The 57,147-nt window shown below is 51.8% G+C and carries 55 protein-coding genes and 5 pseudogenes (1 of these 60 only partly in view); 27 read left to right on the top strand and 33 right to left on the bottom strand.

Annotated elements, in window-relative coordinates; genetic code table 11:
• Positions 1-190: the 5' portion of an L-talarate/galactarate dehydratase gene (locus HA45_RS20005; protein WP_100699787.1), read on the bottom strand. It extends 1,007 nt beyond the left edge of the window; 190 of the gene's 1,197 nt are visible here — the first part of the coding sequence; it begins with the start codon at positions 188-190; its stop codon lies beyond the left edge, outside the window.
• Positions 191-391: 201 nt separating this feature from the next.
• Between HA45_RS20005 and HA45_RS20000 the strand changes: the two genes are divergently transcribed.
• The 3 genes from HA45_RS20000 to HA45_RS19990 all read left to right on the top strand — a co-directional run bounded on the left by HA45_RS20000 (position 392) and on the right by HA45_RS19990 (position 2,398).
• Entirely contained in the window at positions 392-1,405 is a 1,014-nt protein-coding gene (locus tag HA45_RS20000) for a LacI family DNA-binding transcriptional regulator (protein ID WP_100699786.1), read from the top strand.
• Between the two features lie 93 nt (positions 1,406-1,498).
• Complete coding sequence (locus HA45_RS19995) at positions 1,499-1,963, top strand: heme-degrading domain-containing protein (RefSeq protein WP_100699785.1); 465 nt, start codon at positions 1,499-1,501, stop codon at positions 1,961-1,963.
• A gap of 84 nt (positions 1,964-2,047) precedes the next feature.
• Positions 2,048-2,398 carry an ArsR/SmtB family transcription factor gene (locus HA45_RS19990; protein WP_100699784.1) on the top strand — a complete coding sequence of 117 codons (351 nt, stop codon included), beginning with the start codon at positions 2,048-2,050 and terminating at the stop codon, positions 2,396-2,398.
• Here the strand turns inward: HA45_RS19990 and HA45_RS19985 are convergent.
• Positions 2,395-3,237, bottom strand: coding sequence for an MBL fold metallo-hydrolase (locus HA45_RS19985; RefSeq protein WP_240629160.1), 843 nt, complete (start codon positions 3,235-3,237; stop codon positions 2,395-2,397). The genes HA45_RS19990 and HA45_RS19985 overlap by 4 nt on opposite strands.
• Positions 3,238-3,373: 136 nt before the next feature.
• On the opposite strand from HA45_RS19985, the gene HA45_RS19980 reads away from it, so the two are divergent.
• Positions 3,374-4,258 carry a LysR family transcriptional regulator gene (locus tag HA45_RS19980; RefSeq protein ID WP_100699782.1) on the top strand — a complete coding sequence of 295 codons (885 nt, stop codon included), beginning with the start codon at positions 3,374-3,376 and terminating at the stop codon, positions 4,256-4,258.
• Between the two features lie 195 nt (positions 4,259-4,453).
• Positions 4,454-5,542 (top strand): dimethylsulfone monooxygenase SfnG, encoded by a 1,089-nt coding sequence (gene sfnG, locus HA45_RS19975; protein WP_100699781.1) that lies wholly within the window; start codon positions 4,454-4,456, stop codon positions 5,540-5,542.
• 2 nt (positions 5,543-5,544) lie between these two features.
• Here the strand turns inward: sfnG and HA45_RS19970 are convergent, their stop codons facing one another.
• The 3 genes from HA45_RS19970 to HA45_RS19960 all read right to left on the bottom strand — a co-directional run bounded on the left by HA45_RS19970 (position 5,545) and on the right by HA45_RS19960 (position 7,417).
• Positions 5,545-6,735: a CynX/NimT family MFS transporter gene (locus HA45_RS19970; RefSeq protein WP_100699780.1), complete on the bottom strand. Its 1,191-nt coding sequence runs from the start codon at positions 6,733-6,735 to the stop codon at positions 5,545-5,547.
• A 131-nt stretch (positions 6,736-6,866) separates the two neighbouring features.
• Entirely contained in the window at positions 6,867-7,175 is a 309-nt protein-coding gene (locus HA45_RS19965) for a CcdB family protein (RefSeq protein ID WP_100699779.1), read from the bottom strand.
• A gap of 2 nt (positions 7,176-7,177) precedes the next feature.
• Positions 7,178-7,417: a type II toxin-antitoxin system CcdA family antitoxin gene (locus HA45_RS19960; RefSeq protein ID WP_100699778.1), complete on the bottom strand. Its 240-nt coding sequence runs from the start codon at positions 7,415-7,417 to the stop codon at positions 7,178-7,180.
• A 154-nt stretch (positions 7,418-7,571) separates the two neighbouring features.
• Between HA45_RS19960 and HA45_RS19955 the strand changes: the two genes are divergently transcribed.
• A complete protein-coding gene (locus HA45_RS19955) occupies positions 7,572-8,123 on the top strand; it encodes a sterol desaturase family protein (protein ID WP_100699777.1) in 552 nt (183 codons plus the stop codon).
• Here HA45_RS19955 and crtB read toward each other — a convergent pair.
• The 5 genes and pseudogenes from crtB to HA45_RS19930 form a co-directional block, all read right to left on the bottom strand.
• A complete protein-coding gene (crtB, locus tag HA45_RS19950; RefSeq protein WP_100699776.1) occupies positions 8,041-8,970 on the bottom strand; it encodes a 15-cis-phytoene synthase CrtB in 930 nt (309 codons plus the stop codon). The two genes, HA45_RS19955 and crtB, sit on opposite strands and share 83 nt — an antisense overlap.
• Complete coding sequence (locus HA45_RS19945) at positions 8,967-10,448, bottom strand: phytoene desaturase (RefSeq protein ID WP_100699775.1); 1,482 nt, start codon at positions 10,446-10,448, stop codon at positions 8,967-8,969. Before HA45_RS19945 ends, crtB begins: the two co-directional genes overlap by 4 nt.
• The gene (gene crtY, locus HA45_RS19940; RefSeq protein ID WP_100699774.1) at positions 10,448-11,614 is read right to left on the bottom strand and encodes a lycopene beta-cyclase CrtY; all 1,167 of its coding nucleotides are present in this window, start codon (positions 11,612-11,614) and stop codon (positions 10,448-10,450) included. Before crtY ends, HA45_RS19945 begins: the two co-directional genes overlap by 1 nt.
• Entirely contained in the window at positions 11,614-12,885 is a 1,272-nt protein-coding gene (locus HA45_RS19935; protein WP_100699773.1) for a glycosyltransferase, read from the bottom strand. The genes crtY and HA45_RS19935 overlap by 1 nt, the downstream gene beginning before the upstream one ends.
• Positions 12,886-12,899: 14 nt before the next feature.
• Positions 12,900-13,804, bottom strand: a pseudogene (locus HA45_RS19930) (polyprenyl synthetase family protein).
• 254 nt (positions 13,805-14,058) lie between these two features.
• Here HA45_RS19930 and HA45_RS19925 point away from each other — a divergent pair.
• From HA45_RS19925 to HA45_RS19910, 4 genes are all read left to right on the top strand, one after another.
• Positions 14,059-15,000: a 2-hydroxyacid dehydrogenase gene (locus tag HA45_RS19925; protein WP_100699771.1), complete on the top strand. Its 942-nt coding sequence runs from the start codon at positions 14,059-14,061 to the stop codon at positions 14,998-15,000.
• Between the two features lie 116 nt (positions 15,001-15,116).
• Positions 15,117-16,298 (top strand): NAD(P)/FAD-dependent oxidoreductase, encoded by a 1,182-nt coding sequence (locus tag HA45_RS19920; RefSeq protein ID WP_100699770.1) that lies wholly within the window; start codon positions 15,117-15,119, stop codon positions 16,296-16,298.
• 119 nt (positions 16,299-16,417) lie between these two features.
• Entirely contained in the window at positions 16,418-17,443 is a 1,026-nt protein-coding gene (locus HA45_RS19915; RefSeq protein ID WP_100699769.1) for a Gfo/Idh/MocA family protein, read from the top strand.
• 101 nt (positions 17,444-17,544) lie between these two features.
• Positions 17,545-18,036, top strand: a complete 492-nt coding sequence (locus HA45_RS19910; protein ID WP_100699768.1) for a GNAT family N-acetyltransferase — start codon at positions 17,545-17,547, stop codon at positions 18,034-18,036.
• A gap of 524 nt (positions 18,037-18,560) precedes the next feature.
• Here the strand turns inward: HA45_RS19910 and HA45_RS19900 are convergent.
• From HA45_RS19900 to proP, 5 genes and pseudogenes are all read right to left on the bottom strand, one after another.
• On the bottom strand, positions 18,561-19,904 hold the full coding sequence (locus HA45_RS19900; RefSeq protein WP_100699766.1) for a cytochrome c: 1,344 nt from the start codon (positions 19,902-19,904) through the stop codon (positions 18,561-18,563).
• Between the two features lie 4 nt (positions 19,905-19,908).
• A complete protein-coding gene (locus tag HA45_RS19895) occupies positions 19,909-21,678 on the bottom strand; it encodes a GMC family oxidoreductase (protein WP_100699765.1) in 1,770 nt (589 codons plus the stop codon).
• 17 nt (positions 21,679-21,695) lie between these two features.
• Entirely contained in the window at positions 21,696-22,424 is a 729-nt protein-coding gene (locus HA45_RS19890; RefSeq protein WP_100699764.1) for a gluconate 2-dehydrogenase subunit 3 family protein, read from the bottom strand.
• Between the two features lie 315 nt (positions 22,425-22,739).
• Positions 22,740-23,762 carry a LacI family DNA-binding transcriptional regulator gene (locus HA45_RS19885; RefSeq protein ID WP_100699763.1) on the bottom strand — a complete coding sequence of 341 codons (1,023 nt, stop codon included), beginning with the start codon at positions 23,760-23,762 and terminating at the stop codon, positions 22,740-22,742.
• 562 nt (positions 23,763-24,324) lie between these two features.
• Positions 24,325-25,832 (bottom strand): annotated as a pseudogene (proP, locus tag HA45_RS19880) (glycine betaine/L-proline transporter ProP).
• Positions 25,833-26,085: 253 nt separating this feature from the next.
• On the opposite strand from proP, the gene HA45_RS19875 reads away from it, so the two are divergent.
• A complete protein-coding gene (locus tag HA45_RS19875; RefSeq protein ID WP_100699761.1) occupies positions 26,086-26,463 on the top strand; it encodes a DUF1330 domain-containing protein in 378 nt (125 codons plus the stop codon).
• Between the two features lie 41 nt (positions 26,464-26,504).
• On the opposite strand, the gene HA45_RS19870 is transcribed toward HA45_RS19875, so the two are convergent.
• Entirely contained in the window at positions 26,505-27,491 is a 987-nt protein-coding gene (locus tag HA45_RS19870) for an aldo/keto reductase (protein WP_100699760.1), read from the bottom strand.
• 162 nt (positions 27,492-27,653) lie between these two features.
• On the opposite strand from HA45_RS19870, the gene HA45_RS19865 reads away from it, so the two are divergent.
• Positions 27,654-28,577, top strand: coding sequence for a LysR family transcriptional regulator (locus tag HA45_RS19865; RefSeq protein ID WP_205960908.1), 924 nt, complete (start codon positions 27,654-27,656; stop codon positions 28,575-28,577).
• A gap of 160 nt (positions 28,578-28,737) precedes the next feature.
• Here the strand turns inward: HA45_RS19865 and bdcA are convergent.
• Positions 28,738-29,451, bottom strand: a pseudogene (gene bdcA, locus HA45_RS19860) (SDR family oxidoreductase).
• Between the two features lie 77 nt (positions 29,452-29,528).
• Between bdcA and HA45_RS19855 the strand changes: the two are divergent.
• Positions 29,529-30,128: a TetR/AcrR family transcriptional regulator gene (locus HA45_RS19855; RefSeq protein ID WP_100699758.1), complete on the top strand. Its 600-nt coding sequence runs from the start codon at positions 29,529-29,531 to the stop codon at positions 30,126-30,128.
• Positions 30,129-30,289: 161 nt separating this feature from the next.
• Here the strand turns inward: HA45_RS19855 and HA45_RS19850 are convergent, their stop codons facing one another.
• The 3 genes and pseudogenes from HA45_RS19850 to HA45_RS19845 form a co-directional block, all read right to left on the bottom strand.
• The gene (locus HA45_RS19850; RefSeq protein ID WP_100699757.1) at positions 30,290-30,772 is read right to left on the bottom strand and encodes a glutathione peroxidase; all 483 of its coding nucleotides are present in this window, start codon (positions 30,770-30,772) and stop codon (positions 30,290-30,292) included.
• 37 nt (positions 30,773-30,809) lie between these two features.
• Positions 30,810-30,953 (bottom strand): annotated as a pseudogene (locus tag HA45_RS29370) (VOC family protein); the annotation flags it as partial.
• 20 nt (positions 30,954-30,973) lie between these two features.
• Positions 30,974-31,669 (bottom strand): GntR family transcriptional regulator, encoded by a 696-nt coding sequence (locus tag HA45_RS19845; protein WP_240629159.1) that lies wholly within the window; start codon positions 31,667-31,669, stop codon positions 30,974-30,976.
• A 139-nt stretch (positions 31,670-31,808) separates the two neighbouring features.
• Between HA45_RS19845 and HA45_RS19840 the strand changes: the two genes are divergently transcribed.
• From HA45_RS19840 to HA45_RS19820, 6 genes are all read left to right on the top strand, one after another.
• A complete protein-coding gene (locus HA45_RS19840) occupies positions 31,809-32,603 on the top strand; it encodes an ABC transporter ATP-binding protein (protein ID WP_100699755.1) in 795 nt (264 codons plus the stop codon).
• Between the two features lie 16 nt (positions 32,604-32,619).
• Positions 32,620-32,943, top strand: coding sequence for an ABC transporter substrate-binding protein (locus tag HA45_RS28720; protein ID WP_280174523.1), 324 nt, complete (start codon positions 32,620-32,622; stop codon positions 32,941-32,943).
• Positions 32,880-33,611 carry an ABC transporter substrate-binding protein gene (locus HA45_RS19835; protein ID WP_280174522.1) on the top strand — a complete coding sequence of 244 codons (732 nt, stop codon included), beginning with the start codon at positions 32,880-32,882 and terminating at the stop codon, positions 33,609-33,611. The genes HA45_RS28720 and HA45_RS19835 overlap by 64 nt, the downstream gene beginning before the upstream one ends.
• Positions 33,611-34,357 carry an ABC transporter permease gene (locus HA45_RS19830; protein ID WP_100699753.1) on the top strand — a complete coding sequence of 249 codons (747 nt, stop codon included), beginning with the start codon at positions 33,611-33,613 and terminating at the stop codon, positions 34,355-34,357. Before HA45_RS19835 ends, HA45_RS19830 begins: the two co-directional genes overlap by 1 nt.
• Before the next feature lie 15 nt (positions 34,358-34,372).
• On the top strand, positions 34,373-36,736 hold the full coding sequence (locus HA45_RS19825; RefSeq protein WP_100699752.1) for a DUF3604 domain-containing protein: 2,364 nt from the start codon (positions 34,373-34,375) through the stop codon (positions 36,734-36,736).
• Between the two features lie 170 nt (positions 36,737-36,906).
• Positions 36,907-37,485, top strand: a complete 579-nt coding sequence (locus HA45_RS19820; RefSeq protein ID WP_100699751.1) for a hypothetical protein — start codon at positions 36,907-36,909, stop codon at positions 37,483-37,485.
• A gap of 118 nt (positions 37,486-37,603) precedes the next feature.
• On the opposite strand, the pseudogene HA45_RS19815 reads toward HA45_RS19820, so the two are convergent.
• Both HA45_RS19815 and HA45_RS19810 read right to left on the bottom strand, forming a co-directional pair.
• Positions 37,604-37,998: pseudogene (locus HA45_RS19815) on the bottom strand (VOC family protein).
• A gap of 107 nt (positions 37,999-38,105) precedes the next feature.
• On the bottom strand, positions 38,106-38,873 hold the full coding sequence (locus tag HA45_RS19810; RefSeq protein ID WP_100699749.1) for an AraC family transcriptional regulator: 768 nt from the start codon (positions 38,871-38,873) through the stop codon (positions 38,106-38,108).
• A 107-nt stretch (positions 38,874-38,980) separates the two neighbouring features.
• Between HA45_RS19810 and HA45_RS19805 the strand changes: the two genes are divergently transcribed.
• Both HA45_RS19805 and uraH read left to right on the top strand, forming a co-directional pair.
• Complete coding sequence (locus tag HA45_RS19805) at positions 38,981-39,769, top strand: sulfite exporter TauE/SafE family protein (RefSeq protein WP_100699815.1); 789 nt, start codon at positions 38,981-38,983, stop codon at positions 39,767-39,769.
• Between the two features lie 147 nt (positions 39,770-39,916).
• Complete coding sequence (gene uraH / locus HA45_RS19800) at positions 39,917-40,339, top strand: hydroxyisourate hydrolase (protein WP_100699748.1); 423 nt, start codon at positions 39,917-39,919, stop codon at positions 40,337-40,339.
• Positions 40,340-40,506: 167 nt separating this feature from the next.
• Here uraH and HA45_RS19795 read toward each other — a convergent pair whose 3' ends face one another.
• From HA45_RS19795 to pckA, 6 genes are all read right to left on the bottom strand, one after another.
• Positions 40,507-40,728: a hypothetical protein gene (locus HA45_RS19795; RefSeq protein ID WP_100699747.1), complete on the bottom strand. Its 222-nt coding sequence runs from the start codon at positions 40,726-40,728 to the stop codon at positions 40,507-40,509.
• 172 nt (positions 40,729-40,900) lie between these two features.
• On the bottom strand, positions 40,901-41,377 hold the full coding sequence (locus HA45_RS19790; RefSeq protein WP_100699746.1) for a glutathione peroxidase: 477 nt from the start codon (positions 41,375-41,377) through the stop codon (positions 40,901-40,903).
• A 371-nt stretch (positions 41,378-41,748) separates the two neighbouring features.
• Positions 41,749-42,018, bottom strand: a complete 270-nt coding sequence (locus tag HA45_RS19785) for a YdgH/BhsA/McbA-like domain containing protein (protein WP_420849000.1) — start codon at positions 42,016-42,018, stop codon at positions 41,749-41,751.
• A gap of 258 nt (positions 42,019-42,276) precedes the next feature.
• Positions 42,277-44,226, bottom strand: coding sequence for an alkyl/aryl-sulfatase (locus tag HA45_RS19780; RefSeq protein WP_420849002.1), 1,950 nt, complete (start codon positions 44,224-44,226; stop codon positions 42,277-42,279).
• A 586-nt stretch (positions 44,227-44,812) separates the two neighbouring features.
• Positions 44,813-45,946: a GGDEF domain-containing protein gene (locus HA45_RS19775; protein WP_240629158.1), complete on the bottom strand. Its 1,134-nt coding sequence runs from the start codon at positions 45,944-45,946 to the stop codon at positions 44,813-44,815.
• A gap of 271 nt (positions 45,947-46,217) precedes the next feature.
• Positions 46,218-47,837 (bottom strand): phosphoenolpyruvate carboxykinase (ATP), encoded by a 1,620-nt coding sequence (gene pckA, locus HA45_RS19770; RefSeq protein WP_100699744.1) that lies wholly within the window; start codon positions 47,835-47,837, stop codon positions 46,218-46,220.
• Between the two features lie 156 nt (positions 47,838-47,993).
• On the opposite strand from pckA, the gene HA45_RS19765 reads away from it, so the two are divergent.
• Together HA45_RS19765 and HA45_RS19760 are read left to right on the top strand one after the other, a co-directional pair.
• Positions 47,994-48,884, top strand: coding sequence for a LysR family transcriptional regulator (locus HA45_RS19765; protein ID WP_100699743.1), 891 nt, complete (start codon positions 47,994-47,996; stop codon positions 48,882-48,884).
• 148 nt (positions 48,885-49,032) lie between these two features.
• The gene (locus HA45_RS19760) at positions 49,033-49,977 is read left to right on the top strand and encodes an alpha/beta fold hydrolase (protein WP_100699742.1); all 945 of its coding nucleotides are present in this window, start codon (positions 49,033-49,035) and stop codon (positions 49,975-49,977) included.
• Positions 49,978-50,160: 183 nt separating this feature from the next.
• On the opposite strand, the gene HA45_RS19755 is transcribed toward HA45_RS19760, so the two are convergent.
• From HA45_RS19755 to HA45_RS19740, 4 genes are all read right to left on the bottom strand, one after another.
• Positions 50,161-50,466, bottom strand: a complete 306-nt coding sequence (locus tag HA45_RS19755) for a cupin domain-containing protein (RefSeq protein ID WP_100699741.1) — start codon at positions 50,464-50,466, stop codon at positions 50,161-50,163.
• A 233-nt stretch (positions 50,467-50,699) separates the two neighbouring features.
• On the bottom strand, positions 50,700-51,320 hold the full coding sequence (locus HA45_RS19750) for an NADPH-dependent F420 reductase (RefSeq protein ID WP_100699740.1): 621 nt from the start codon (positions 51,318-51,320) through the stop codon (positions 50,700-50,702).
• Between the two features lie 107 nt (positions 51,321-51,427).
• The gene (locus tag HA45_RS19745; RefSeq protein WP_100699739.1) at positions 51,428-52,372 is read right to left on the bottom strand and encodes an SDR family oxidoreductase; all 945 of its coding nucleotides are present in this window, start codon (positions 52,370-52,372) and stop codon (positions 51,428-51,430) included.
• 69 nt (positions 52,373-52,441) lie between these two features.
• Complete coding sequence (locus HA45_RS19740; RefSeq protein ID WP_100699738.1) at positions 52,442-53,077, bottom strand: NADPH-dependent F420 reductase; 636 nt, start codon at positions 53,075-53,077, stop codon at positions 52,442-52,444.
• Between the two features lie 151 nt (positions 53,078-53,228).
• On the opposite strand from HA45_RS19740, the gene HA45_RS19735 reads away from it, so the two are divergent.
• A complete protein-coding gene (locus HA45_RS19735) occupies positions 53,229-53,681 on the top strand; it encodes a winged helix-turn-helix transcriptional regulator (RefSeq protein WP_100699737.1) in 453 nt (150 codons plus the stop codon).
• Positions 53,682-53,799: 118 nt separating this feature from the next.
• Here HA45_RS19735 and HA45_RS19730 read toward each other — a convergent pair whose 3' ends face one another.
• A complete protein-coding gene (locus tag HA45_RS19730; RefSeq protein ID WP_100699736.1) occupies positions 53,800-54,534 on the bottom strand; it encodes an SDR family NAD(P)-dependent oxidoreductase in 735 nt (244 codons plus the stop codon).
• Between the two features lie 130 nt (positions 54,535-54,664).
• On the opposite strand from HA45_RS19730, the gene HA45_RS19725 reads away from it, so the two are divergent.
• The 3 genes from HA45_RS19725 to HA45_RS19715 all read left to right on the top strand — a co-directional run bounded on the left by HA45_RS19725 (position 54,665) and on the right by HA45_RS19715 (position 56,971).
• On the top strand, positions 54,665-55,213 hold the full coding sequence (locus tag HA45_RS19725) for a TetR/AcrR family transcriptional regulator (protein ID WP_100699735.1): 549 nt from the start codon (positions 54,665-54,667) through the stop codon (positions 55,211-55,213).
• A gap of 158 nt (positions 55,214-55,371) precedes the next feature.
• Positions 55,372-55,935 (top strand): TetR/AcrR family transcriptional regulator, encoded by a 564-nt coding sequence (locus HA45_RS19720; protein ID WP_100699734.1) that lies wholly within the window; start codon positions 55,372-55,374, stop codon positions 55,933-55,935.
• A 373-nt stretch (positions 55,936-56,308) separates the two neighbouring features.
• Positions 56,309-56,971 (top strand): glutathione S-transferase, encoded by a 663-nt coding sequence (locus tag HA45_RS19715; RefSeq protein WP_100699733.1) that lies wholly within the window; start codon positions 56,309-56,311, stop codon positions 56,969-56,971.
• Positions 56,972-57,147: the final 176 nt, after the last annotated feature.

The following is a 57,147-nucleotide window of genomic DNA, read 5'->3' as shown; positions in this document are numbered from 1 at the left end:
CGATGATCGCCACTTCCGTCAACGGCTTCTGGCGCCCGGTCAGCACTTTGGCATCGCTAACTGGCGTGGCCAGCGGCAAAAATGCCAATGACAGATTGACCCACACGATGCGATCACCGCTTTCAGTGGCGTTGCCAACGGATTGAGTTTTGGCATAGCTAACGGCACTGGAATTCACACTCGACATGATGCTCTCCTGTTAAATGATTGCGCTAACATTCTTGTGCTGGAACAGACTATGCGCCAATAAGCATGATCATTTATGCCTCAGCGATCACAAAAACCATGACTGAAAGTTAAAAATGATAGCACTAACATTAATGCCGTTATGCAGTGGATTTACGCTAATGGCCTGCTATGCTAGCGCTATCTTTCTGCATCCTGAGCCGCCATGAAACAACGAAATCCTGAGCGCAAAACTGCACCCACGCTGGAAGATGTCGCCCGCGTTGCGGGAATCTCGCCCATGACGGTGAGCCGTGCGTTAAATTCTCCCGAGCAGGTGAGACCGGCGACGGTGGCGAAAGTGAAATCGGCTATCGTTGCGACGGGCTACATTCCCAACGCCCAGGCAGGCAGTCTGGCGAGCAATCGCAGTCGTCTGATCGCTGTGGTGGTGCCGCAAATCAATAACAACATGTTTGTCGACACCATCCAGAGCCTAAATGACAGCTTGAGCGCGCGCGGTTACCACATGCTGCTGTGCGTCACCGGTTATGAAACCGAAACGGAAGCGGAAACGGTGGCAACCCTGCTGTCCCGCCGCCCGGATGGTATTGTGCTGACCGGCATCCATCACAGCGCCCAACTGAAAAAGGTATTGTTGCAGGCGAATGTGCCGGTGGTGGAGATCTGGGATATGACACCCACGCCGATCGATATGCTGGTGGGCTTTTCCCATGAAAAAATCGGTGCGCGCGTAGCGGAATACCTTGCCGAACGCGGTTATAAAAAGCCGGGATTGATCTGGACCGATGACCGCCGCGCACTGCAACGTAAGCAAGGCTTGCAGGATGCGCTGATGACATTGGACATCAAACCGATCGCCGACGTGACGGTTCAGTTACCCGCGTTAATGGCGCGAGGCCGCGAGGCCTGCACCCAGTTGCTGGATCATCACCCTGATGTTGATGTGCTGGTATGCAGTTCAGATACGCTGGCGCAGGGCGCATTGATGGCGGCGCAATCGCGCGGTATTCACATTCCACAACAGCTGGCGGTGATAGGATTTGGTGATCTCGATTTCGCTGCGGCGAATTTCCCCTCCATCTCCACGGTGCGCATTGATCGCCAGCGTATGGGTGAGCTGGCTGCTGAGCAACTGATGAAACGATTGCACAATCAAATGGTAGAAAATCCGATTATTGATATGGGATTCACCATGCTGCCGCGAGATTCTGGCTAACCTCAGCTGAACTGCGATCCTCATCACGTGCGAAAAAAATATTCCATGTTATAAAAAGTGGAAAATTAATTTCACCTTGAGAGGATCCTATTCATGTCCGCACTGCCTTCTTTAGAGACCCTGCTGCAGCAAGAAGCTGAGCACCGTTTACCGCAGTTTGATTTCGATTTGGCGTGGCAAATCGGCCAGAGCCTGCGCGAACGAGGCCGTGAAATGAACGCGCCGATTGCTATCGAAGTGTATGCTTTTGGACAGGTTTTATTCCTTGCTGCGCTGCCTGGTTCCGCCCCCGATAATCTCGAGTGGATGCGGCGTAAACGCAACACCGTGTTGCTGACCGGCCATTCTTCCCTGTACATGGGGTTCTTTAATGAGCAGAAGGGCGAGCGCATGGCGCAACAGCGCAATATACGTCAGGAAGATTACACCGATCACGGTGGCTCTTTCCCATTGCTCAGTCCGCAGGGTGCGATCATCGGCGCAGTCAGCATCAGTGGTTTACCTTCTGAAGACGATCATGCGTTAGCGCTGTGGGCAATTAACCAGCTGCTGCATTAAATCCCGCCAGTCAGGCCAGCGCGCTGTACTTCCCGCATTGGCTGCCCGATAATTCGTCTTTATACGAACAATTAAGGGCAGTGGATGTTGGACAATCACCCGCAGTGCAATGAGATTCGGTTGGAACAGGTGCTGGCAGCGCTCGGCAATCCAATGCGCATGAGCGTCGTCAGCATTCTGGCCGATGGTGGTGAACATACCTGTGGATCGCTGCTGAAAGGCGTCTCAAAATCCACTTTAACCCATCACTGGCGAGTCCTGCGTGACAGTGGGGTGATTTGGCAGAAACCTTCAGGTCGCGAAAATTTGCTGTCGTTGCGTCGTGCCGATCTTAACGCCCGCTTCCCCGGCTTGCTGGATGCGTTCTTACATGCCACCGCACAGGATGCGTTAACGCGCGACACCGTGACGGATTTTCACGGCGACGCGCCTTAATCCGATTTAACCTGTAATAAATAGCCCGTTTGCGCATCACCTCGAATATAGGCAAATCCGGGTTCACCAAAATGCATTCCCGCCACCAGGATATTGTCTTTTAATACACGCTCAACAATCGTTTTGCGCGTGGCTTCCGCCAATGCCGGGTCATGATCAAAGGAGATGGAAACTTCTGGTCGGGCTAATTGGATATGGGGGTAGTGCACAATATCGCCCCAGATCAGTAAACGCTCATCGCAAGAGTGAATCAGATACCCCGTATGGCCTGGCGTGTGCCCCGGCAAAGGGATGGCGCGGATATCAGGATTAATATCTTCTTGTTCAAATAAATATAACGCGGGTTGATACGCGTCCAACGTGCGGCGCACCAACAGTGCATTTCTCTGCGTGCGCTCGCTGGTTGTTTTCAGCCATTCGTCATCCAGCCAAAATGCCGCTTCAGTCTGAGATAAATAGAGTGTTGCATTAACGAAGGCCGCTTGCCCCGTAGGATTCAGCAAGCCGCCTATGTGGTCGGGATGGCCGTGGGTCAGCAGAACGGTATCAATGTCGGCAGGCTGAACACCCAGCTTAAGCAGGTTGCGTTGCAGTTCACCCCCAATATGGTTGATGGCGCCCATACCGCTATCAATCAGTATCGTGCGGCCCTCGCCACGGATTAAATAGCTATAAATATGAATATCACCCGGTGAGGCAATACCGGATTGCGACTGAATCTGTTCAGCTGTCGCCATATCAATGCCTGACAACAATGCCAGACTGGCATTCATTGTTCCGTCACTGATTGCCGTGACCTGATAGTTGCCCACTCGTTGAGTAGAGAAGTGATGACTCACAAACACCGCCTTAAATCATTAACTGGAGAGAATAAAACGCCGACCATTCATTGACCTGCAAGCACGATGAAAATATTGCAGTGAACTGAGTGATGTGACTATCATCATTTTCGACTGAGTTGAGACCGAAATAGCTGTGGACATCAAATTACTGCGATCTTTCGCCACCGTGGCGCTGCTGGAACATGTCGGTCAGGCGGCGGAAAAGCTGCATATCTCGGCATCCCCGCTGAGCAGGCAAATCCAGCAACTCGAGAATGAGTTAGGCGTCACGCTGTTTCATCGGGAAAAAAAACGACTGCGGTTGACGGAAGCAGGGCGAAAATTTCTGGATGAGGTCACGCCTTTTCTGCAACACCATGCGCGTCTCACCGATTACGGTCACAGCCTGACGCAGGCTGAAAGTGTGCGTCTGGATATTGGTTATGTTGAGGCGGCGATTCACTCACGCATACTGCCAAACGCGATTGCCCGGATTGATCCGCAAAGTGGTATCGCTATTCATCTGCATGCGATGCGGTCAAAACAGCAACGCGAACTGCTTGAAGAAAGGGCGCTGGATGTGGCGCTGCTGCATACGCCTCCCGAGAAAGGCGTTCTGTTTTCGCAGAAAAAAGTGCTGACGGAACCGGTCTTGCTAGCCATGCCAAAAGCTCAAGCCATCGCTGCACCCACACCCGCTGATCTACAAAAACAGCGCTGGATAGCCGATCATGCGCATCTCAATCCCGCCGCTCGCGCACGTTTACTGGCGGCATGTGAACAAGCCGGTTTCCAGCCGGGCATCACGTTAGAAGTAAACGGACCGCTGGCTGCCCTGGCCTGCGTGGAAGCGGGGCTGGGTTTTACGTTCATTCAGCAAAGTCTGGCGATTAGCGTGCCTGACACCGTTTCGCTGGTGATGCTGCCGTGGTTACCGCTTGAGATCACGTTATATGCCGTGTGGCGGAAGGACGATGCGAGGCCATTGATTCACGATTTTTTAAAAGCGATAAATCTGGCGGAAGAGTCGCTGTTGTAATTGCAACTGTCCTGCGACACCTGTTGCTGCATTTGCAGCCACATTAAAAAAGAAGATTGGCACTAAACCCTGCAAAATCAGTTCACTTCGCGCCTGGCAAAACTGGCACACTCGCTGCAAGTGCATATATAGCCAAAAGATTGGACTTCGTCATAATCTATTTCATTACGCTATATATCTCAGCTGGAGAAGCCGATGTCAGACTCAAAACCGCTGCAATTTGCCTACTGGGTGCCCAATGTGTCCGGTGGCCTGGTGATCAGCCAGATTGAACAACGTACCCGTTGGGACGCAGAATATAACCGGGAGTTAGCAAAAATCGCTGAGAAGGCAGGATTCGACTATGCCCTGACGCAGATTCGATTTACCGCCGGATACGGTGCAGATAACCAGCATGAATCGGTGACCTTTTCGCAGGATTTGCTGAGCCACACCTCAAAGCTCAAAGTGATTGCCGCGCTGCTGCCGGGCCCATGGAATCCCGTGCTGGCCGCCAAGCAGATTGCCACCATCAGCCATCTTTACGGTCCACGTATTGCCGTTAACATCGTCAGCGGCTGGTTCCGGGGTGAATTTAAAGCGATTGGTGAACCCTGGCTCGATCATGAAGAGCGCTATTTACGTTCTGAAGAATTTATCCGTTGCCTTAAAGGTATCTGGCGCGAAAGCAGTTTCACCTTTGCCGGAGACTTCTATCGGTTCCGTGATTACGCCTTAAAACCGAAACCCCTTTCACCGTTACCCGAAATCTTTCAGGGCGGTAGTTCCCGTGCAGCACGTGATATGGCAGCGCGCGTGTCGGATTGGTACTTCACTAACGGCAATACGCCGGAAGGTGTACGACAACAGGTGGAGGATATTCAGGCAAAAGCGGCCACCAACGGCCATCGCGTTCAAATTGGTTTAAACGGATTTGTCATCGCCCGTGATACAGAGCAGGAAGCGCAGGCCGTCCTGCAGGAGATCATCGCGAAAGCCAATCCGGATGCCGTTAAAGGCTTCCAGCATGAGGTGAAAAACGCCGGCAGCGCTTCACCCGAAGGTGAGGGCAACTGGGCAAAATCGTCGCTCGAAGATTTGGTGCAATATAACGACGGCTTTAAAACCAACCTGATCGGCACTCCGCAACAGATCGCCGAGCGCATCATCGCGTTAAAGCGCGAAGGTGTTGACCTGCTGCTGCTGGCATTCCTGCACTTCCATGAAGACGTGGAATTCTTTGGCCGCGAAGTGATCCCGCTGGTGCGCGAACTGGAACGTCAGGAAAGTCGGGTATCGGCCTGATATCAAATATGGCGGGCGCGGCCCGCCAGTAGCGCCATTACCATCTGAACCAGGGTGACCGCCAGCAACATTATCAGCGGCACCAGCCAGTTGCCGCTGGCGTCGTGCAGCATACCGAAACACAGCGGGCCAAGCGCCGCCAGCCCGTAACCCACACACTGTGCCATGCCGGAGAGTTTCGATGCCTGAAGATGGTCCTGTGTGCGCAGATTAAACAGTGACAGGCTGATCACCAGCGATGCGCCTGCTCCGAGTCCAGCCAGAATCAGCCACAAAAGCGACCATGACGGTAACAGCAGCAAGCCAACCACTGCAGCAAAAATCAGGGATGAAGCGACAAGGCCAATGGCACGCTGATCACGCAGCCGCTTTAGGGCGCTCATGCAGGCGAGATTGGAGACGATGGCAACGATCTGATAGACGAACAGCATGCCACCCGCTTCGATCTGACTGATGCCATTGTCTTGCGCAAACGGCGTGAACCAACCAATCAGGGTATAAAACAGCAGTGACTGACTGGCCATAAACAGTGAAACCTGCCAGCCCAGCGCCGAACGCCAGGGCGAGCGGGTCACGCTGTGGGTTGCTGCCGCGTGAGCTTGCGGCGCCGATCTTTTCAGGTAAGGCAGCCAGGCGAACAACGCGATAAACGCTGGCACTAACCACACCGCGAGCGACAGACGCCACCCCGCTGAGCTGACTTCAGCCAGCGGCACCGCAATGCCCGATGCAATACTGGCTGAAATCCCCATCACCATGGCATACAACCCGATATAGCGCGCCGTGTGCTCGGTAAAGTCACGCTTGATCAGCGGTGGCAACAGGACGTTGGCAGCGGCAATGCCGGAACTTAAAATTAGAGTTCCTGCCCACATGGCATTTTCACTGCCGGTAATGCGCAGTAACGATCCCAGCGTGATCAGCAGCAGTGAGCCCCATAAACTGCGTTCGAGGCCAAAGCGATTACCAAACCAGGCGGCTGGCGGTGCCAGCGTGGCGAACATCAGCAGCGGTAAAAAGTTGATCACGCCCGCGGCACTGGCGCTCAGTCCAAAACTGGCACGAATATTCTCCAGTATTGGTCCGGTGGCGGTAATTGGCGTGCGCAAATTGGCAGCAGTTAGCAGCAACAGAAACAGGAAAAAACCCGCGCGTCGCAGGGCAGGATCTTGGGTTATCACGGTATGGGACATATTTTGCGCACCATAGAATTGAGGCAGAGCGATTCTGCATATGGTGCGTTGATTGACGTTAACGCTTACGCAGCGGTTCATTTCCGCTGAGAGGGGGGAATACTAACGAGGGACGTTTAACATGTAAAGTTTCAAAATCCATCAAAGATAAAATCAATAGAATCTTTGATTCGCTGGCGATAAGGGCGGGCATCCATCACCTGTTTTCCTAACAATGACGCGGGCACGCTTGCCATTTCATGGGTCATGACGAGATAGCCTTCTCCCTCAATTTCGATGACAGGATTAAGTCGTTTTACAGGGTCAGCCTGAAGTCGGATCATTGGATATAAAGGGATAACAATACGCGTCGTGAGTTCATCGATGATATCGCTTTGCACATCGACCAGATAAGGATAAGCACTGTTTTTGCTGGTATTGGTGTAAATCATATACTGCATTTTTAGAACGTCCTGTGTTCATCCGACAGTAAACCGTGTTCTTCCGTTATGCGATTCAGTTCCTGTAAACCGGCGCTATTTTCTCGTTTCCATTTTTCGGCAGCCGCTACCCGTATTTCTTGTCGCAACGCTTCAGTCAGAATTGCGGATAAGTTCAAACCGGCATCTCTGGCTTGTTGCAAGAGCATGGGTTCGACGGTCACGCTAACGGTTTTCTTCTGCTTAACACTGGTATTAGGCATAAATCCCCCGTGTGGAGTACACGTGTTGTGATGTGGGTGAGTATGGATGAAAACTTAACTGCCATCAATCCTGCAAAAATAAACGTTGGTGACTTGCCTCTCCACCCATCCGCGTCCACCTTTATAGCTTCTGTTCTCCAAAAATGGACGCACGATGCTTTGGTTATGGAATACGTTAATCCTGCTGGCTGCAGTGGTGGTGATGGAAGTGATTGCGGCGCTGTCGCACAAGTACATCATGCACGGTTGGGGCTGGGGTTGGCATCTCTCACACCATGAACCACATGAAGGCAAGTTTGAACTCAACGATCTCTATGCCGTGGTGTTTATGTTCATGGCGATTGCGCTGATCTACATCGGCGTAAACGGCTATTGGCCGCTGCAGTGGATCGGCGCGGGCGTCACCTTGTACGGCGCGCTGTATTTCATGGTGCATGACGGCCTGGTGCATCAGCGCTGGCCGTTCCGTTATATTCCGCGCAAAGGCTATCTCAAGCGTTTATACATGGCGCACCGCATGCATCATGCGGTGCGTGGCAGGGAAGGGTGTGTCTCATTCGGTTTTCTCTACGCCCCGCCGCTGCACAAGTTACAGGCGGCGCTGCGTTATCGGCACAAAGCTGCTAGCGCGGGCGCTGCCACAACCCCTCAGGACGTAACTCCGGACGAGTCAAACGCGAAGTCAGCGCCAAGCCAGCGCCCTTAACCAGCAGCGCCAGCTTTTCACTGCTGCTGGTGCGTTGCCGCGCATCCCACGCGTGGGCGCCCGCATGCTGCACCTTGACGCCAATTTCGCGATACACGCCGCGTGCGGTGGCGATGGCCCACGCGGAACGCAGCGGCAAACCGGGTAAACCAGCACGCGCTGAGTGGTAATAGGGTTCTGCTTCGCTCACCAGCCGCGCGGCCAGCGGTGCCAGTGCGGCACGATGTTGCGGATCGGCCAGATTTTTGCCGCTTAAGCCCGCTTCGTCTAGCCAGCTTTGCGGCAGGTAACAGCGCCCGTTCTGCGCATCTTCGACAATATCGCGGGCGATGTTGGTCAGCTGGAAGGCGAGCCCTAAATCGCAGGCGCGATCCAGCACCGCTTCGTCGCGCACCCCCATCACGCGTGCCATCATCAAACCCACCACACCCGCCACGTGATAGCAGTAACGCAAGGTATCATCGAAGGTAACGTAGTGCGCTTCGCGAGCATCCATGGCAAAGCCTTCCAGATGATCAAAGGCCAACTGAGGCGGCAATTGATGAATCAGTGCCACTTCCTGGAATGCTTTAAAGGCTGGCTCATCCATGTGTGCGCCGCTGTAAGCACGACGGGTTTCAATTTGCAGATGCAGCATGCGCGCCTGTGCATCTTCCACAACATGCTGTGTACCGCCTTCGCCCAGCGTTTGTCCATCAATCACATCGTCACAGTGACGACACCACGCATACAGCATCAGTGTGCTGCGGCGTGTGGGCGCATCAAATAATTTCGCAGCGGTGGCAAAGCTTTTCGAGCCCACCGCCATGGTCTGAGTGACTTGCTCAAGCAGAGGTTGGCGATTCATCCAGCGAGATCCTCCCGCATCAACTGGGCAGTGGCTTTCGCCGAACCAATCACACCCGGCACGCCCGCGCCGGGATGTGTGCCCGCGCCGACCAGATACAGATTGGTGATGTCAGCATCGCGGTTATGAGGGCGGAACCAGGCGCTTTGCGTCAAAATCGGTTCCAGCGAAAACGCCGAGCCATGGTGAGCATGCAGCGTGTCGCGAAAATCAAACGGCGTAAACATTCGGTGTGTCACCAGTTGCTGACGTAATCCCGGCATATAGTGCTCCTCCAGATAAGCAAAAATGCGATCGCGTAAACGCGGTCCTTCCTGTTGCCAGTCGATTGCGGCCGTGCCGAGATGCGGTACCGGCGCCAATACGTAAAAGCTGCCGCAGCCTGCCGGGGCCAGCGAAGGATCGCTGGAACAGGGTGCATGCAGATAAAGCGAAAAATCATCTGAAAGCTGGCTGCTGTTAAATATCTCGTCGATGAGTTCTCGATAGCGCGGCCCAAAACACACCGTGTGATGTGCCAGCTGCGGATGCGCATGATTAAGACCGAAATAAAGCACGAACAGCGAGTTGCTCATCCGTTTACGTTTCAGCGCGTTGGCGCGTTTGCTGGCAGCCGGATGGTCTCGCAGTAATCGATCGTAGGTGTGGACCACATCAGCGTTAGACGCCACGGCAACAGCATCAAAACGACGGCCATCTTTTAACTGCACACCGCTGATGCGGTTGCCCTGGGTTTCCAGTTGACTCACTTCGGCGTTGAGTAATAATTCGCCGCCGAGATCGGTGAACAGGCGCGCCATGCCTTGCACCAGCGCGCCTGTCCCGCCGCGCGGAAACCACACGCCCCATTCGCGTTCAAGCGCATGAATCAAGGTATAGATCGAGGACGTTGCAAAAGGATTACCGCCAACCAGTAGCGAGTGAAAAGAGAATGCCTGGCGCAGGTGATCGTCCTGGATAAATTTTGCCACCATACTGTAAACGCTGCGCCACGCCTGCAAACGGCCCAGCTGAGGTCCGGCGCGCAGCATGTCGCGAAAATGTAAAAAGGGCACGGTGCCCAGCTTTAGGTAACCCTCGTTGAACACCTCGCGGGAGTAGGCGAGAAAGCGGCGATAGCCAGCAACATCGCTCGGATTAAAAGTCGCAATCTGTTGCTCCAGCAGCGGCTGATTGTTGTCATAGTCGAGTTGCTTACCGTCTTCCCAACACAAGCGATAAAAAGGCGTGACCGGCATCAGCTCGACATAATCACTGAGCGATTTTCCTGCCAGCGTGAACAGCTCTTCAATCGCGGTCGGATCGGTGATCACCGTTGGCCCGGCATCAAAAGTGAAACCCTGTTCCTGCCAGGCATAGGCGCGTCCGCCGGGTTTATCGCGCTGCTCCAGCAGGGTGGTGGGAATGCCGGCGGCCTGCAAACGGATCGCCAGCGCCAGGCCGCCAAAGCCGGCGCCAATTACATAGGTGCGTGTCATTATTTCTTCCCTGGTTTAGAAGAGGTCATCATCAGTGCGCGCACCGCTTCGCCGATCGGCACCGGCGGTTTGCCACATAAAATGCGCGCTTTATCGCTGAGCCGCAGCTGTCCAGCGTAAAAGCGGCTAACTAATCCGGCATCGAGCCGATAAAAGCGTTGCATCACACGCCAGCGTTGGTCTGGGCGTCCGGCTAAGAACAGCATACGGTTGAGTAAACGGAAAAAGCGCTGCGTGCGCCATTGTTCACGGGCAAACGCTTCAATGCGCTGGCTAAGCGTGTGCGCATCACAAGGCAGCGTGTGCGCGATCATCTCCGCTAGCGCGACGGCGCTGGGCAAAGAGTAGCCGGTGGTGGCGTGAAACAGCCCGGCGCGTAAACCACTGCACGGCTGACCACGCTGTTGCTGCCAGAACGTGTCGATATCCCCACTCAGCGTAATCGGCAACGAACCCTGTTCTTCACGAAGCAGCAGGCTTAACGGCCAGTGATGCGCTTTGGCGTAGTCGGCGATGTTCTGACGCGCGACGCTCTCTGTCAGCGTTGGCTGATTGATGTAATGCGTGTCCTCAATTAACAGGCGGTCCGCGTTGAGCGGTAAGGTGTAGACAAAGCGATAGCCTTGTTGCTGATCGACGGTGGCATCCATCAATATGGGCTGCGTTAAACCGTGTGGCTTCGCTAATTGCCACTCCTGACCAACAAAAGCCTGATAACCCAGTTGCAAATGAGGCGTATGTTGCAGGCCGCGACCATCAATCACCACGGCGGCATGCAGCACGCGATCGTCGGCGAGTGTCACCTGGGTTGGCGTCACGTTGATCACCGGCGAGGCGGTCCAGAGATCGCTGCCCACCGCGTCATACAAGCGCTGGACAAAATCTGCTGAGCTGATGGAACAATATTCCCCGCTCACATTGCGGCGAAACTGCGGGAAACGCACCTGATAGCCCGGCCAGCGATAGGAAATCAGCGGTTGCACCCATGTCAGTTGCTCTGCAGTGAGATCGTCCTGATGAAATGACCAGGTGTGATTACCCGCTGGATGAGCATGACTCTCCAGTAACAGGATGCGTAACTGAGGTTGTTGCTGGCGCAGACGTAGCGCGATCAAGCCGTTGGCCAGACCGGCACCCACCAGGATGACATCGTAGCGCTGCGGCATCAGGTCGCCTCCGCCAGCACAACCCGCTGCTGACCCAGCGCCTGCTCAATGATATCCGCAGCGCGTTCGCAACCGCCCGCTCGCTGGAGCTGCGCCTGAATGGCCGAGATGCGCAGCCGATAGCTGTCATCGGAAAGCAACTGCTGTAAATGCTGTTCAAGCTGATGCACACGACTAAAGCGAGAGGCGCGGCGGCCCACGCCGTGCCACGCAATACGCGCGGCGACGCCGGGCTGATCGAAAGCCAAAGGCAGCGCCAGCATCGGTGTGCCGTATTCCAAAGCCTCTAATGCACTGTTGAGTCCGGCATGGGTGATAAACAGCTGAGCATGCTGAAGCGCGGCCTGCTGATCGAGGAAATCAGTCACCCACGCCGCCCCCGCGCGCTCAAGCTGGTGCACCTGCTCGGCGTTTAGGCCGCCGCAATGCGCAATCACCAGCGAGAGTTGCTGGTTGCGACAGGCTTGCGCCAGATGCATAAACAAGCGAAAACGCTGGCCTTGCAGGGTGCCAAGTGATGCGTAAACCACCGGCGCTGGCAGCGGTGGCCAGGGCGCGTTGAGGCGTGAGGTCGGCGGCGATGATCGTAATAGCCCAACGGCGTGAAAGCAGGCAGGCAGATGCTGGCGAGGAAAATCAAACGCCGGGACGAGTTGACTCATCTGCGCCAGCGGCGACAAGCACTGATGCAGTCCATGTCGGTCAGCTAAACCGAAACGACGCGCATGGTGGCTGATCACATCGCCGTGACGCTGCATGATGCGATCATAAATCCCCTGGCTGGCTTGGAAACGGTGCAGTGACTTCTCATCCTCTCCGTAGCGAAACGGCATCACCGGCAGCGGAATGCCGGGTTCACGATTGACCGGCAACGCGCAGGCTACCGACACAAACGGCAAATTCAACGCTTCGGCCACCAGTCCACCCGCGGCCTCCATTTGATCGGCAATCACGCCATCGATCTGCAATACCTTCAATCGTCCCGGCAGTTCATGGCACAGCATATCGGTGCTGGAGGCGATATCACCAATCACGCGCAACAAGGAGAGCGGCGAAGCCAGATGTTGTAGCACGCTCGTCAGCGAACCGGAGGGATGCGTACGTTCTCCCACCGTGCTGAAACCCACGCGCGTATCGCTTAACAGTTGGCGCGCATCAGCCTGCTGCACGAAGGTGATGTGATGGCCGCGCGCCATCAACGTCCGTGACAACGCCTGTAGCGCTTGAAAGTGGCTATAGAGGGGAGGTGCAATAACGGCAAAATGCCCCATTGGCTGTGCCGCGTTCAGTGAAACATCGCCAGCTGTTGGTTAAACAGGGCGTGCATATATTGACGTGTTGCCATACCACGATGGCAGGCGCAGGCAAGGTGCTCATCGGCGCTGCGCAGGTGATCGCGCAGGCGACGTTCGGCGCCATCGGTGCCCAGCATTTGGACCAGCGTTGATTTACCTTGATCCTGATTGATGTCCTTGCCGGTGTGTTTATAGCCATCCGCCAAATCGTCAAGCAATTGAAATGCCTGACCTAAGTCCTGAGCGAAGTAGCTGAGCTTCTGCCGCATCTGTGGCGTGGCATCTGCGGCGATGGCGGCCATTTGCAGCGTGGCACGAAACAGCACACTGGTCTTCAGTTCATTGGTGAGGGCAATGGCTTCCGGACTGCGGTGCTGCGCGCCCTGATGTAAATCCTGAAACTGGCCCTGAACCAAACCTTGCAAGCCGACTGCTGAAGAAAGTTCGGCAATCGCTTCTGATTTCTGTGACGCGGCTAAACCGGGCGCGGTTGCAATCACTTCAAACGCGCGGCTGAGTAACGCAATCGCCGCCAGAATCGCCACGTTTTCGCCAAATTCACGGTGTACGGTGGGGCGTCCGCGTCGCATCTGCGCATTGTCCATGCAGGGGATATCATCCAGGATCAATGAGGCGGCATGCACCATTTCTACCGCGCAGGCGAGATCGAAGATGCCGTGCTGTTGCACATCACAGCCCATATCCCGCGCGGCCAGTAATAACAGCAGAGGACGGATGCGCTTCCCGGTGCCAACGCGCCAGCACGCATCGCCGCGCGTACCTGATCAGTGGGCTGACCCGCAGGCAGCAATCGCTCAAGGTGTGCCTGCAATGTCTGATGCAGCGGGAGAAGATCATTTTCCTGGTTTGCTGTGAGGTCGACATGGGCGGTCATAGTGGCTTTCCATGGTTAGTTGAATTGTTATGGTTTTTTTAATTAACCGTAGACTGCGTAAGGTGAGTTCGCCAGCGATCGCAACGGGTTGGATTCAACTACTTGCTCAACAATACCGTCAATAAGCGAAACTTTCGCTGCGGTATTAATTTCACTTTCCACGTGATCTTATTAGCGAAAAAAGTAACAACGCTGCCGTAACATGCATTCATCCGGTAGGCTGATGGGAAATATCTGTTCACCGGGAAAATAAAATGACCTCTTCACAACCTCAGATTCTGATTATCCAGCCACTGATGCCGCAGCTGGATGAAAAACTCTCGCAGCAGTTTCATTGCCACCGCTTATATGAGCAGCAGGACCCGGCGCTGTTTCTTCAGCAGCAGGGCAAAGATATTCAGGCCATTGTGACGCGCGGCGATGTGGGTGTGGAAACCGCTATTTTGGAACAGTTGCCGGTATGCAAAGCGATTGCCGTTTTTGGCGTGGGCACCGACCGCATCGACCTGCATTATGCAGCGGCGCATGGTATCCAGGTCAGCATTACCAGCGATATCCTCACCGACGACGTAGCAGATTTAGCCATGACCCTGACGTTGGCCTTTTCACGCAACCTGGTGGCAAACCATCAGTTCGCGCGTTCTGGCGCGTGGGAAACCACCGGCGCATCACTCTCCAGTAAAGCCAGCGGAAAACGTATTGGCATCGCGGGGTTAGGAGCAATAGGTCTGGCGATTGCGCGCCGCGCCGAAGCTTTCGGCATGCAGGTGGCTTATACCGCGCGCAGTGCGAAAGATGTCGCATATCAGCGCTGCGACAACATTGAGCAACTGGCCGCGTTCAGTGATTTTCTGGTGCTGGCGTTGCCGGGTAGCCCGGAAAATATTCAGCTGGTGGACGCAAAAGTGCTGAAGGCATTAGGCAAAGAGGGCGTGTTGATCAACATTGCACGCGGCACGGTGGTCAATGAAAGCGATCTGATTCAGGCGCTACAACAGGGTACGATCAAAGGCGCGGCGCTGGATGTTTTCCCACAGGAGCCGCTTATTCATCCCGCCCTGCGTGAACTGGATAATGTGCTATTAACTCCGCATATTGGCAGTGCCACCCATGAAACCCGTGAAGGCATGGCAAATAATGTGCTGGATAATTTACGCGCCTTTTTCTTAAACGGTAAAATGCTGACCACGGTATAAAGACGTCTTCTGGCTACAGAAGATTTCCTTATATCCTGCGCAACAATGGTTATTTAGCCATTGCAATTTCTGCATGCGGACGCTGTTATGATATGGCATTCATTCAGGAGCCATTCATGACAACTCAAAAGATTGCAATTATTGGCGGCGGCGTCATCGGATTAGCGGTGGCGCGCGCATTAGCGTTGCAGGGTGTGCAGGTCACGATTTTCGAACAGCAGCATATTGGTGCCGGCACCAGCAGTACCACCTTCGCGTGGGTCAACTCTAATGGCAAACAACCCCTCAGTTACCATCAACTCAATGCCCTTTCGATTGAAGAGCACGTTAAATTGCAGCGCTCGCAGCCGAATGGCTTGCGCTGGCTGGAAACCAGCGGGACCTGGGAGTGGGCGGCAGAAGGTGAGGCTCAGCAACGGCTGCTGCAGCGTGCCACTTCACTGCAATCTTTAGGCTATCCGGCGCGCGAAGTCACGTCAGAGGCGTTACAGCGCGAAATTCCTGAACTGCGTGCTCAGGCCGTCAGCGGCAGTGTGTGGCACTTCCCCACGGAATCGGTGCTGCATCCGGCGCTGTATCTGGCGCGGCTGTGGTCAGAAGCGCGTGCCAATGGGGCAATATTGCATCAGCAGCACGCCATCAAAAGCCTCAGCGAACAGGCTGATGGCGTCACTTTGCAACTGGCAAATGGCGAGCAGTGGCAGGGCGATCGGGTGGTGATCGCCACTGGACGCTGGGCCAATCAATTGCTCAATACGTTGGATCTTGATTTAGCCCTGCTCGATACCAGCAAACCCAACGCGGTGGCCTGTAGCTTCCTGGCGCGGACCGCACCGCAGCCGTTGTCTTTGGCGGCTAATTTGATTTCACCCCAGCTTAATGTGCGGCCCGATGGCGGTGGGCGTTTGCTGTTACAGGCGCTGGCGCTGGACGACCTTGCGGATCCGGCTGCACCGCCCTCCACCGAGGGTGACATCGCGCGTCAGTTTCGCCAGCGCTATCAATCGCTGTTTGCGGACGCCGGTGAATTACAGATTGAGAAAATTGTTGTTGGACAACGCGCACGCCCCGCGGACGGATTACCTGCCATCGGTTTCGTGACGCCGCAGCAGCGTGTGTATGTGGCGGTCACGCACAGCGGCATTACGCTGTCGCCTTTGATTGGCAAGCTGGTGGCGCAGGAGTTGGTGCAGGATCACGCCAGCGAGTTGTTGGCTGATTTCCGTCCTCAGCGCTTATTGGGTAAAGACGCCGATGCATTCGCACCGATCAAGCGCAATTTCCCAGCGGCACAATAGAGCCATTTTCTTAAAAAATGATATTTTTGTGCCATTTTGCTGCCAGTAACCGCGTTTGGTTGTTGCGATTATGTTATTAATATCAGCAACCAAGCTATTCATACTCACGCGGAGGCAGCATGAAAATCGGAATTGTAGGCTACGGAACGGGCGGGAAAAACTTTCACGCCCCCTTTATTGCCGCAGCACAAGGGCTGGAACTGGCTGGGATCGTCGCCCGTGCGCCCGCCACTATCGCTAAAGTACAAGCCGACTTCCCGGACGTGCCGGTCTATCCGAGCCTGAGCGCCATGCTGGCGGCGGGCATTGATATCGTGACTATCACCACTCCGCCGCACACGCGCCGCGAGTTAGTGCTGGAAGCGATTGAGGCGGGTGTATCGGTCATAGCCGATAAACCCTTTGCCCCGGATGCCAAAACCGGACGCGAACTGGCGGCAGCAGCAAAGGTGAAAGGCGTGGTGCTGGGGGCTTATCATAATCGTCGCTTTGACGCCGATATGCAGACGCTAAAGAAAGTGATCGAACAGCAGCGTTTGGGCAAGGTTTGGCGCTTACATAACCGTATGGATTTGGACGAGCCGCACACGCTGGAAGGCGGTCCAACCGGCGGATTGCTGCGTGACATGGGCAGCCATTTAGTCGATCAAGCCATATGGCTGTTGGGGCCAGTGAAGTCCGTGTATGCCCAGCTGGATATTGTTGAAGTGGCCGAAGGCCCAACCGATGCCAGTTTTTACCTGACGCTGACCCACGCTAACGGTAGCCACTCATACGTCTCTTCCAGCAAAATCAACCATCTGGCTGCCCGTGAGCTGCGTGTATACGGCGAGAAGGGCAGCTTTACTTCTTACGGAACGGATGTTCAGGTTCGGGCGATCTTTGCCGGTCAACGTCCCGCTGACGATTTGGCTGGCTGGGGCTATGAGGCTGAATCAAACTGGGGCTCGCTGAACACCGCACAGGGCAGCGAGCGCGTTCCTTCGGAGCAAGGAGCCTATCACGCCTATTACGAAGCCTTTGCCGATGCGGTGCGTAATGGCTCTCAACCTCCGGTCACTGCTGAGCAAGCGATCGAAGTGCTGGCCGTGCTGGATGCCGCATTTATTAGCGCGAAGGAAAACCGCGTAGTGGATGTGAAATAAAACTGTGGCGCTGCTGTAAGGCAGCGCGCTTATCTCTCCCACTTTTCACATGGCATCCTGCTAAAATAGCGACCACAAAACGTTATATTTAGAGGTCTGTTGTGTCGAAATTGATGTTCCGCAGTGCCACCCCCGCCGATGTCGATCGTTGCTTTATTATTGAAACTGAAGCCTATGAAGGCGACGAAGCCGCCACGCGCGAGAAAATTGCCACTCGCATTGCGCAGTATCCGCAGGGCTTTATGTGCCTGGAAATTGATGGCGAAATTGCTGGCTTTATTAACGCCGGGTGCGCCTGGGATGTGGTGATGTCTGATGAAGCGTTCAAGGAGTTGGTCGGGCACGATGCCGCCGCACCTAACGTGGTGATCATGTCGGTGGTGCTCGATCCGAACTATCAGGGTAAAGGTTATGCCACACTGATGATGCAGCAGTTTATTGCCATCATGAAAGAAATGAACAAACAGACCCTTCACCTGATGTGTAAAACCCATCACGTCGATTTGTATAAAAAGTTTGGCTATCAGTACATCAAACCTTCGGATTCCGACCACGGCGGTATGGCGTGGCATGAGATGCTGATGACGCTGTGATTATTTTTTAACCTAAATTAATCGACCACCTGATCGCGATCATAAAACGCCACTCAGCGCTGCTCAACCATGGAAGGTAATTCTGATGCGATGAGGAGGTTATGATGCCCGGTTCCCTAATGACCTTGCCGGAGATGGCGCGCTATATTGGCGTACCCCCCGCTACGCTGGCGTGCGCGATCTGCAATCGAGGCACGATAGAAAAAGTGCCACTGCCCGCCGCGGTTGACGATGATGCACCGCTTTCATGCCGCTGCTGGGTGCAACAAGATGTCAGGCAGTTAAGGCATGCGATGCTGAGAGCGCGTCGGCAACGGTAATCTCTGGATGAAAGATATGCTGAGATGTTGGGCAGCGTTGAATACACCGGTTTTACGTCTGGTATGAGCGCGCCTCGGGTGACAGGCGAAGGCGATTATTCGTGACCTGATGGGAATCTCATTGAGATTGTGATTTGAATTTTCGTCAGATCGACGTTTGGTCAGAGCTAAAAAACAGGCACCGAGAAGGTGCCTGTTTGCGACTTAGTTCTGCGCCAGAGTCGGGTGAGTCAGTTTCTGTTGAGAGCCTGTTTGTTTACGCATTTCAGCAACCTGCTGAGGCGTAACTTCACTGGCCTGGTTGCCCCAGGAATTTCTCACATAGTTGAGTACATCCGCCATCTGCTGATCGTCCAGCTTCCAGTCGAAAGCAGGCATGCCTGCAGCCGTTGGTCGCTCGGCGGTGCTCGCGGCACGTGTGCCATTAAGCATTGCCGTTATCATATTGGTCGGGTCGTTCAACATGGATTGGTTTGCCGCGAAGGCGGGCACCATCCCTTTGATACCTTCCCCATTCACACCATGACAGGCGGTACAGTTCACTTCGTAAGAGAGTGCAGCACGGCTCTTACCTTGTGGATCCATGGCGAAACCCGCGGGTGCGGCGGCCGCAGAAGCCGGAAGCTGCTTCAGATAGACGGCTATCGCTTGCAAATCGTCGTTGTTGAAATACTGCATCGAATGTTCAACCGCTTCCGCCATCGGACCGGCGGCGACGCTTTTGCCTTCAGAGCCGGTTTTCAGGTAATCCGCGATCTGCTGATTGCTCCAGTTACCGATCCCAACGTGTGGGTTTGGCGTAATATCCGGTGCATACCAGATACCGAGATTGCCACCCTGCAGATATTTGCTGCCTATCTCACCGCCCAAAGCGTTACGCGCGGTGTGACAAACACTGCAGTGCGCCGGGCCATCCACCAGATATTTACCCCGGTTGATCACATCGAGTTGTTCAGGACTGATGCTTGAGGTCTTCAAAGTTTCAGGCTTGAAACCGCTGTTATCAAAGAACAGCAAATTCCAGCCGACCATGGCAAGGCGGATGTTGTACGGGAAATGCATGCCGCCATTTTCATCAATCTTGTTTTTTACGGGCTTGAGAGTCGACATGTAGGCCCAGAGGTCATGCATGTCTTGATCGCTTAACTTGGCGTATGCCGTATAAGGCATGGCCGGATACAAGAAGCCTTTATCCCCCCGACCCAGACGGACAGCATTGAAGAAATCATGCTCTGTCATGTTACCAATGCCGGTCTCACGGTCTGGAGTGATATTCGACGTTTGTAACTCACCAAAAGGCGTATTGATTTTGTAGCCGCCAGAGAAACTCTGTTCATGACAGGCCGCACAATCGCTCAAGCGCATGACATACTCACCACGCTTGATGGCGTCGGCATCGTTGCTTTTAAAATCAGCCAGTGCTGTTTTGGTCTCGGCCACATCCGAGCGCGCACTGTCCATGACAACCCATAGTCCGCCAAACAGTCCGATTCCGGCTATGACGGCCAGCCCCGCAAGGCTATAGGCAATTTTCTTTTTTGCACTCATCTGATTACGCCTTTACCAACGGAGCAGGATTTTTGATATAGGTCTGATGGATAGCCTGTGCCGCACGAACGGCCAGTGCGCCAACGGTTATCGTAGGGTTGTATCCGCCGTTATTCGGGAATGCGGACGCGCCAACCACAAACACGTTGTGAACATCCCAGCTCTGTAGCCAGGGATTGACCGCCGACGTGGTGGGATCTGCGCCCATCACCGCGCCACCGATGGTGTGTGAACTCTCCTGCAAGTAGGGGTTCCAGCTGGTGTCGGTTTGACGCTCGAAAATGGTGGTAGTGGGCCCGGCCTGTTTCATGATCGCCTTCGCCTTATCCGTGACGTAGTTGACCATGTTGATATCATTCTGATTCCAGTCGAAGGTCACGCGGAGTAACGGCTGTCCGTGGCGATCTTTGTATTCAGGATCGAGATCGAGATAAGCGCCGCGCACGGGCATTGACGTGCCCTGGCAGAATACGGTCGCAGCGGTTTGATAATCGCGCGCGTAACCGGCTTTCCACTCGCTGCCCCAGCGTTTGGTGCCACTGCGCAGGCTATCCATATGCTGGATGGGGCGACCATCGGTGTTGTAGGCCATGATGCCGGCACCGCCGATGAAATCGAGATGGGAGTGATCGAAGTTGTCGCCATTGAAGTCATCAATCTGCACTGCCAGCGCACCACCGCCAATGAACGGGTTCATGAACTCACCATCAAAGAAGCCCGTGACGGACGAACAACTCTGATAGTTATAGTTGCGGCCAATGGTGCCTTTACCGGTTTCAGGATTATAAGGTTCGCCGATTTTTGACAGCAGCATCATGCGCACGTTATCCATCTGGTATGCGGTGATACACACCACATCCGCCGGTTGGAAGCCTTCAACACCTTCTTTAGTAATAAATCGAACGCCTTTAGCGGTTTTACCATCGTCATGTTTGACGACCTGCAACACTTCCGTTTCAGTCAACACGGTGAAGTTAGGGCGTCGCATTAACACCGGTAAAATACAGGCCTGTGGTGATGATTTACTGAAGTTTCCGCAGCCATGGAAGTCACAGAATCCGCAATACGTACAAGGACCCATGGTGACACCCAGTGGGTTGACGTAGGATTGCGACAGGTTCCCGGCGGGAATGGTGAAAGGATGAAAGCCCATATCCTGGGTGGTGGTGCGGTATTTGCGCAACCAGTGGGTATCTTTCAACGGTGGAGTGGGGTAATCGCGACTGCGCGGTCCCTCAAAAACGTTACCGTTGGGTTGAGCTACACCCTTAAGGTTTCCCGCAATGCCCGAGGTGCCGGCAATTCGCTCGAAGCGATCGTAATAGGGTTCCATTTCGTCATAGGTCACGCCCCAGTCCTGCAACTGCAGATCTTTCATCTTACTCGCGCCATAGCGCTCACGGGTTCGAGTGGCGACTTCGAAATCCCACGGCGTGAAGCGCCATGACATCCCCGCCCAGTGCGTGCCTGCGCCGCCCACATTCCAGCCGAACTGATAAGCGGACCAATTGCGCACCGGGGCCGCTTGCTGCTGGGTGTTATTACGGAAAGTGGTGGTTTCAACGCTCATCGGCTGCAATAACTGACGGCGCGTGTGCCAGCGCAGTTCATCGGGATCTACCGCGACCGGAAAATCGGTAGAAGTATCACGCCAGGCTCCGCGTTCAATGGCGACGACATTCAGACCCGCGCGGGTTAACTCTTCGGCCATCACTGAACCGGCCCAGCCTAATCCGACAATAACTACGTCGGTTTTATTTCTTATTTGCGACATTCACTCAGCTCCGACAATCAATCTTTAGGAATTAGGCTTACAGGAATTAGTTTTAGATTTTCACCGCGACGATCCACGTACTGGCGGTAGTCGTAACGCGCGCCCGGGAAACCAATCATTTTCCATCCCGCCATGGTCTTATTGCCGCCATAGAGCGGATCCGCGAGGTAACTTTCACGCACGTTCTGCAGCATCAGTTCGAAGAAAGCCTGGCTGTTCACTTCACGGCCGAGATTGATTTTTCCCGCTTCCATTTGTTCGAGAAAGGCATCGATGGCTTTGGTGTCCAGGGTGAAGAAGGAGGCGTGATGATTAACCTGAGACCAGGCTTCGAGTGCCTGTAAACCGCTAAGATAACGTTCACGCGGGGAGGTCATAAATTGCGGACTTCCCATTAATTTTTCTTCATTTTCAGGACGTAACGGTCCTTGAAGATAAAGTGCGGCACCGGAGCCGTAATCTCCTGCTAACTGATCGTCGATGAACTCGATGGCGCCCTCTTCGCTGGCCGAAGGACCGAGATCATCTGCGGGAATCAAGCGGTCAAAAATAGCGGACAGATTTTTACGATCGGTCTCATTGGTCAGTACGCGATAGCCCCCTTGCATCGCCGGAACGGGCAGGGCATCAGGCGTTAACTTCGTCTCAAGTGGGACGTTATGGAGTTCTTTAGCACTCAGTTTCGGCGCGACGGTCAGCGTGGCAACCAGAGAACTGAGAGAAAAGAGTGCTTCTCTACGATTCATCTTATTTCCTTAATAGGGAGTCCATGGCCCGGAAAAAAGGCAACAGAAATCCGCCCTGTTAAAAACACGGTATAATTTGCCGATGTAAGGCATTTTTTGGGCACGGCAATTCACTCATGATTAATGATGAGTGAAATTGACATGTGATGCGGTAGAGTGCGGAGGTAAATAAGTCGGTTGAAACAACATTCAACGCAATGATAGCGTTAATGCTGTTAACAAATTCACGACCCTACAACGTATTCGCTATTGTTTTATTTTTATGTTTTCCAAATCATTAACTGAGTCTGCACGTTTCATGCAGACCTTAACATTTTACTTTTTAATATGGCTCCCTCGGAGCAGTAATCGACCTTTACGCCACTGGCTTTCATCACCTTTAGGACCTTTTGTCAGGCGCGAGATGGCTTCATTAACCAATATTTCTGACTGTTGATCATAGGTCGTTAAGTTCCAAACCGGTGAATCGCCTTCTTCTATGCCATCAAAACCGACGATGGCTATGCTGTTGAGCGCATCCGCTTCGTAAAGCGCTTCCATGGTACCGATCGCCAAAATGTCATTTTCGCAAAATAATGCATCAACACGTTTATCGGGAGACGTGACTTCAAGATAATTTTTCATTAGCCGATAAGCGGTTTTACGTTCGTATTTTCCAGCTGTCAGCATTAAGTCTAATTCGTGCTGATGCAATCTCAATTGATGCTGATAACCATCCATGCGTAACAAATGGCTCGAAGGCATATCTGGACCTTTCATATAGCCAAAACGTTGGTAGCCTTGCTCCAGCAACAATTGACCAATTTCACGACCTGCTTCAAACCCATCAATATTGATGATCTCAATATCACGCGCTTGTTCGCTATTACGGCATATTTGAATCAACGGAACCGAATGAACGGTATGCGCAATATCAAGCAAGTCATTACTCAGCAGGTTGGCCATAAACAAAATGCCATCCACCTGCAATTGATCAGCCATCTCGATCACTGACTGGTAATTTTCACCCGCAGTGATGTTCAGTACCATCGCCAGATATCCTCGTGACTGCAAGGATTTGGTTGCCGCATCGAGGATCCTCATCGAATGCGGGTTTTTTAACTCATCAATGGCGATGGCAATAATATGGGTGTTCTTCTTCGTCAAACTGCGCGCCAGCAAATTTGGCCGATAACCCAGTTCCGCAGCGATAGATAAAATCTTATCTTTCGTTTCAGGCGCAACATAAGCACCTGGCGTAAAAGCGCGCGATACCGTCCATTTCGATACGCCAGCCAGTTTGGCAACAGCTGTTGCGTTCACTTTCGACTGTTTTAGCGGCTTTTTATCAATTGTCATGCGTTCACTTTCTCAGGGAATGAATACTTCTCATGTCCCATTGAACGTTAAAACACGGTCAAAAGAAACGCCCAGTCGCGCCCGGTATCAGTATTTCTGCTGAGTGTGTGCGTTTAACCTCAATATCCCGAAAGCCCATGTGTTCGTTGTTGAGATTATGTTAATTCAATGCGTGGTTTGCAAACGCTTTCTGCACCTGGGTGCAGAAAGTTGCAGGAAAGGTGTTAAATTTAATGAATTTAGATATTTTTCAATTAGTTAAATTTTAGTGCTTCTGACAGGTACGACACTATTTCGCACTGAAATTAGCCGTAAAATTGTTTTGAATAATCAGCTTTTTGTATAACAAATGGCGCATACAAATTCGCGCGAGACACACGAAAACGCATAGAACTTTCACCGAGCTGGACGAGTTTCATGCACATGATCTGTCACTGCTTGATCCTGCCGTGCACGTGCGCCCGGAAGTCTTAACGGATAGGGAATAGATGTCGTGTAAGGTGAGGTTTTATCGGCAGTGAATCGTTAAAAAACCGCCATCTGCAGACAGCGGTTTTGATTTTTATTGTGTTATTTCAGGATGTTGAGCGACGAGATTGCGACGCTTATTTTTCAGCTCCTCAATTTTTTCATCGATGTCTTCGATGCGTTGCTCAATACCATCGTGATGCTCTTGCAGCAGCTCCCTGGCTTCTTCAAGCGAGGAGGCCGCAGGCGTAGCGCCATAAAGAGGCTTATTAGCGGTTTCTCGCACGGTAAACCCGGTCACGACGCCAATCACGCCAACCGCCATCAGATACCACGCCGGCATGTAGAGATTGCCAGTGACTTCAACTAACCAGGCGGTAAGGGTTGGGGTGATACCCGCAACCAAAATAGAGATGTTATAGGTGCTGGCTAGCGCGCTGTAACGCACTTCTGTCGGGAACAGGGCGGGAAGGGTTGAGGCCATCACACCAATCAGGCAGTTAAGTATCACCGCCTGAATCAACAGTCCAAAGAAGAGTGCCACTAAGCTATGATGGGTAATCAGCATAAATGATGGTATGGACAAAACCACCATTGCGACGCTACCAATAATGATAAACGGACGTCGTCCAAACTTATCACTGAGTAACCCCATGATAGGTTGGACAAACAGCATCGCCAGCATGATAACGACAATGATCAATACACCACGGTCTTCTGAATAGTGCAGATTATGTGTCAGATAACTCGGCACGTAAGTCAGCAACATGTAGTAAGCCACATTGGTGGTGATCACGATACCGATACAGGAGATCAGGTTGCGCCAGTGCTTACGCGCCACTTCTTTGAAAGGCACTGAAGGGCCCTCGCTCAGGCCCTGTTTGGAGCCTTCTTCCAGCGAATCAACGTGCTTCTGGAATGCCGGGGTTTCTTCGAGGGCATGACGCAGATACAGGCCAACTAATCCCAGCGGCAACGCCATAAAGAAGGGAATACGCCAGCCCCAATCATTAAAGGTTTCCTGCCCGAGTATCGTGGTGAGCAATACCACAACGCCTGCACCACAGACAAAACCCACCAGGGAACCGAAATCGAGCCAGCTGCCTAAAAATCCGCGTTTTCGATCGGGTGAGTATTCCGCAACAAATATTGAGGCGCCGGTATATTCCCCTCCCACCGAGAATCCCTGAACCATTTTCGCAATCAGCAGCAACACCGGTGCCCAGAAGCCGATAGAGGCATAAGAAGGGATGAGACCGATGCTGAAGGTGCTGAAGGTCATTAATATGATGGTGATGGCGAGTATCTTCTGGCGACCGTATTTGTCACCTAACACACCAAAAAACATGCCGCCCAGCGGACGGATGATAAACGGAACGGAAAATGTGCCTAACGCGGCGATGATCTGAATGCCGGGTGATACATCAGGAAAAACACTTTGCCTAATACGGCCGCGACATAGCCATAAACCCCAAAATCGAACCACTCCATGGCATTACCTAACGCGGCTGCGGTAATCGCCTTTTTCAAACGCGCATCATCAATGATGGTGACGTCCTTTAACCGCATCGGTTTAACCTTTTTACGTCTTAAGCTTAGCATTACCCTTTCCCTTTAAATTCAAACGCTTTTACTTGATATCTCGTTATAAAAGACCAACTTACTTGATGAAAAACCCAACCTGCATCGATGGATTCAGATACATCATAGACATAAATTTACAATTTGCCGGAAGAATCACTGGGCTCAGAGACTTTTTGCAGGATGGAGGCTTTGCTACTGACAGAAATTGACGCGGCACATTGCTATCTTCCGCGTAACGCGTCCACTCCGGGCGTACTACAAGGAGAGAGAGATGGTTTCGTTTTTACCTGATGCGCTCGAGGATTTTCTGTCTGGGGATGATCAGTCTGAAGTGGTTATGTTGAATTTAATCAAGTTTAATCCTGAGGACGGCCGTGAGCAGTATCTGCACTATCTAACTATGGCTCAGCCAATATTAAGCCGGTTCGGCGCGAGGATATTATACAGCGGAGATACGCTGCCGATATTGACGACAGGTCACGAAAAAGAGTGGGATGCCGTGACGCTGGTCTATTACCCGCGTCGTGCTGCGTTTAAAAACATGGTAGACGATGCGGAATATCAAGTGGTGTTTCAGACTGGCGCGGCGGCAATCGCTGACCTCGTGCTGCAACCTCTGACAAATACTGAAATTATGCGTGGCCTCTAAGCTCCTTATTGCTCAAAGCCACGCATCATTAAATCTAGAGATTACCAGCGCTGGTGGACATAAGGCGCAATTTTGTGTTGATAAATCTCTTTCAGCGCTGCGAGGGTTTCATTGCTGAGTGCAGGAATATCACTCGCATGCGCATTCGACTCAGCCTGGGATTTATTCTTCGCACCTGGGATGACCACGCTGACAGCCTCGTTCATCAGGATCCAGCGCAGTGCGAACATCGCCATAGTCACATCACCGGGGACATATTTTCTGATGTCTTCAACGGCATCCAATGCAATATCAAAAGGCACGCCTGAAAAGGTTTCCCCTTTATCAAACGCTTCACCGTTGCGGTTGAACGTGCGGTGATCTTCTTTATCAAACACCGAGTCCTTGTTCATTTTTCCGGTAAGCAAGCCAGAGGCAAGCGGAACACGTGCAATGACCGCAACATCTCGCTTTTTCGCTTGCTGGAAGAACAACTCGTCAGGGCGCTGTCTGAAGATGTTATAGATGAGCTGAACGGAAGCCACATTCGGGAACTCAATGGCTTTTAACGCCTCTTCTACTTTTTCAACAGAAACACCGTAACTGCGGATTTTACCTGCATTGACCATCTCATCCATGATGGCGAAAATTTCTGGCGAGTAGTAAATCTCTGTTGGCGGGCAATGTAACTGGACCAAATCCAGCGCGTCAGTCTGCAGATTGGCCAGGGAACGGTCAACGAAGGCGTTGAGATTTTCTTTGGTATAGCCGGATGCCACGTGCGGGGACAGCCTTCTGCCGATCTTGGTGGCGACAAAAGGACGTTCACCACCGCGCTCTTTCAGCACTTCCGCGATAATTTTCTCCGAACGGCCATCACCATAGCTGTCTGCGGTATCAATAAAGGTGACGCCCGAATCAAGCGCAGCATGTAAGGCTGTTTTTGCGTCGTCGAGAGAGACTTCACCCCAGGTTCCCCCGATGGCCCATGCGCCAAAGCCGATTTCTGAAACCTGTCGACCTGAGCGACCAAAATTGCGTGCTTTCATCTGCAAATCCTTATCTATTTTGTTTCACACTGAATGCCCGGTCGGTGGGTTCAGATTCCACGGGCGTTCATTTGACCTTCACAGAGTAGCCTCTTAACGCAGTCACAGGCATGTGATAAAAGATGAATTGGATTCAATCATTCATTTAAAAGGATTCATCTGATGGAAAGAGGTGACCTGGCGGACCTACAAATTTTCATGATTGTGGTGCGTTGTAACAGCTTTAAACTGGCCGCTATCGAACTGGGTTTATCAACTTCAGCAATCAGCCATGCGATCAGGCGCCTTGAAACTCGCCTCAGTGCGCGGCTGCTCAACCGCACTAGCCGCGCGGTGGCCACGACAGCCATGGGACAGGAGCTGGCCGATAAACTGGGGGGCGGGTTTGAAATCATAAACGCAGCAGTGGCATCACTGAATGCACCGGGCAGCGGCAAGTTTGGGGAACTTCGCCTAAATGTTTTCGCTGATGCTGCACATCAGTTGATTGCCCCCGCGCTGGCAGAGTTCCACCGGTTGTGCCCAGAAGTTAAGTTCACACTCGTGGTAGATGACCGTCCGGTGGACATCATTGCTGAGGGGTTTGATGCTGGCGTGCGCTATGGACATTTGGTACCGGAAGACATGATTGCCGTGCCGCTAACTGGATCTCAGCGATGGGTTGCCGCCGCATCACCTCATTACCTCGAACGTCAGGGCGTGCCCAAACATCCTAATGATCTAAAACAGCACCATTGTTTGCAGCTTCTGCTGGGAAGTAATGCCCCTTTCAAGTGGGAATTTGGTTCAGATGAATCAGCCACACACATGAGCGTGCCAGGACTTATCACCATCAAGGATACGCAAACCACCATTGAAGCAGCAAAAGCGGGCATTGGTATTGCGTATTTACTGGAGTCGAGAATTCATCAGGAAGTTCTTAGTGGGGATTTGGTGGTGTTACTAGAGGAACATGCCTCTCCGGGCGAACCTTTTCACATGTATTACAGTGACCGGAGACATGGGCATCCTGCTCTGCGAGAGCTGATTAATATAATACGGCTGCAGAATGGCCTCTCGGCATTGCCACGACTTAATGAAGGGTGAGGGGAGAATAGGGGATATTTGTCACCAGCCATCAAAGTGATATTGATGGCGGTGCGTTCCCAAGCAACACATGTAGGAACTTCCCGCCAGTGTGGGCGGGAATCCGCATGCAGTGAACATCCTCAATCACCGCATGCGGATTTCGAACCTGTTGAAACGTTTAGGCGCCAAATCCGCCGTCAATGGTATGCATGGCCCCGGTCACGAAAGAGGCTTCCGGACCCGCGATCCACGCCACCATCCCGGCCACCTCTTCCGGTTTTCCGTGACGTTTAATGGCCATAAAACCGTGCATGAGGTCTTTCATCGGGCCTTCTGCCGGGTTGATATCCGTATCAATTGGACCCGGCTGAATCACATTGACGGTAATCCCGCGCGGACCGAAGTCTCGGGCCAGACCACGTGCTAATCCCTGTAGAGCCGACTTACTGACGGCGTAAGCCGCGATGCCCGGCATCGGCATCCGGTCGCCGTTGACGGAGCCAATGACAATAATACGACCGCCTTCCGGCATCTGACGCGCCGCTTCTACTGCAGCATGATAAGGCGCATGAATGTTGATGCGGAACAGACGGTCTATTTCATCGCTGTCCAAATCCAGTGCATCACCAAATAAAACCACGCCGGCATTGACCACCAGGACATCCAGCGGACCCGAATCACGCACCACTTCAATTACCGCGTCACGATCGGAACTGTCCGCCTTGACGGCTTTGCTGCCGGTTTCAGTGGCCAGTTATTCTGCTGCTTCCTGCGAGCCAGCGTAACTGAACACGACCGAAGCCCCGTCAGAGGCAAAACGACGCACTATTGCCGCACCAATACCCCGACTACCACCCAAAACCAGAACCGATTTGTTCGAAAATACCGCCATTGGAATGTCCTCAATTGTATTGTAGTGGCCATTACAATATTATTGAGTCAATCAGGTTGTCAAAGGATAATGTAGTAGTGACTACAAAAATTAAACGTGCTCCAGGCCGCCCACGCCAGTTTGATCCGGAGCGAGCGGTTGAAATTGCACAAAGTCTCTTTCATTCAGAAGGTTATGACTCGGTGAGTGTCGGTGATCTTACAAAAGCCTTCGGTATCAACCCGCCCAGCTTTTATGCAGCCTTCGGCAGTAAGCTCGGTCTCTACAAGTTGGTGCTGGATCGCTATACGTTAAAAGGTGCACTTAATATTCAGGCACTTTTGCGGCATGACCGCCCGGTAGCGGAATGCCTTACTGACGTTCTGGAAGAAGCCGCAAGATGTTACGCTGCCGACCCGGAAGCGACTGGGTGTCTGGTGCTGGAAGGTATTCACTGCGACGATCATGATGCGCGTGAAGTTGCCTGTAGTTTCCATACTGCGGCCGAAAAAATGATTTATGCCTACGTCGCAGAGCATTATCCAGATGAAGCTGCTCGGTTGACTGACTACGTGGGGACGATAATGTCTGGGCTTTCGGCCCGCTCAAGACAGGGCGCCAGCGCGGAGCGCCTTCAGGAAACGGCACGAATGGCGGGACATGGGCTGGCGCAATTCATGCCTGTCTGCCATGTCTAAATGACAGACTGCATTTGCTTATGCCAGTTGACGCAGAGAGCGGTCAAGGGTGCCGAAGATGGCCATGCCGGCTTTCCCATTTCGCGACGCTGGGTCTCTGACCGAAGCAAAAAAACTTGCTGAAGGTCATTTAAAGATGACCAGCTTGAGTGGCCCAGTCACTAGACTTTCAGGGCAGCGATGATTACGGCTTCCATTTTCTCCGGGGTGGAGATGGGTGCAAAACGCTTGAGCGGAATGCCGTCGCGTCCGATTAAAAACTTTGTGAAGTTCCACATGATCCGACCACCCAGTAAACCGGGTAACTCTCTTTTTAGATAACGGAATACCGGGTGCGCTGCGGTTCCGTTAACCTCCACTTTCTCGAACATTGGGAAGCTCACACCGTAGTTGATGTGGCAGGTTTGCGCGATTTCGTCAGCGCCGCCGGGTTCCTGCTTGCCAAACTGATTGCAGGGGAAACCCAGTATCACCAGACCATGGGCGTAGTGCTTTTTGTACAGTGTTTCCAGTCCTGCATATTGTGGCGTGAAGCCACAATGGCTGGCGGTATTCACCACCAGAACCAGCTTGCCTGCGAAGTCGTCCATTGCGATACGCTGGCCGCTCAGGCTGGTGGCTGCCAGTTGATGAAAAGAGGTCATGTCGGAATCCTTAAGCAGAACCAGTTTGAAGTAGAGATTAACACGTAGCCCTGTTTTGGTTGATCACTCGATATCCGTACGGATCAACAAATGTTCTGCCCTTAATGTCCCAATATGAATTTAACGAACGGACAGCGCTGAAGCCTGTTTCGATCACCCTTGAGTACGCATTCCCCATTTCACTTGAATCACAAAGTTGTTCTAACCATTACTTAGGATAAATTCATAGCGTTCGGGGCGGATGAAGAAGCGCGAGTTCTCTGCACATTGACCACTTTCAAACCAGGATGTTCGCTCCAGCAGAAAGAGCGGTGCGTTCTTACTGGTCCCCAGAATTTCGGCGAGTTCTTTATCAGCAAAGTCCAGACGGATGGCAATATCGGAACGAGTGATGGTGTTTTTCGTGGCTTTTTCCAGTAGCGCCCAAGTGGGTTGTTGTTCAGTCTCTTCCCAGTTCAGTTCATGTGAAAAGGCAGGGAAATGGCTATAGCCAACTGCAATCGGATCGCGATCAACCAGATGCAGTCTTGAAATAAAAGTCAGGGTTCGCGCTAGTTGGAACATCGTTCGCAACGATTCGGGCGCGGGGACCTGCTCTTTGCTCAGCAAACGCATCGTGGCATTCAGCCCTTGTTGTTTAAGGGATTCATGGAAACTGCGCATGACATTAATTCCATGAGCAACCTTCCTGCCTGAAACGTAAGTGCCTTTTCCCTGCTTGCGCTCTACGATGCCTTGCTCGGTCAAGTACTTGAGCGCGAGTCGAACCGTAACCCGGCTTACTGCAAAACGCTGCTCAAGTGCAGTTTCGGAGGGCAGTTTCCCGCTCGGCTGAAAATGCCCGGCTGCAATTTCCTGCTGCAAGGTATCGGCAATCTGGCGGTAGAGCGATGTCATGTTCTCGCGCACTAGTGTCATTCAGGTTCTATCTCTCGTATTCCGTTCGGATCTAGGTTAGTTGTAAGCGATCTTAGACCAGCTTGTATTAATACGTATTATAACCACATCTTCATTCTACATTCACGTGACGCCTAGCATGCCAATCTCTCAGCCATACGCACTAGCGGTAGACAATATCACTTTCTGCTATCCCGGCGGCGCACCGGTGTTCAGCAACTTCAGTTTCCATGCCCGGCAGGGAGAGTTTGTCGTGCTGCTGGGGCCTTCAGGCTGTGGCAAAAGCACATTGCTTAATCTGCTGGCCGGATTTACGGAACCCGAACAAGGGTCCGTCAAAATTGGCGGGGACCGCACAACGCCAGAAAACAATCAACTGGGCTACGTTTTTCAGCAGCCGCAACTCTTCGGCTGGCTTAGTGCGCTTGAAAACGTCCGATTTGGTTTGCGCATGCAAAAACGTGAGGATGTTGGTTCTCAGCAGGACCGCGCCATGTCCTATCTGCGGCGTGTGGGCCTGGCACACGCCGCGCATCAACTACCGCATCAGATGTCCGGCGGGATGCAGCAGCGTGTCTCACTGGCCCGCGCCCTGGCACTGGAACCAGACGTTCTGTTGATGGATGAGCCTTTTGCGGCTCTTGATGCCATTACTCGTGGAGATATGAACGAAGAAACTCTTCGTCTTTGGTCTGCCATCGGTCAGACAACCGTCTTCATCACGCATGATATTGAAGAAGCAGTGTTTCTTGCCGATCGCGTCATCATTCTGAACCGTGCACCTGGCGGTATACACAGTGAACTTCTCATTACGTTGCCGCGTCCACGCAGTAACCTGGAAACGCGTCAACTTCCCGCTTTTGCGGCTTACCGCAATGAATTGCTGCAGCGTATTACTGACGTGATGCAGCAATCCCACAGTCACTCACTCTAATAAAATGGAACGTAAAATGGGTAAATCATTTCTTGCTGTGCTGATATCAGGGGTCTTTTTTAATGCGGCTAACGCTGCCGAATCACAGCCGCTTCGCATTGGTTGGGTGTACGCGCTGGCTAATGCACCGGCGCTGATTGCTGAAAAAGAAGGCTTTTACAAACAGGAAGGGCTCAATGTCGAACTGAAATCTTTTGGCGATGGACCTGTGATTAGTCAGGCACTGGCTGCACATGAACTGGATGCGGCCTACATCGGAGCAACACCGGTGTTTCAATGGTTCTCCCGTGGCCTCAAAGGCAGATTATCGCCAAGGTCAACAGTGGACAGGCTGGTCTGATTGTTCCCGAGAAAAGCGACATTTCAACGCTTGCTGACCTCAAAGGCAAACGCATAGCGGGGGTGAAGAAAGGGAGCGGAATGGACGTTCTGCTGCGCGGTGTGGTGCTACAGCAACAGGCCGGACTGATTGCCGATAAAGATGTTCATGTGCTGAGTATGCCTGCTGGCAATATGCCCGCCGCGTTACAGCAGGGCGTTGTGGATGCGGCCTTTACCTGGGAGCCCTTCATCAGCGAAGCGCTGTTACGTGGGGATGCAAAACTGCTGCTGGATGTCAATCAAGCGCAGCCAGGCTATCCCTGGTATGTGTTGATGGCGTTACCGGAAGCCTTGAAGGATCGTCCGGATGATGTGGTGAAACTCATCCGTGCGCATCAGAAGGCAGTGAATTTTATTAATCAACATCCGGCGGAAGCCGACCGCATCATCGCGGATGCGTTTAAGCTGCAGGCCATCAAAAATGCTGACGGTAAATCCTTCCCACCGGAGGCGTTGGTGCAGGAAGCGCGCAAACGCATTCAATGGTCCGTATCTCTGACACAGCAGGATGGCGCTTTCTTTGAACAGCTGATGAAAGATTCTCAGGCGTTGGGCTATATGCAGAAGGCGCCTGAGCTGAATGAGTTTGTCGATACCCATTGGCTGACAAAAGCAGGGATCCAGTAGTGAAGTTAACGCCAAACTGGGGTTGGGCATCCCTTCCCGCGCTATTGATCGTCTGGATTAGCGTTGCCAGTCACTATCCGTCGTACGTGTTACCTCAACCCTGGGATGTATGGCGTGAAGCTGTGCGTTGGTTTAGCGATGGTTCCATTTGGGGACAGTTGCAATCCAGCCTGCTGGAGGAGTTCGCCGGGTTTTTGATTGCCGTGATGCTGGCGCTTGTGCTTGGTGTCAGCGCAGGCCTTTCCGATCGCTTTAGGGATTTCCTTACTCCACTGAATAGCCTGTTTATGGCTATTCCGCCCATCGCATGGGCCTCACTGATGCTGCTGATTTTCGGTTTGGGAATTGTTTCCATCGTTGTGGTCATTGTCATCGCTGCGCTTTTTCCAATGTGTCTGACCATCCAGGAAGGGATTCGCGGCATTCGCGGTGGGGAAGTGCGTGCGGCGCGCACACTGGGCGCGCGTCCGGTTCAGCTGCTGCTTTATGTCTATTTGCCGAGTTCACTGCCGTTTATCACCGCCGCGCTGCGTATTGGATTCAGCCAGGCATGGCGTGCGCTGGTCGCCGCTGAAATGTTGGGTGCATCTCAGGGCATTGGCTGGATGGTCGCTATGGGGGGCCAGACAGGAAACAGCAGTCAGGTATTGCTGGGGATCTGCCTGATTGGGCTGATAGCCTGGCTGATGGAAAATATCGTGTTTCGCCGCATAGAACAGCGTTATCAGCGCTGGCGCGCTCAATAATTTAGTGAGGTTAATGTGAGTCAGTTCGATATTCGTGATGCAGGGAATTACATCGCCCCAAAAGGCTTGTATGAACAAAATAAAGCGCGACGGTTTCTTGGAAGTGTGGCCAGTTCTCATAGCCAATTGACGGCGGGAGCCTGGGAAGAAATTAAGCTGGTTTATACGGTGGGCGCTAGCGGTCTGGCAGATGGCGCGTGGTTGAAGCTCGCCTTTAAATTTTATTCGGATTGGGCGCTTTTTCAGACCAGCAATCCCTCAGCCGCTAATTATGTCAGTGCTGAATATCAGGCTGGCCCGCTACTGCCGGGGCAGAGTCCCGCCACGGTGCAGTACTTAAAAGTACGTTTTGATCAGAAAGGGCATGAGCGACCATTCCAAAAATCCATTCTGATCGACATCGTTGATGGTTATATTAACCCCGGAGATACCATCACTATCCGGCTGGGGGATCGACGCCACGGTGGCGGCGGAACTCGCGTACAAAGCTTTGTGGAGAAAGATTTCCGCTTCCGCCTGTTCGTCGATCCCCTTGGAAGTTCAAAATTCGCCGAGGTACCGGGAGATACCCTGTTGGATATTGTTCCCGGCAAACCCGCTTCTCTCTCGGTGATCGCCCCCCGGTTGTTGGCGCCTGAAACACCTTTCTCTGCGATCGTGCGGTTGGATGATCAATGGGGAAATACCTGTCGGGGGTTGCCGCTGGAGGGTCGTCTGACGCTGACTTCAGCGGCAGGAGATGTGCATCACTATGATTTCAAACTGGCTGAACAGGGATGGGCGATCGCGCGCATCAGCGATATACACCTTTCTGCCGATGAGTGGTCAATCAGCGCCACGCTGACAATGTTGCCATTATTGGAGGGCAAAGGGTGGATAACGGTAGAAAAAACCGCCACGGGTCTTCGTCCGCTATATGCCGACCTTCATGTGCATTCAGATGACACAGTCGGTACCAATGACACGTTGTACAACCTTAGCTACGGGCGTGACGTTGCCGGACTGGATATTCTTGGCTATACCGCCAATGACTTTAACGTAACGGAAGCACGTTGGAAGCAGGCGGTAAAGCTAATCAATGAGCTGAACCAGGCAAATAGTTTTGTGTGCTATTCCGGAACTGAATGGTGTGGCAATACCTGTGCGGGTGGCGATCACAACGTGGTGTTTCTTGAAGATGATGAGCCGCAATTCCCCTTTGATAATCAGGGACGACTGGTGCGTTCATTCGAATGGAATGAATTTACTGCTGGCACCATCAAACCCGGGACATGGCCACTAGATGAGCTGTATGCCGCTTACGCGCGCGAACCCCATAAACATTTACTGATCCCGCATGTGGGCGGCCGTCGCTGCAACCTGGACTGGCATCATCCGGAGCTGGAAAGATTGATTGAAGTGGGATCCGCGTGGGGACAGTTTCACTGGGTTTACGCCGAGGCACTTGAGCGTGGCTATCGGCTGGGCGCTACCGCGAACAGTGATGAGCATCAGGGAAGATGTGGAGGTGGTGTACCCGGCACGGCTGTATTTGGCTCGCGCGGTGGCCTGACCGGTGTACTGGCAGAACAATTTGATCGTAAGGGTGTCGCAGCAGCGCTCCGCGCACGACACACTTTTGCTACTACCGGGGAACGCAGCTACGTCGAACTGCGAGCCGGAGATGCGCTTATGGGTGATGTTGCAGAATATCGTTCCGCTAACGCGCTGAGTTACCGTCTGTTAGGTGACTCTGGCTGGGAAGCGATAACGCTCTATGACGGTGAAAAAGAAGTTTGGCATCGTGATTTACATGCAGAGAAGGGGCGTTCGGAACGTCAATTCCGCGTCCGTCTCAGTGGAGCAAGAATCAAAGATCGTTATCGCGGTGCTTACTGGACGGGGTTTATTGAGGTGACCGGGACGCCAATCAATGCATTTTCCCTGACGGGCGCAGACCACCCTGAACAGACCGTTTGGCGTGAAAGTCATACGCAGATTGGATTAAGGACGGACACTAATGGAGATAGTGATACTGTTACCGTGAGTACTGGCGGGATATCCGGTGCGAGAATACGCGTGCATCTGGATATCAGCAGTTATATCAAGGTAGGCGATCCGCTAACACCGCAGGCTCATGCGTGGGCACCCGATTTTGATGCTGAAATTGATGGCAACGCACTACTGCAGTCAGGAAAAGAGACGTTCACGCTCCCCGGCACTGAACTGCAGGTTGAAATTGAACGAGTTACTGAACAGCCGCTGCCTCGCGATCTGCGTGGCGAAATTCTGCTTTCAGAACTTGATTTGCCTGCAAAACGTGAACATGCCTTATTTATGAGCGCAAGGCAAAAGGACCAGTCACGGATTTGGACCTCAGCGCTTTTCCTTACACGCTAAAGATGGGAGGGTGGCAAATAATTCGCCTCCCTCTTTGCATTCTCAAAAGATGACTGTTTTATTTTCAAAATATTTATCATTGAGGCGAAGTCATCAACAAAATAGTCAGGTTGGTTTGATGCAGGGCATCGGTTACTCTGGCACAGCTCAATAGATAACAAGGATGTCATATGCTTAACCCTGGATTCGTTACTCGCAAAGCGCTTGCCGGATGGCAAGATGTTCCCGCATTTTTGCCTCAGTTCCAGTTTTATGAAAAACATCAGACCGTTATTAGGACAAGTTCGCCTGAAAAAATCCTACCGCTGATCGCTGAATTCGACATTCAACAGGATGTCGTTATCCGTCTATTGATGTCTGTGCGGCAACTCCCGCAAAAATTTCGGCATAATCAGCAAAGCCAGGCGGCTAACAGCTTTGGCCTGCACAGCTTCACTCTTCTGGAAAAGTCAGCATCAGCTCTCTGCTATGGCTTATGCGGACAATTTTGGCGTGCAGATTTCGGTCTGGAAAACGTGCCAGATGCCAACGCCTATATGGCGGCCTCCGCGCCGGGCAGTGCGAAGCTTTTACTCCGCTATCAAGTTGCGGAACGTATGGAAGGTCAGTATGAGTTATGCACTGAAACGTTCATCTATTGCCCGGACCGAGCAACTCACTTAAAAATGGCGGCTTACTGGCTGGCAATACGTGCAGGAAGTGGCTGGATTCGAAAAAGAACGTTAAGGGCAGTGCAATCGAATATTTGAACACAGGTTAAGACATCGTCATAAGAAAAGGGGTAAATGCAGCTCGCCGATCGTTGGCCGTCCATTTAGATTTCAATGAGCGAAGGAGTGGCGTCAACGATCTACGACGTAGCAATATTCATTTAAATGATGACCATGCCATGTTTTGGATAACGACCCGATATCCGTCTGGATCAACAAATGTTCTGCCTTTAACCCCCCAGTAAGGATTAAACGGACGGACAACGCTGAAGCCCGCATCAACCATTCTTGTACAAGCCTGCATCCACTCTTTTTCATCTGGGTAATAAAGTACCAGTAGATCCTCCTCCGTTTGCAAAGGGTGAACGGGATGGTTCAAGCAGAAGGTGAATTCAATGTGCCAGTCCAAACCTTCACGTCCCAACATCATTCCATTGAAGCCATCATGATTGTTGAATTCAGCTATTTTTGCAGACTTAATCCCTGGCTGTACATTTGAAAAGATCTTTCAAGGTCAGTGACAGGTTTGGCAATACGCATGTGAGTAAACATCTGGATATACCCCTGGAAAGGTTTTTCTAAGTGTTGAAATCCAGATTAAGTTTACACGTGCTCAAGTTTTGAATTTATCCGTGAGAGCCTGACTAACGCTGCCAATCTTATGACGGGTGATAAAACGAGGGTGGTTGGCCCGTTACGCGCCGGAACATGGTGGCAAAGGATGAACCATTATCGTAACCAAGCGACAGCGCCACTTCGTTCACCGACTTGCCTTGTATCAGACATTCCAGCGCGCTGACCACGCAGGCTCGCTGGCGCCAGGCAGAAAATGACAGGCCGGTCTGCTGCAGAAAATGGCGACGAAAGGTACTGGCGCTCATAAACATCTTGTTGGCCCAGCGCTCAGCAGGATAGTGGATAGTGGGTGCGAGTAAAAATGTCTGGCACAACGTCCGTAGCGCAGGCTGGCGCGGCAGCGGAATATCAAATTCACGTGCCGATGCAGCAGTGAGTTCTAATAACAATAAGTGCATCAGCGCACGTTCGCGCTCGCTGTCATAAAGCGGGGGTAAATCCACCGCATCAAGTAATAACTGACGCAGAAGCGGAGACACTTCAATCACTTCGCAGCCAATGCGGTGAGTTAATCGTGCCGCGCAAGCTGGCGCAATATAAAGACTTCGCGTCGTCACGCCGACAAATTTCACAGCGTGCAGGGTTTCTGGCGGTATCCAGACCGCGTGTTGTGGCGGAACCACCCATTCGCCGTCACGGGTGGAGACATGCATTTGACCGGTTGCGCCATACAGCAACTGCGCCCGACGATGATGATGAGGCGCCAGTGCAAACCCCTGTGCATAGTCATTGCCAATTGCGACAACGTCACGGTCCAGAAAATCAAAATCTTCAATGCTTACGTTGCGCACTTCGCCTCCTTCTGACCGATTGGCAAGGGTAATTGAGCGCTGTGCAAATGGGAAGTGGGGCTCGTGGGAATTAGGCTATGGGTTCTTTTTCACACTGGAAAATCCCCTTGAACGATATTCTGATTATTGCACTAGCAGGTTTCACCACTGGCATCACGACGGTGCTGTTTGGCTTTGGCGGCGGCTTTGTTGTGGTGCCTTTTATTTATCAGTTGCTGCGCCACCAGCCGGCAACCGCAGACAATGCGATGCATATTGCCGTTGCCACCTCAACGGCGGTGATGATTTTTAACGCAGGATGGGTCAGCTATCGAAACTGGCGCGCGGGGCACGTCTCCGTTCAGGCATGTTTTCCACTAATGTGGTTCATTGCCATGGGTGCTGTGATCGGTTCCTGGCTGGCGGGGCTATTAAGCGAAGAGCGGGTACGTTTGCTATTTGTCATATACATGGTGGTCACTATTGGCGATTGCCTACTGCGCAAAGGTTTCTTCAGCGGCAGCATACCGCGTCGTCTGTCGCGGGCAACTGTGACCGGCGGCGGCATACTAATTGGCACCATTGCAGCTTTGTTAGGGGTTGGCGGCAGTGTCATGACGGTTCCACTGTTACGGCGGCATGGCTATGCAATGCGTGACTGCATTAACACGGCCAATCCACTCTCTCTGCCAGTGGCGCTGTGTGGTGCCATGACTTATGCGGTCAGCGGATGGCATTCAATCCCGGCAAGGGGTTTCCTCGGGTTTATTAGCCTGAAAATTATGATGCTACTGGTGGTCACAGGGCTGTTCGGCATTCTCGTTGCACAAAGAAAAATTCCCGCTGTGCCCGATATCTGGCATGCCCGGATCTATGTGCTGCTGCTTAATGCGGTACTGATCGCGATGCTGTTGTAGCCTTACTCCAACCTCTGCCTTTAACACCCAGTTCTATTGAGGCGGTTGATTAATCTGGGAAATTTCACAGATTTCTCTCATTATTTCAGACTGCCTGATCTCTTCCTTATGCTGCGTGCTCATTCATCGCAACAGAGGAAGAAACAGATGAAATTAACTAAAGTCTTCGCGGGTTCGCTGCTGTTTACCGCAGCATTTGCAGCCTTTGCTGCGCCTGAGGCAAGTGTGAAAAATCCGCTTAGCGTCCATGTGCTAAACCTTCAGACGGGCTTACCGACGCCAGGCATCACGGTTGAGCTGGATAAAAAGGACAAAGACGGCTGGATTAAACTATCGACTGGCGTCACTGACGCAAACGGCCGAATTACCGGCCTGTATCCTGTTGAACAAAAAATGCAGGGCGGGAGCTATCGAGTGGTGTTTATGACCGGGGCATTCTATGAAAAAAACCATCAAAAAACGTTCTTCCCGGAAATCCCTGTTGAATTCAATATGGAAGAAAACGCGGGCCATTATCATATTCCCTTACTGCTAAGCCCATACGGTTATTCCACTTACCGGGGGAATTGATAGTGCTGACCGAGTTCCGCTTGAACCCGCTGATTAATATTAACGTGCTGGTGAATAGCCTTCGCTTGCTGTAAATCGTGTGCATTAGGATGTAGCGGGGAACGATGGGTTGAGGCTCCGACAATATGATGAAACGGAGCCTCTGCTGGCAGGTAACGAGGTCTGAGTTACTGCTGACTTTGCTGCTTACTGTCGGCTTCTTTTTGTTTTTTCTTCGCCATATGATGGCCTACAGCACAACCGGCCGCGGCGCCCGCTACGCCATGATGCGCAACATGACCCGCAACGCCCCCTACAGCCGCACCCTTCAGGCATCCTTTTGCATCAGCCTGAGCACTCATCGCAAGAAGGATCCCGGCGGTCAAAATGGCAAACGAAAAATTCTTCATAGTCTTTCTCCATGTAATAACTGGCGTCTTCCAGTAACGCATTAGCTTAGCCATATTTAGCGATTATGATGGCTAAAACGCATGATTTTAAGACTTGCTTACCAATAGTTACCTTTTCCTTAACGTCTGAAATAGTTAGCATTTATTCAATCAAGTTGCAGAAAACTCAAATTTAAAGTGCAGCAATGACTGTGGCTTCTATTTTCTCCGGGGTGTAGATTGGCGCAAAGCGTTTGAGCGGTGTGCCATCGCGTCCGATCAAGAACTTCGTGAAGTTCCACTTGATCCGCCCACCCAGCACGCCGGGCAATTCGTTTTTTAAATAACGAAACACCGGGTGCGCTGCGGTACCGTTGACTTCCACTTTCTCGAACATCGGGAAGCTCACACCGTAATTGATGTGACAGGTTCGCGCGATTTCGTCGGCGTCGCCGGGTTCTTGCTTACCAAATTGGTTGCAGGGGAAACCCAGCACCACCAAGCCCTGGTCGGTGTATTTCTTGTAAAGCGCTTCAAGGCCTGCGTACTGCGGTGTAAAACCACAGTGGCTGGCGGTATTCACTACCAGAACTAACTTGCCAGCGTAATCGGCCATTGAGATAGGTTGGCCACTCAAGCTGGTGGCCGTAAGCTGATGAAAGGTGCTCATGTCCAAATCCTTCAAAGCAGAACCCGTGCGTCAGTGCCAAATAGCGTGGTGCTACCGGTACATGAGTCGTGGGGAAAAATCCTGCGCCCAACTGAATAACACAACCAGGTTTCAGTCGTTTGTGTGGGATACGTAATCAACCATAGAGCCATCATCGGCAGTTCGCAATTGTTCATCATGACAGAAGAAGGCATTAGCCTTAATAGATTGTACTTATCAACTCAGTGCATAAGTCCGGGCAAGAATGAAATATAGAATAATTAAAAATAGCTGGGCAACATCAGCATGCTCTTGTGAATATATATAGTGCTTCCACGTAATATCAACGTATTAGAAATGCCGTTCCCGAAAACGGAAACGGCAATCGTCTGTCACTTATACACGGTCGCAGTGCCTTGTACTTTTCCTTCCACGCGAGCCGAGGTGATCACATAATATTTCCCACCTTTCTCGTCAGCCAGTTTCGATATTTCATCTTTGGCATCTTTCGGGTCGGTGAAAGTGCCGGATGTTGATACCGTACCCACTTCAGTATAATTTTTAGCTTCATCTTTACTGATCTCCTGCGCAGCCATTGCGCCAGCGGATACAAAAAAGATGCCTGCGATTGTCAGTGATTTCATCATCATATTTTTCATCATCTACTCTCCGGTTGTATATTATTTTCGATTACAACATCTTTGAATGGTATGAGCTTTTGGGCATAAGTTTTGAAAAAACATTTTCTACACGTTTTGGATAATTCACAGCTTTTACTGAATATCAGGTCCCATGTGACGACTGATATGCATTTCTTCATGACAATTCTGGACACCAGACACGATCAAGTTGCTGCAGTGCTGGGCAGTTTCCCTCATCCGTGAAATCCTCCTGCATTCAACAGAACACAGGGTTTTGACTTAGGGGGTAACAATGTTGAACCAGAACTCGAAGTTATCCATGTAACCCAGCAACTCGTCCACCTTGGCCGGATTGCCGCTGACTTTGACTTCACCTTTATCTTCAGCTTGTTTCAACGTCTCGTCTTTCAGGATGATTTTGTTCAGGGTGTCACGATTGAGCGTGAGGGTGGCGTCCGGCTTATCAGCCTGAATATCGGCTGAATGGTTAAGGACGCCATTCTCCAGCTCCAGTTTGTATTTGCCGCCATCATCGCCCAGGTCAACGTTGATCACTGCTTTCGCATTACCCGCTTTCACGCCGTCAATATGGACGGCAAGGAAGTCGAAGAACATTTCCGGCGTCATCGCTCGCACGGTATCCGGGCTGGCCGTATTAGGCGTTGGCAGTTTTTGAACGCCATTACGCAGTTCCTGTGCACCGGTAAGATAAAAGTTACGCCATGGACCGGATTCTGCCTGATAACCCATCTGCTCAAGCGCGTCTGCTTCCAGATCGCGTGCGGCTTTATTCTCTGGATCGGCAAAAACAACCTTACTCACCACCTGGGCAACCCAGCGATAGTTCCCCTGATCAAAGTCGGTTTTTGCTTTCTGCAGAATGCTGTCTGCGCCACCCATGTATTCAACGAATTTCTTGGCTGCTTCAACAGGGGGCAGTTCATCCAGCGTTGCCGGGTTGCCATCAAACCATCCGAGATAAAGCACATAGGTCGCTTTCACGTCGTGACTGACGGAGCCGTAGTAGCCGCGGTTTGCCCAGGTATTAGCAAGACCCGGTGGCAGTTTAAAATCAGCGGCAATCTCATCGCGCGTCAGGCCTTTGTTGGCCATGCGCAGCGTCTGGTCGTTGATGTAACGGTAGAGATCGCGCTGAGTTCGTAGAAGTTTGTTGACGTTATCATTACCCCACGTTGGCCAATGGTGCTGGGCGAGAATAATTTCTGCTTTATCACCCCAGAGATTGATGGCGTCATTGATGTATTTTGACCACGGTAAAGGCTGACGAATTTTCGCACCGCGCAGAGAGTAGGTGTTGTGCAGGGTGTGGGTTACATCCTCTGCGGTTTCAATGATTTTCTTCTCTTCGATGTACCACAGCATTTCAGAAGGGGCTTCTGAGCCCGGCGCCATCATGAAATCGTAGGTGAGGCCATCGATGGTGCGCTTTTCACCTGTTTTGGTGATGTAGTCTGTCGGCGCAATCAGCGTCACCGTCCCGGCGGATGTCGTGGTTCCGAGTCCAGCGCCCACCTGACCTTTAGGATCGGCTTTCAGCAGGTTGCCGTACATGTAGCTTGCACGACGGCTCATCACGTTTCCTGCCATGATATTTTCCGACACGGCTTCTTCCATAAACCCGGCTGGAGCGTAGACCTTCACTTTACCGGACTTCACATCAGCTTCATCAATGACGCCGCGCACACCGCCATAATGGTCGACGTGGCTGTGGGTATAAATAACCGCAACAACCGGTTTTTTACCGCGATTTTTATAATATAAATCCATGCCAACTTTGGCTGTTTCTGCCGACACCAGAGGGTCGACGACGGTAATACCTTCTTTACCTTCGATGATGGTCATATTTGACAGGTCAAGGTTACGTATCTGGTATACGCCCTCGGTAACCTCAAACAATCCGCTGATATTTATCAGCTGCGACTGCCGCCATAAACTTGGGTTAACACTATCAGGAGATTTATCACCTTCCTTGATAAAAGCATATTGCTGCGGATTCCAGATCACATTGCCCGATTCACCTTTAATTATTTCCTGAGGTAACGCGGCAATAAACCCTTTGTGCGCATCTGCAAAATCCTGTTTATCTGAGAAGGGAAGCTGATTATAAAGTGCATCGTTAGCACTTTTTGTTGCTGACGCTGCATCTTTTCGGGTGTCATCAGCTGCCTGAGAGAACGTGATTGAACTTAATGAAGCAGCTAGCGCCATGCATACGATGAGTGGCTTGAGTTTCATGATGGTCCTCTGAATGTACCTTGAACGATTAAAAGTCGTTGATCTAAAGCCTTCAAAGCCTGCCAGAAGTGAGTCCATTCTCCTGACAGGGGTACATGGCGAAACGGCTGAAAACAGAAACATTTCGAATTAAAAGCTAGCGTAAACGTTACGTTTAACAAGCGCGGAAAAGTAATTTTTAGATCAAAGTACCATTCAGTTAACTTAGGTTGGTGTTTAAAGCTGTCTTCACAGCATAAAAAACCGAATCTATTTTAGATGGTAAATTCGTTTTATTTCAATCTGTAAGCTTGACGAGAGCCATTTTGCTTTCGCTATTATTTGTGAGCGAACGCATATTTTTAAATTTTTCTACTGGCACTGCTGCAAATAGGTTTCTTTCTGGCAGTGATTGCGACATCAATGACGATTTGCTTCTTTGGCGAAAACCAGGAAGCGTCATTGATGAAGCAGAGGTTACTTTGAGGCCATATTCGGCAGAATATCGTTGGTATCAGATATATATCCGTATTTGTACCGCATAGCATTCTGGTTAAAACTTTTCATTTTTTAAACTGAGTCATGCTGACCAGCGATCACGCCCGCTGCCTTTGGCACGATAAAGCGCCGCATCTGCTTGCGCGATAAGATCCACCGGACGCCAGCGGCCGGAGGTGGCGGCAATGCCTGTACTGACAGTGACAACATCACTGATGTCCGAACCGGCATGCGGTATCGCCTGATGAGAGAGCAGGTGGCGAATGCGTGCCGCTACCACGGCGGCATCCTCCGCGTTGCCGTCGGCGAGAACCAGCACAAACTCTTCGCCGCCATAGCGTCCGACCAGGTCCTGAGGATGGCGTACAGCAGTAGTCAGGACATGCGCCACAGCGGCGAGACAATCATCTCCAGCCTGATGCCCATAATGATCGTTATAGCGCTTAAAATAATCCACATCGAGCATCAATAAGGCGCAGGCGCCTTCCTGCCTTCTAAGCAGCTCAAGGTGCTGTTCCAGCGCGCGGCGGTTAGCAATTCCGGTCAGTGGGTCCTGGCTGGCCAACTGATTAAGTCGGCCAATCAAGAGCTGATTTTCCGCATAGCGTGCCCAGGCCTCGTTAAACCAGCGCTGCAGATTCTGACGGCCATAGGTAAGAATGATTGTCAGAATGATCCACACCACCACAAACCTTGGGTTAATCGAATCGTTCAACCGCTCGCTAATAATAGGCAGTGTCAGCCACAGCGGCAGAATAAAGCAGAGAAGATAGCCGGGCGTATAGTAAAAGGCAGTGAGGCCGGACAAAAGCAGGATGCAGACCAGTGGCCAGCCAAGAGGGATATGCCAGATCGCCACGAAACCATAGGTTGCCGCGCTCCAGACTACGCTCATGATGCAAAGTAATGCGCCGGGCAACCACCGTCCCAGGGGAGTTAACGGGGGGAATTTCATGACAGAAATCGGGAGCAGCACTGCCGCGGCCATAATCAGCATCATGGCCGTATCCAGCCACGGCAGAAGTTCGCGCTCTGAAGGGATAGTGTTATCAATACCTTCGAAAAGCAGGCCGCGCAGAAGCACCATCAGTGCAAAACTTATGTTAACGAAGGCGAACCAGGGCAGGCTTCGTTTTAGGGCATGTAAAACCATGTCAGCGCGATTTTTCCAGCTGACATCGTTCTGACGGGCCTGATGGCTGCTTTCTGTATCCATTCCTGCAACTCCTGATTGTTGTTGAATCAGCTTAGTTCAGGGCGCAGATAAGTCATAAAACAGATATTAACTGGCAGCATTTTCGCTTCCAAAAGAGATCATCAAAAAATGCGTTCAGGCGATGAGGTGAATGTCCGCTTGCGTATCGTGGTCGGCTGCATACGGTAAAACGTAAAACGCTGCCCGGCGAGATTACGCGGGGCAGCGTCAGGTCTTTAGTTGCAGCGCGTCAGTAACGGCGACAGTGTGTCAGCGTTAAGGCCAGGTGCAATTATAACTGAGGGCCAGCCTGGGCAATGCGCGCACCGGCCTCGTTATCACTGTACTGTTTGAAGTTATTGATAAACAGCTGAGCCAGCTTCTCAGCGGCATCATGCCATTCTGCCGGGGATGCCCAGCCGTTGCGCGGATCGAGCGTGTTCACATCAACGCCAGCAATCTCCTGCGGAATAGCGAGGCCAAAGATCGGCAATGTTTCTTCACGCAACGCGCCCGTTTCACCTTCCAGGATGGCGTTGACGATCTGGCGCGTATCCTTCAGCGACAGGCGCTGACCCGCACCGTTCCAGCCAGTATTCACCAACCACACTTCAGCACCGCTCTGCGCCACTTTTTCCTGCAGCACATCTGCATACTGCGTTGGGTGCAGCATCAGGAAAGCCGCGCCGTAGCAGGCGGAGAACGTTGGCGTTGGCGCGGTAATGCCGCGCTCAGTGCCTGCCAGCTTGGACGTGAAGCCTGACAGGAAGTGATACTGCATCTGTTCTGGCGTCAGGCGGGAAACCGGCGGGAGCACGCCGAAACCATCCGCAGCAAGGAAGATAATACGTGAAGGGTGACCAGCGCGAGACACCGGCAACACGATGTTCTCAATGTGTGACAGCGGATAGGACACGCGGGTGTTTTCGGTTTTACTGCCATCGGCATAATCCACGCTACCATCTTCACGGACCACCACGTTTTCCAGCAGCGCGTTACGGCGGATGGCACCATAAATTTCTGGTTCAGACTCTGCCTTCAGATTGATGGTTTTGGCATAGCAGCCGCCTTCAAAATTGAATACACCGTCTGCATCCCAACCGTGCTCATCATCGCCAATCAGCTGGCGGCGCGGATCGGTTGAGAGGGTGGTTTTCCCCGTGCCGGAGAGACCAAAGAACAGCGCCACGTCATCTTTTTCACCGCGGTTTGCTGAACAGTGCATTGAAGCGATACCTTTCAACGGCAGCAGGTAGTTCATCACTGAGAACATCCCTTTCTTCATCTCGCCGCCGTACCAGGTCCCGCCAATCAGCTGGATATTCTCTGTCAGGTTGAAGGCAACAAAGTTCTCGGAGTTTAAGCCTTGTTCCTGCCATTGCGGATTCACGCAACCTGCACCGTTAATCACGGTAAAGTCCGGGGTAAAGTTTGCCAGCTCATCGGCGGTTGGCGCGATAAACATATTTTTGACAAAGTGCGCCTGCCACGCCACTTCAGTGACAAAACGTACCGCCAGACGGGTATCGGCACTGGCGCCACACCAGGCATCAACGATATAAAGCGTTTTCTCCGACAGGTGATCGGCAACCAGGGTTTTCAGGTGCGACCATACTTCAGTCGACATCGGTTTGTTATCGTTACGCCCCAGGCCAGCATCTGACCACCAAAGGGTATCTCGCGTCACATCGTCGCGGACGATGTACTTATCGCGTGGAGAACGGCCAGTGAATTCGCCAGTATCAACCGTCACTGCACCTGACGTCGTTAATATTCCGCGCGCCGGGCCTTCAAGTTCGGCTGACGTTTCATGCTCGAACAGCAACTCATAATCCGGGTTATATACGATCTCGCTGACATCGTTGATGCCAAGGCTTGAGAGATGTTGCATGACAGATTTAATTGCGCTCATAAAATACCCTGACTCATTGAATGATTGGCGAGGCGGCAATAACCGACCCGATTGAGTTGCGGATAGTAGCACTGGCTAAGTGATGCAGAAATTGCATATAAATCATTTGTCATGTAAAAATTGCATAGAAATGGGGGCTGTAATTGGAGCGAAGAAGTGCTAAGTAATCTCGAAGTAAAGTGGTTCTATGATGTGATTGCACTGGAAGAGTGCCGCAGTTTTACCCTCGCGGCAGAGAAACGGAATATTTCGCAATCTTCGTTTAGCAGAAGGATTCAGGCACTGGAATCTACTCTGGGTTTCAGCGTCTTCAACCGTAATGTGAATCCACCCCAGTTAACGCCGCAGGGCAGAATATTTGTCGGTTATGCCAGGAATATGCTGGACGATATGGACTTCCAGATCAGCCGTATCAAAGGTGAAGATAAGTCGCAGCAGAGTATTCGAATTGATGCGGCGCCTTCGCTTTCCGTCCTGCTGCTGCCCGATCTGTTAGCCGAATACCGTGAAAGTCCGGATAAAGTGTTCTTCGTTGAATCGATCAACGTTAATGATGCGGTATTTAATCTGAAAGAAGGGAAAAGTGATTTTATCCTGTCTTTCTATAACGAAGAACTGATGAATTACCCGTTTATCAATCATAAAATTTTCGATTCCGCTCTTCATCTGGTGTCACCCTGCGATCAGCACGGCAAACCGTTATATTCAATAAATGGCGACACGCTACCGTTGGTTAAATATGCCAATGATAGCTATATGGGGCGTCAGGTTAATCAGGTGATTGATCGCATACCGAACACCACCTTTATGCTGACATTTGTCTCTTCCATGAGCGAGTTGTTGAAAAGAATGATCCTTAAAGGCGATGCCGTTGGCTGGCTGCCTGATTACTCTATTCAACGCGAGCTGGAAGAGAGAAGGCTGGCCATTATGGATCACAGTCTTTCGTTGAAGATCTCAGCTTATGTTTATCGCTCCGGCGCGCGTTTAAATCTGACAGCGGAACGCTTTTGGCGCTATGTGAAGGGTAGGGGTATTACGGGTTAACGGAGAGTTTAATTTACGAAGAAGACGCATGGCTTCTGATGTGACAAAGGCGTGTTACCGCCAATTTAAAAGATTTTATAATGCTTCACGGTACTATGATGGACAGGAAATTATGTCTAAAATAGCTCAGTCTAAACAAGGAGGTTAAATGAATACTGCAAATATCCGTGCAATTATCGGAGGGAGTCTTTTAATAGCGTCGTCCTTAATATCGGCGTCTGCAACTATACCCTCAGAACATCCGAACTCGCAGCGTATCTATGTTGAGACGCAAGGCTCGGGAACGGATGTCATATTGATTCCGGGACTGGCGTCTTCGCGCGAAGTTTGGGCCGGTTTATCTTCAAATCTGCGTGTGAGCCATCGCATTCATCTTGTAGAACTTGCGGGCTTTGCAAGCACTCCTGCTGTTGCCAACCCGGATGGGAAGGTCATGGCTCCGGCAGTTGACGCCATCGCTGAATACATTCACTCCCAGCACATCAAAGCTCCTGCGATCATTGGTCATTCTCTTGGGGGAGAAATTGCATTGATGCTGGCTGCCCGCCACCCTGACCTGGTGGGTCGCTTGATGGTCGTTGATGCTTTGCCGTTCTATTCATTGATGTTTAATCCTGCGGCGACCAGTGAAACTGCCGCCGGACAGGCCACAGCGACCCGAAATTTGCTTATGAGCCAGCCACCGGAGCAATTCGTAGAGTTTCAGAAGGCATCTATCTCCCGTTTAGCAAAGACCGAGGCAGTGAGGCCTGCGCTGGTGGCCGCGGGGATCAATTCCGACCGTAAAACCATTGCCGATGCAGTGTATGAAGTAATGATCACCGATTTGCGTCCCGAACTCGGCCACATCAGAGCGCAGATTCAGGTCGTGTACGCGTATGACACTCTATTTGGCGTACCGGCATCCAGCGTGGATGCGATGTACCGTCAAGCCTACGCCTCTGCGCCAGATATCCACTTCACGCGGATCGATGACAGTTTTCATTTTGTCATGCTTGATCAGCCAAAACGGTTTTCCGACGCAGTTGAGTCATTTCTAAATGAAGATGCCACCCAAATGCAGTCGCTAACTGACAGCGACTCCGGGAAATGACGACTGTAATTGTGCCGATGCATCGGTTTAACCGATTGTATGGCACAAACATTGCGAATGGTCCTATCTGGCATGAAATAGATATTCAGACGGCAAGGTCAGTTTTGAGCTTGAAGCTGATAGGTCAGTTGGAAGAAACGTGGCTAACGATTCTGACGATGCGTTCTGAGAGCAAGAAACAATTTATGTTTCTGGTAGGTCAATGATAACCAATGTGCCAAAGCTGCCAATTTCCACTGTATGAGGAACTCCAGCTTTAGCTACATAAAGCTGTCCAGACGTTACAGTTATTTTTTCACCTCCAACACTCAGTTCCAGACGTCCTTCAATAACCAGTAATCCCTCGTCATACCCATGCACCTCTTCCATTATTGAGCGCTCATCCATACGTAAAACTTTGAGGTTTGCTTCCCCAATGCGGCCTAATATTCGAGAGTGCCAGACCTCCGGTAATGCTTGTGCCTCTGTACGAAGGTTATAAAGCGACATAAGACCATTCTCTGCTATATTCGGTTGTGCATTTATGCCATAAAAACTCACTTTCGCCATATATCAAATATGGGAAAATACGTCGCAAAAGAGTCTATACCTTTCCCTAATACACGATTAATTTTAAGACCCCAGAAACAGAGTTAAAATATCAAATCATTCTATGCGGAAAAACATGCCCGCTTAGACCGGACACGTTTTTCACCTGTTGTTGAAGAAATGAATCCGATGAATCAGCCGATATCAACTTTCATGGCGATGTCCCAGCTACCGGCGCCATTTTTAGCTAGACCAATCATCATCAGACCGAGCCACTCAAGTGACCGTGCCATCGGCAACCCACCTACATCTAATGGACGCAGTCCGAGGCTCTCGATAAAGCTAGAAACGCGTGATTTAGCGTCTGCGTCGTCTCCTGCGAGGAACGCGTCCAGATGTTTGTCACTGGCCAGCACTCGGCCAAATAGACTATTAAACGCCTTGATGACATGTGCGCTGGATGGGGCGCATTTGGCTATTTCCTGCGCGCCAGAACTGTCGTGGGGAGTGACTAACCCCGAAAGATCGGAAGCGAAGGGGTTTGTGATATCAATGATCACTTTGCCTTCAAGCGCAGCGCCAAAGTCGGTCATTACCGCTATCGCACTGGCATAAGGCACGGCCAGAATGACAATCTCTCCCGCGGGAGTTGTACCATATTTTCCGGTGACAGCGCCGGATGCGAGCTTGTCGACCAGTAACTGCGCTTTGGCGGGATTACGGTTGATCACTTCGACGGTGTGCCCGGCCCTTGCGATGCGGCCGGCGATAGCAGTGGCCATGCCACCTGAACCAATAATACTGATCGTGCTCATGGGTATTCTCCTGGGTGAATTTGGGTCTTTTTTTCATTTGGCGTGGGTTACGCCGTTGCAATCAGTCAATCCGCCGGTGGCACGGCGACCGGCGTTGAATCCTTATTTTATTTGCTGACAGGGAAGTAATGATCGCCATTGATCGCGGCGAAGAGTCCGGGCTGTGTCGGTTCCCAGCCAAGAGTCTGGCGCGTGATTGCGTTCGATGTCGGCGTGTCGAGGGTGACCAGATTCGCCAGGAAGCCGAAATAGCCAGGCAACATCAGCACATCCGCAGGAATAGGCACGGCTGGCAAATTCAGTCTGTCCGCAATGGCTTCTGCGATTTGGCGGTATGGAACAGCCACGTCGGCGATGGCATGCCAGCATTTGCCCGCATCGCCTTTCTCCAGTGCAAGACGAAATACAGTGGCGAGGTCACGCGCATGCACTGCACCCCAACGGTTGGCACCGTCTCCGGGATAGCCGACTACACCCTTTTCTTTAGCTAACCCGATTAACAGCTGCAAGAAGCCGGCGTTATCGGTATCGCTGTGCATAATCTGAGGGATTCGCACGATCGAAGAACGTATGCCCTTTTTAGCGAGATCGAGCACCGTTGTTTCAACGATGTTACGAACCCTTAAGGTATTTTTGTAGGCTTCGCCGCCCGTAAGGGGAAGATCCTCCTCCGTGGCCGGACGACCCAAGCCTTCCCAACCTGGTGAACCGACGCTGCCAGAGACCACCAGCGGCTTTCCACTTCCAGCTAATGCTTCGCCATAGGCGAGCATAATTTCAACCTCTGCGGCGGCAACGGCATTTATCCCGCCGGTTGGAATCAGGTCCTGCCGGTGTGCAACATGAATGACACCCTCTGAGGCTGCCGCCGCCTCTTTGAGTCCATCGAGATTCTCAAGGTTTCCGCGATGTGCCTTGGCACCGAGTGCAGTCACCACCGCTGCCGCAGAGTCGGATCGAGCAAGTGCAGTAACCTCATGGCCAGCGGAGATAAGTTCGGAAATGATATACGGACCGGAATGGCCGGTGCCGCCGGTAACAAATACGTGCATGTCAGTACTCCTGGTTATAGATGTGGTGCAGAAATAGGTTTGGGAACTTGCCCTTACGAAGGTGCGATCTCAGCCCGTAAGGCTCACACCAATAGCGAAATGGGTGTTTTTGACTGAGTGGGTCATGAGGCCCAGCGACAGCAGGCAAATGTGCTCAAGCGAGCGAGCCATGGAGAGCGAGCCAACATCTAAAGGGCGCATATTGAGGCTCTTGATGAAGGCGATGACCTGGGATTTGGCTGAGGCGTTGTCTGCGGCGACGAACACATCAAGTGGCTGCTCTTTAAAAGAGCCTGCGGCCAGGACGTGTGAGAACTGCGTGTTGAAGGCTTTAACGATATGCGCATCGGCCGGGACGAGCTTTGCGATCTCGCGCGATCCGCAACTGTCGCCAGGGGTCAGAAAACTTTTCAGGTCAGGGCCAACGGGATTAGTAATATCGATAAGGATCTTGCCCGCGAGCACCTCGCCATAGTGAATCACTAAGTCAAGAACAGCGTAATAAGGGACCGCTAAAATCACGATGTCTCCGCGCGGCTTTATGCCGAACTCTCCAGCGATTGCACCATTACCTATCTCCTGAGCCAGCTTGTTTGCCTTCGTCAGATTGCGGCTCACGATTTCAACAGTGTGACCGGCCAGCGAGGCATTGGAGGCGATAGCAGCGGCCATGCCTCCTGTACCGATAATACTGATAGTGCGCATACTTTGAATCCTCATGGGTAGGGCGATGCTTGATAGAACAAGCGATTAACGGCCGTGTTCAATGCGAAGTCATGCTGGCCTTTTCACTTGCATAAAGCAAGTGATCAGAAAAGAATTACTTGTTTTACGCAAGTAATGTTAAAGTCAGCGAATGAAAAAGACACCCAAAGAGGCCATTCGGTCTCACTGCGCAGTGAATTACGGTGTGGAGATATTCGGCGATCGATGGTCGCTGCTAATCGTCCGCGACATCGTGTTTACTGGCAAAAAGACGTACGGCCAATTCCTTAAATCGGAAGAGGGCATTGCAACTAATGTGCTGGCTTCTCGTCTCGCTTTTCTGGAAGAACAGGGGATTTTGTCGAAGAATCCTAACCCCGAGGATCGTCGTAAGGACTTTTACCAGCTGACTGAAAAGGGATTGGACCTCATTCCTATCCTGCTAAATATTATCCTGTGGAGTGCAAAGCACGATTCACAATCCTACGTGCGCCCGGATTCGAAACTCTATGAGCAATTAAGTCAAAATCCCACTCAGATGGCAGATGAAGTGAAGGTGCTACTGCGCGGCGGCGGATGTATCTTTCCAATGGATGCGGCATGAACAAAAAGCGGAAGTGAGCAATGGATCTCTCTGCTCAGGCAGAGAGCGGCTTCCGATATTTTGGTGCGACTCAAAACACACCGCCAAAAATTGGAAATCGGTCTTGAGTCGCAACATGTCAGAGCTGTGCCAGCCCACCATCGACAGCCAGTTCACTGCCGGTCATGAAACTGCTGTCCGAAGAGGCGAGGAAGGCCGCAGCTGCGCCGATTTCTGATGGTTCGGCCATGCGCAGCAGCGGCGTCATTGAGGCGTAAACCTTCTGGCCTTCTTCCCCTAACGCAGCCTTGGCAAGTTCAGTCGCCGTTGCACCCGGAGACAACACATTGACGCGGATTCCCGTGCCCTTCAGATCTGCCGCCCAGGTTCGCGCGAGGTTACGCACAGCGGCCTTGCTGGCACTGTAGGCCGTCATACCCGGTGCTCCCGTAGTACCGGCGCTTGAACCGGTCAGGATAATAGAACCCCCCTGGCCCATGAGCGGTAGCGCCTGCTGCACCGTGAAAATGGTGCCCTTTACATTCGTATCAAAGGTCTCATCAATGTGTTCGGCAGTGATGGTGCCCAGCGCTGCCTGACTTCCTGCACCTGCGTTGGCGAAGATAATGTCGAGCGTACCGCGCTCGGCCTTCACTGCAGCATAGAGTCGATCGAGGTCAGCGAGATCAGAGACAGAACCTTTAATCGCTCGGGCATTGTGGCCAAGTTCGGCCAGTGCTGCGTCGAGTGCATCCTGTCGTCTACCGTAAATGAAGACGAAAGCACCTTCCTCTACAAAACGCTTTGCCGCAGCAAGACCAATGCCTGAAGCGCCACCTGTTATCACCGCAACTTTACCTGTTAGCTTTCCCATAATTCCTCCTGTCGGAATAATCAAACTGTGTATCTGTAGAAATTTTCACGAATACACGCTATTTTGTGGATCACTGCTCCACATTTGAATATTAACATATGGATCACTGATCCACTTGTCAAGGATAAGTATGCGTGCCGATGCCCAAAAAAATTACAATCACGTTTTAACGATTGCCCGACTTGTCGTTGCAGAGCATGGGGCCGATGCGTCGATGCGCGATATAGCCCGCAGAGCGGAGGTGGGATTGGCCACCTTATTGCGCCACTTTCCGACGCGGGAAGCGTTATTCGAAGCATTGTTACGTGAAAAACTGGATGCATTGACGCAAATGGCTAGCGAGCTTGAAGCGACTAAACCGGCAGATGAAGCCCTCATTACGTGGTTTCGTGAAGGGGTCGAATTCGTGCACAGTTACAACGGGGTGACGGCATTGATGGCCAGTGCTCACGAAGATCCGGATTCCGCGCTATACGCTTCTTGTACAGCCGTACACCAATCGGGAGCCCGGTTGCTTCTGCGTGCGCAGTCAGAAGGTACGGCCCGTAAAGACATGGATGGAGTCGATTTATTCGCCCTGATGTCAGCACTTGGCTGGCTTGCCGACCAACCTGCATTTGCCCCCCGTGAAGATCATCTGTTTAAAATTATGTTGAGTTCCATTCTGATAAGTCAGTAAGTCGCTCATGACATTAATCTCCAAACGTTGAGCGTGGTAAATTCTCTAAGTGAATAATCTAGCTAACGATTGTTAGGTCTGGATCTGCAAAATGATATTGTCGATATCTACCTAACGAATGTTAGACTTATTGCTTGAGATACCAGTGGAGAGAAGTGATGAGTAAAACATCTCGTGACGAAATTCTGAATGCTGCCCGGCTGGCGGCGCAGGCGCATGGCTACACCGGCCTAAATATCCGCGGGCTGGCTGACGAGGTGGGGATTAAAGCTGCCAGCATTTACTATCACTTTTCCAGCAAGGCCGAGCTGGGTGCGGCCGTAGCCCGTCGTTATTGGGAAGACACGGCACGTGATTTGGAAATGCTGAGGGAAAGCGAAGGCGATGCGCTGAAAAGTTTGGGCCGCTATCCGCAAATATTTCGCCGTTCACTTGAGAGCGGGAACCGGCTCTGTATGGGGAGCTTTATGTCGGCTGAATATGATGATCTGCCACAACCCGTCAGGGATGAAGTGCAAAATTTTGCTGACATCAACATCGACTGGTTGGCAGACCAGCTACTCGAGGCAGGTATCACAGGGCAAGCCGAGAACAGAGTCCGTGCTGCCTCGATTTTTTCGGCCATTGCCGGCGCACAGCTGATGGCCAGAAGCCGAAACAATATCCAGCTATTTGACGAACTCATTGAGGGCTACAAACTTGCGGGTCTGCTACCGCAATAATAAACCGGGCGGCTGCCCGCTTCAGCTGGAGCGCCTGAAATTTTCTCATAAAATTCATCCAGGCGCACAGCAGCGCTGACATAAAGCCGTTGAGTAAGTCACTCTGCCACGCAGGTGAGCATGTAAATTCAAGTCATCCCATCAGTTGTAAACGCGGTTTATCGCTGAATCGCAACATCAGACAATCCTGCCACTTTAGTCCTTTCATAAATTTTAAGATCATCGTAAATAGAGTGAATAGAAAACCTAACGAACGGAAGGTAGGCATTGACATTTAGCGAGAGTCAGCTCAATCTTGGCTTATAAACTACCTATCGATAGTTAGTTTTATTGTTTTCACCTTGACCCACTCACATTAAGGAATCATCTTCTGATGAGAATCTACGACTGGTATGACGGCCCTTATCCTGCACGCGTTCGCATTGCACTTGCTGAGAAAGGACTCATTTCTGATACAGAGTTTGTTCCTGTTAACTTATGGACAGGGGAACATAAGAAAAACGAATTTCTTGCCATCAACTATTCCGGCACGCTTCCGGTTCTGGAGCTTGATGACGGTACGCTTATCGCAGAGTGTACGGCCATCACACAGTATCTGGATGCGCTGAGCGCGCCACGTACTCTTACGGGTACCACTCCAGCGGAACAAGGCATCATTCATATGATGACAAAGCGCGCTGAAATTGAGTTCCTTGATGCTGTAAGCGTGTATTTTCATCACGCCACGGCTGGTTTAGGCCCAGAAGTTGAGCTTTATCAGAACCCCGAGTGGGGCAACCGAATGCGCAATAAGGCAGTCCAGGGAATGCACTATTTTAACCGCATTCTGCAAACGCAATCCTATGTGGCCGGCGAGACCTTTTCTATGGCTGACATAGCGGTAATTGGAGGAATGATCTTCTCTGCGTTAGTGAATCTTCCGGTACCGTCAGAGTGCGGGGCGTTGAGTGAATGGTATGAGCGTATGCAGGCAAGGCCATCCTTCCAGCAGTGGAAGGCGATGGTTGAAGAGGAGCGCTTAAGGAGGAGCGTGTAATTTTTATACAGGATAAGTATGTTTAACCATCCATACTATCGGTGTGCAGTTACAGGAAGAGCCAGACCAAAAGATTACGGTCATTATGCTACTTCCTGAATAACGTTACTGCACATCGATTATGCCCGCTTTTGGCACACAGCAGTTTTAGGCAAGAACAAGGACAGCTTTGAGCG

This window comes from Pantoea rodasii (genome assembly GCF_002095465.1).
Classification (GTDB): Bacteria; Pseudomonadota; Gammaproteobacteria; order Enterobacterales; family Enterobacteriaceae; genus Pantoea; species Pantoea rodasii.
Note: the sequence above shows the minus strand (reverse complement) of the source record. Positions and strands in the feature narration are given on the sequence as shown.

Coding starts and splice junctions, on each gene's coding strand:
- HA45_RS20000 (WP_100699786.1), top strand. CDS start 392: ATGAAACAACGAAATCCTGAGCGCAAAACTGCACCCACGCTGGAAGAT.
- HA45_RS19995 (WP_100699785.1), top strand. CDS start 1,499: ATGTCCGCACTGCCTTCTTTAGAGACCCTGCTGCAGCAAGAAGCTGAG.
- HA45_RS19990 (WP_100699784.1), top strand. CDS start 2,048: ATGTTGGACAATCACCCGCAGTGCAATGAGATTCGGTTGGAACAGGTG.
- sfnG (WP_100699781.1), top strand. CDS start 4,454: ATGTCAGACTCAAAACCGCTGCAATTTGCCTACTGGGTGCCCAATGTG.
- HA45_RS19970 (WP_100699780.1), bottom strand. CDS start 6,735: ATGTCCCATACCGTGATAACCCAAGATCCTGCCCTGCGACGCGCGGGT.
- HA45_RS19965 (WP_100699779.1), bottom strand. CDS start 7,175: ATGCAGTATATGATTTACACCAATACCAGCAAAAACAGTGCTTATCCT.
- HA45_RS19960 (WP_100699778.1), bottom strand. CDS start 7,417: ATGCCTAATACCAGTGTTAAGCAGAAGAAAACCGTTAGCGTGACCGTC.
- HA45_RS19955 (WP_100699777.1), top strand. CDS start 7,572: ATGCTTTGGTTATGGAATACGTTAATCCTGCTGGCTGCAGTGGTGGTG.
- crtB (WP_100699776.1), bottom strand. CDS start 8,970: ATGAATCGCCAACCTCTGCTTGAGCAAGTCACTCAGACCATGGCGGTG.
- HA45_RS19945 (WP_100699775.1), bottom strand. CDS start 10,448: ATGACACGCACCTATGTAATTGGCGCCGGCTTTGGCGGCCTGGCGCTG.
- crtY (WP_100699774.1), bottom strand. CDS start 11,614: ATGCCGCAGCGCTACGATGTCATCCTGGTGGGTGCCGGTCTGGCCAAC.
- HA45_RS19935 (WP_100699773.1), bottom strand. CDS start 12,885: ATGGGGCATTTTGCCGTTATTGCACCTCCCCTCTATAGCCACTTTCAA.
- HA45_RS19925 (WP_100699771.1), top strand. CDS start 14,059: ATGACCTCTTCACAACCTCAGATTCTGATTATCCAGCCACTGATGCCG.
- HA45_RS19920 (WP_100699770.1), top strand. CDS start 15,117: ATGACAACTCAAAAGATTGCAATTATTGGCGGCGGCGTCATCGGATTA.
- HA45_RS19915 (WP_100699769.1), top strand. CDS start 16,418: ATGAAAATCGGAATTGTAGGCTACGGAACGGGCGGGAAAAACTTTCAC.
- HA45_RS19900 (WP_100699766.1), bottom strand. CDS start 19,904: ATGAGTGCAAAAAAGAAAATTGCCTATAGCCTTGCGGGGCTGGCCGTC.
- HA45_RS19895 (WP_100699765.1), bottom strand. CDS start 21,678: ATGTCGCAAATAAGAAATAAAACCGACGTAGTTATTGTCGGATTAGGC.
- HA45_RS19890 (WP_100699764.1), bottom strand. CDS start 22,424: ATGAATCGTAGAGAAGCACTCTTTTCTCTCAGTTCTCTGGTTGCCACG.
- HA45_RS19885 (WP_100699763.1), bottom strand. CDS start 23,762: ATGACAATTGATAAAAAGCCGCTAAAACAGTCGAAAGTGAACGCAACA.
- HA45_RS19875 (WP_100699761.1), top strand. CDS start 26,086: ATGGTTTCGTTTTTACCTGATGCGCTCGAGGATTTTCTGTCTGGGGAT.
- HA45_RS19870 (WP_100699760.1), bottom strand. CDS start 27,491: ATGAAAGCACGCAATTTTGGTCGCTCAGGTCGACAGGTTTCAGAAATC.
- HA45_RS19865 (WP_205960908.1), top strand. CDS start 27,654: ATGGAAAGAGGTGACCTGGCGGACCTACAAATTTTCATGATTGTGGTG.
- HA45_RS19850 (WP_100699757.1), bottom strand. CDS start 30,772: ATGACCTCTTTTCATCAACTGGCAGCCACCAGCCTGAGCGGCCAGCGT.
- HA45_RS19845 (WP_240629159.1), bottom strand. CDS start 31,669: ATGACATCGCTCTACCGCCAGATTGCCGATACCTTGCAGCAGGAAATT.
- HA45_RS19840 (WP_100699755.1), top strand. CDS start 31,809: ATGCCAATCTCTCAGCCATACGCACTAGCGGTAGACAATATCACTTTC.
- HA45_RS28720 (WP_280174523.1), top strand. CDS start 32,620: ATGGGTAAATCATTTCTTGCTGTGCTGATATCAGGGGTCTTTTTTAAT.
- HA45_RS19835 (WP_280174522.1), top strand. CDS start 32,880: ATGGTTCTCCCGTGGCCTCAAAGGCAGATTATCGCCAAGGTCAACAGT.
- HA45_RS19820 (WP_100699751.1), top strand. CDS start 36,907: ATGCTTAACCCTGGATTCGTTACTCGCAAAGCGCTTGCCGGATGGCAA.
- uraH (WP_100699748.1), top strand. CDS start 39,917: ATGAAATTAACTAAAGTCTTCGCGGGTTCGCTGCTGTTTACCGCAGCA.
- HA45_RS19795 (WP_100699747.1), bottom strand. CDS start 40,728: ATGAAGAATTTTTCGTTTGCCATTTTGACCGCCGGGATCCTTCTTGCG.
- HA45_RS19790 (WP_100699746.1), bottom strand. CDS start 41,377: ATGAGCACCTTTCATCAGCTTACGGCCACCAGCTTGAGTGGCCAACCT.
- HA45_RS19785 (WP_420849000.1), bottom strand. CDS start 42,018: ATGATGAAAAATATGATGATGAAATCACTGACAATCGCAGGCATCTTT.
- HA45_RS19780 (WP_420849002.1), bottom strand. CDS start 44,226: ATGGCGCTAGCTGCTTCATTAAGTTCAATCACGTTCTCTCAGGCAGCT.
- HA45_RS19775 (WP_240629158.1), bottom strand. CDS start 45,946: ATGGATACAGAAAGCAGCCATCAGGCCCGTCAGAACGATGTCAGCTGG.
- pckA (WP_100699744.1), bottom strand. CDS start 47,837: ATGAGCGCAATTAAATCTGTCATGCAACATCTCTCAAGCCTTGGCATC.
- HA45_RS19760 (WP_100699742.1), top strand. CDS start 49,033: ATGAATACTGCAAATATCCGTGCAATTATCGGAGGGAGTCTTTTAATA.
- HA45_RS19755 (WP_100699741.1), bottom strand. CDS start 50,466: ATGTCGCTTTATAACCTTCGTACAGAGGCACAAGCATTACCGGAGGTC.
- HA45_RS19750 (WP_100699740.1), bottom strand. CDS start 51,320: ATGAGCACGATCAGTATTATTGGTTCAGGTGGCATGGCCACTGCTATC.
- HA45_RS19745 (WP_100699739.1), bottom strand. CDS start 52,372: ATGCACGTATTTGTTACCGGCGGCACCGGCCATTCCGGTCCGTATATC.
- HA45_RS19740 (WP_100699738.1), bottom strand. CDS start 53,077: ATGCGCACTATCAGTATTATCGGTACAGGAGGCATGGCCGCTGCTATC.
- HA45_RS19735 (WP_100699737.1), top strand. CDS start 53,229: ATGAAAAAGACACCCAAAGAGGCCATTCGGTCTCACTGCGCAGTGAAT.
- HA45_RS19730 (WP_100699736.1), bottom strand. CDS start 54,534: ATGGGAAAGCTAACAGGTAAAGTTGCGGTGATAACAGGTGGCGCTTCA.
- HA45_RS19725 (WP_100699735.1), top strand. CDS start 54,665: ATGCGTGCCGATGCCCAAAAAAATTACAATCACGTTTTAACGATTGCC.
- HA45_RS19720 (WP_100699734.1), top strand. CDS start 55,372: ATGAGTAAAACATCTCGTGACGAAATTCTGAATGCTGCCCGGCTGGCG.
- HA45_RS19715 (WP_100699733.1), top strand. CDS start 56,309: ATGAGAATCTACGACTGGTATGACGGCCCTTATCCTGCACGCGTTCGC.